The sequence below is a fragment of the Pseudarthrobacter sp. genome (assembly GCF_036675385.1).
Taxonomy (GTDB): domain Bacteria; phylum Actinomycetota; class Actinomycetes; order Actinomycetales; family Micrococcaceae; genus Arthrobacter.
This window is the reverse complement of sequence record NZ_JAKFFD010000161.1, coordinates 1-57,671: the sequence shown is the minus strand read 5'-3', so window position 1 is coordinate 57,671 and position 57,671 is coordinate 1. Positions and strand designations below refer to the sequence as shown.

Genomic DNA, 57,671 nt, shown 5'->3' with positions numbered 1-57,671 from the left:
GCCGGCGTCACAGTGGTTGACCCCGCCACCACCTGGATCGATTCCACCGTCGCCCTGGATGAGGACGTCCGCATCCTGCCGAACACGCAGCTGCACGGCGCCACCACCGTGGCGAGGGACGCCGTCGTCGGCCCCGACTCCACCCTGACCGATGTCCGCATCGGCGAGGGCGCCAAGGTGACCCGCACCCACGGTTCCGGTGCCGTGATCGGCGCGGACGCCGCGGTCGGCCCTTTCACCTACCTGCGTCCCGGCACAGTGCTCGGCGACACCGGCAAGATCGGTGCGTTCTACGAAACCAAGAACGTCACCATTGGCCGCGGCTCCAAACTTTCCCACCTCGGCTACGCCGGCGACGCCGAAATCGGGGAGGACACCAACATTGGCTGCGGCAACATCACGGCCAATTACGACGGCGAGAAGAAGCACCGCACGGTGATCGGCTCGGGCGTCCGCACAGGTTCCAACACAGTCTTTGTTGCACCGGTCACCGTGGGGGACGGTGCCTACAGCGGCGCCGGCGCGGTGATCCGCAAGGACGTCCCGGCAGGGGCGCTCGTCGTGTCCGTTGCAGCGCAGCGCAACAACTTGGGCTGGGTTGTGGCCAACCGCCCCGGCTCACGCTCGGCGGAACTGGCTCAGGCCGCCGCCTCAGATTCCTCACATACCCCAGCATCGACAGAAGAGGACCAGCGATAATGAGCGAAATTACGGCACGCGGCGAGAAGAAGCTGGTACTTGCCGCTGGGCGGGCGCACCCCGAACTGGCGCGGGAAATCGCCAAGGAACTGGGTACCGAGCTGCTGCCCGTGGATGCCTACGACTTCGCCAACGGGGAGATTTACGTCCGCGCCGGCGAAAGCGTCCGGGGAACCGACGCGTTCGTCATCCAGGCCCACCCGGCTCCGCTGAACAACCACCTCATGGAACAGCTGATCATGATCGATTCGCTGAAGCGGGCCTCCGCCAAGCGCATCACCGTGGTGTCCCCGTTCTACCCGTATGCGCGGCAGGACAAGAAGGGTCGCGGACGCGAGCCCATTTCCGCCCGCCTGGTCGCGGACCTGTACAAGACCGCCGGCGCCGACCGCATCATGAGCGTTGACCTGCACACCTCGCAGATCCAGGGATTCTTCGACGGGCCTGTGGACCACCTCATGGCCATCCCGCTCCTGGCCGATTACATCCGTACCCGCGTCGCCGCCGACAACGTCACCGTGGTGTCCCCGGACACGGGCCGCGTGCGCGTCGCGGAGCAGTGGGCCGAACGCCTGGGCGGAGCGCCGCTGGCGTTTGTGCACAAGAGCCGTGACCTCACCGTTCCCAACCAGGCCGTCTCCAAGACCGTTGTGGGCCAGATCGAGGGCCGGACCTGCGTCCTGATCGACGACATGATCGACACCGGTGGCACCATTTCCGGAGCGGTCCAGGTCCTGAAGAACGCCGGGGCGAAGGACGTCATCATCGCCGCGACGCACGCTGTCTTCTCCGAGCCAGCGGCTCAGCGGCTCTCCGAGTCCGGCGCCCGCGAAGTGGTGGTCACCAACACGTTGCCCCTCACTGCGAATCAGCAGTTCCCGCAGCTGACGGTGCTGTCCATCGCACCGCTGATCGCCCGCGCCATCCGCGAAGTGTTCGACGACGGTTCGGTCACCAGCCTGTTCGACGGCAACGCCTGATTTCAGCGGGGGGCTGGTGGGGACCGCCGTTTTCAGTAATCTGGCGCGGCGCTGGTAAGCTTTTCACGATACCTTGGCGAGGGAGAGCATCCGGGAAACCGGACTGCAGGTTTCCGTTATCGACTGGGTCTGAATCTCCCTTCTGGAAGGGCCGCGTCACGGCCGCCCGGCGTTGAAGGTCGTAACAGACCTCCGCCCTTGCTGAACACCTTTTAGTCTTCCGAGGAGATACACATGTCTGAGCAGAAGCTCGCAGCAGAAGTACGCACCGAATTCGGCAAGGGCTTCGCCCGCCGCGCGCGCATGGCCAACCTGATCCCTGCCGTCATCTACGGCCACGGCGCCGAGCCGATGCACATCACGCTTCCGGCCAAGGCCACCACGCTTGCAGTCCGCAAAGCCAACGCCCTGCTGTCCCTGGACGTCAACGGCGAAGAGCACTTGGCCCTGGTCAAGGACGTCCAGCGCGACCCGATCAAGCAGATCATCGAGCACATCGACCTGCTGACCGTCATCAAGGGCGAAAAAGTCACCGTGGACATCCCGGTTCACATCGTTGGCGAACTGGCTCCCGGCAGCGTCTTCAACCAGGAACTCACCGTCATCTCCCTTGAGGCTGAGGCAACCCACCTGCCCACCGCCATCGAGGTCGACATCGAAGGCCGCTCCGCCGGACAGCACATCCACGCTTCCGACCTGGTCCTGCCGAAGGGTTCGGTCCTGCTGGCCGACGCCGACGCCCTGGTTGTCCACATCTCCGAGGCCACTGAGGTCTCTGAGGAAGAGGCACAGGCTGACTCCGCAGCCGCAGTCGCAGGCGAGTAATAACGGCACAGTTTGATATGTGGCCGGACCCTGTCGGGGTCCGGCCACAGCCATGTCCGGACCACCCTAGGATTGAATAATGACTGACACCTGGCTGATCGTTGGCCTCGGAAACCCCGGGGCCGAATACAAGGGCAACCGGCACAATGTCGGCCAGATGGTCCTGGACGAACTCGCGGGCCGGATGGGTGGCAAGTTCAAAACCCACAAGGCACGCGCCCAGGTGCTCGAAGGACGGCTGGGGATCGGCGGCCCCCGGGTGGTGCTGTCCAAGCCGATGAGCTACATGAATGTTTCCGGCGGCCCGGTATCGGGCCTGGCAAATTTTTACGGCATTGACCCTGACCACGTTGTCGCGGTGCACGATGAGATTGATATTCCGTTCAACACCATAAAGCTGAAATGCGGCGGCGGTGAGGGCGGCCACAACGGCCTCAGGGACATGTCCAAGGCGCTGGCCACCAAGGACTACCTCCGGGTGCGGGTGGGCGTGGGTCGCCCTCCAGGTCGGATGGACACTGCAGACTATGTCCTGCGCGATTTTGGCACTGCAGAGCGCAAGGACCTTCCGTTCCTGCTCGATGAGGCGGCTGATGCCGTGGAGATGCTGGTCAGGGAAGGGCTGACTGCGGCCCAGCAGAAGTTCCATCCGGCCAGGTCAGACGTTCAGGAATAAAACTTAAAACCGTCTGTCCCTGTTTACCTGTGTGTGCCAAGGGGTAGTCTTCTTCCTAAGCGGGGGAGCGATGGGGCTTATCCCGCTTTAGTGGGATGTAGGGGACAAGTTCATGTCAATCGAGCCACTCAGCTGGGGACGTGGGTCACCGCTCAACGACCTTGAGCTGCGCACCGACACTGCAGGCGTGTCAGAGCCGCAGCGATGGTCCGTGCCCGCACGGAGCGCCAACCTCGAAGCCGTCCGCGCCGCCCTGACCAGCCTCGACTCCCTGGGAGTCGTCATCACCGGCGGACGAGGTGTAGGTAAGTCATCCTTGGCCAGGACAGCCGTTGCCGACCTTGGCCCGGATATCTGGACGTTGCAGCTGCGCAGCGGACCGTCGTCCGGCAAAACACCCTACGGTTGCCTGGCTTTCCTGCTGGCGCGTCTTCCCCAGGCGTACATGGGGTCGCCCACAGCCATCCTCCGCGGCATTACGTCCCTCATCAAAAGCGATGCCGCGGGGCGCCAGTGCGTCATCACCCTGGACACCGCCGGCAGCATTGATGACATGAGCGCCGGCGTCCTGCTCAACATCCTCCTGACCGGGACCGCCCGCATGGTGGCCGTGGCACCCATGGTCAGTGATCTACCGGCCGACTTCCACTGGCTCCTCAACGACCGCCGGCTCACCGAGGTCAGGCTGGACAACCTCAACGAGCTGCAAACCCGCCAGGTGCTGCTTTCCCTACTGGGCCACCGCGTTTCGGCCTCCCTGGTCAGCACTTTCCACACCATGGTTGGCGGCAACCCCCTGCTCCTGAAAGCGCTTGTAACCGAGCAGCAGCATTCGGGGAACCTGGTTCTGTCGGACTCCGTCTGGACTCTTCGGGACAAGGTGGTGCTCGACGGCGCGGCCAGCCTCGACGACATCGTCCGGTCCCAGTGGACCCGGAAGTCTCCGGAGGAACGGGATGTCATTGAGATGCTCTCGTGCGCCCGCAGCGTGGAACTGTCCAGGCTGACCAAAGTGTACGGTGCCGGCGTGGTGGCGGACATGGAAGATTCGGGCCTGCTGGAGATCGATTCCTCGGACAACCGATGGGTTTCACTGCGTGAAAAGTACCTCGGCGACGTTGTCCGCTCCTGGCTCAGCATCACTCGGCGAAGGGAACTGCGGAGCCTGCTCCTGGGCGGCAAGGAACCTGACCCTGCCACGATGACGATGGAAGAACTGATGGCGTTCGGCGCCTGGACCCAGGAATGCGAGGCCGAGCTGAGTCCGGCCATGGCGCTTGCCGCCGCCGAAGCCGCAGTACAGCTCTTTGACCCCCATTTTGCGCTCAAATATGCCGACACGCTGAAGCGGAATGACCCTCAATGGGTGCCTGCCCAGCGGCAGAAAGCCGCAGCGTACCTGCTCATGGACCTCCCGGTGCAGGCCATGGCAGCACTGGACGATATTTCCCAGCCGCAGCTGGACAACCTGGACGTTGAGGAGTTCGCCCGGGTGGTCGAGGCAAAATCCCGGGTCATGGTCTGGCTCCCCGAACATACCGCCCGGGTGCCGGCGCTGCTGCAGACGGCACGGAAGCGGCTGGGCGTGGAGCCAGGAATCGCGAAGGGCTGGCCGGATCCGCTGGCTGCTGCGGCCAACCGGATCAGCCTCAGCGAATTCGAGTACCAGGCTTTTGTGGGAGACTACGCCTCCGCCTTGCCGGCACTGGAAGCCGCTGCGGACCCCGGGCAGAATCCGGACACCTGGTTCAGGATGAACTCAGCGGTGATCCTCATGAGCGCCCTGTCCATGGCCGGGCGGGAAATGGACGCCCTGAGCCTGATGAGGCAGCTGGGCGGGCAGATCTCGGACGCCGCCGAGATCGTGGGGCTGCGCGAGAGGTTCGCCGGCCGGGCGTACAACGTGCTCCTGATGGCAGGGCAATGGCGCCGGTGCATCGACCTCCTGGATCCGCCTTCCGCGCGCGAGTTCCACCGGCTCCCTTACCGGAGCGCCGCCGCGGAGCTAGCGGCCGGCATCGCCTACGTGTATTCGGGCCGCGGCGCCGTTGCCCTTGATTCGCTGCTCTCGGCCGCTGCACAGCTGGAACTGCGGCCCGTCCAGAGCCTGCTCCGCGCCGCCTACGCCGCCATCGCCTTCGCGTATGCGCAGATCGGCAATGCCGGGCAGTCCCGGCAGTATCTTGACCGGCTGCAGCGGACGGCAGGTGTCGCTGACCATGCCACCCGGAGCCGCACGGAATTCTGCGCTGATATGGCCGCCCGATGGCTGGGAGACAATGACGCAGCCACCCGCCTCAAGCAGTCAGCCCGCCGTGACATCGCAGCAGGCAGGTTCACCCTGGCCGGGATCAGCCTGCTCGGCGCCACGGTCAACGGCACGGAAGCGGACTTCCGGCTGATGGAACAAGTGGCCGGGCAACGCCAGGGCCCCTTGGCGGAAATTTCGCGGCTTGTCGCCGTGGGCAGCCGCACCCACGACGCCAAAACGTTGCTTGCCGGCGGGGAACTGGCGGCCACCCTGGAACTGGATGCCGTTGAGGCCCGGTGCATGGCGCTGGCCGTTGACTACGCCCGGCAGGCCGGTGATTCGGTTTCCGCCAGGACTGCACAGGCCCGACTGGACATCCTCGCAGCCACCGTGGCAAGCCTGCCGATCGTGCCGAGCAGCGGCAGCCCGCTGCTGACCGCCAGGGAGAGGCAGATCGCGCGGCTGGCCGGCCGGGGCGCGTCCAACCGCGATATCGCCGTGGAGATGGGCGTGTCCGTGCGCACAGTGGAAGGCCACCTTTACCAGGTCTTTACCAAGCTCGGAGTTACATCCAGGGGTGATCTGACTGGACTCGTCTAACGGCCACGCTGCCAAACAGGGAACGCAATATCGACTGCTCACGGGCCGGCGTGAGCCGCTGGACCGGATCTGCAACATCATTCGCAGCCGGACGAGCCAGGCCGTGTTCCTCATGGCGGGCCCGGGCATCGGGAAGTCAACGCTGACCGAGGCCATCACCGAGCGGCTTTCCCAGGAGATGATCATTGTCCAGATCCATGGAAGTTCGTCGCTGTCCGGCGTTCCCTTTGGAGTTTTGGCACCCTACACGGCGGAGCTGACGGCCGAAGACTCCGTGTCTTCGGTGGCTGTGCTGCGGTCCGTGTGGAGGTACTTTGAGAAGCTGAAAGCCGGCAAGGATACCCCGTTGCTTCTGATGATGGATGACGCCCATCACCTGGACGAGGCAACGGCCAGCATCGTCGCCGACATGATCTCCGCTGGCTGGGCTACAGTGCTTGCTGCCGGCAGACCGAGGCCCGGGCTGCCCCAGCCGCTGGCCCAGCTTTGGTATGACGGCCTGGCTGACCGTGTGGATCTCCGACCCATGAACCGGGAGCAGGTCGAGGAAGTCCTCTCCCACGCACTTGATGGAACAATCCCCTCCGGAACCATCGACACAATCTGGAGCGCGTCCGGCGGAAATCCGCGGATTCTTGATGCCTTGCTGCATGATGCCGCAGAGCGGGGCGAACTCGCAAAGCGGAACGGGATCTGGATGCTGCTGGGCCCGTTGCCTGCCGACGGACCCAGACTCGCCGAGGTGGTGGTAAAGGACATGCTCCGCCGCAGCCCGGAAGAGCAGGAAGTCCTGAAACTTGTCGCCCTCGCCGGGCCCGTGAGCCGGAAGGTGATCGAGGATATTTTTGGCGCTGAAGTAGTCCGCACGCTGCTGGACCAGCAGATGATGGTGGAAAGTTCCGGCATTCCAGCCGATCTCCGGATCTGGAACTCCGTGTTCGGCGAGGCGCTGCGCACAAGTATCTCGGTGTCCCGGAGCCTGCAGCTGCTTGAAAAGATCCGGGATCAGCTGGGAACCGCTCCGGAAGGGTCTGAAGGCAGGATGAGGGCCGTGGAATGGGCCCTTGAATGTGGATTGAAAATATCCGATCCCGAGCTGCTTGAGGCGGCCCGCACTGCCTTGGTCCACTCCCGGAACCGGAGCAGCCGGATGATGGCGGCGAAGGTCGCGGACCCGGACCTCGTGCCGCAGGCACAGGCCGTCCAGGGGCGCGCCTTATTCAATGAAGGCGACTTTGCGGGTGCGGCCAAGCTCCTGGACGGATGCTGGCTGCAGCTGGGGAACGGTGCCTGGGCTGTTCCGGTCCTGATGCTCAGGGCCATGGCACACCAGGCTCTGGGAACGCCGCTGTCAGTATTCACGGCCGATTCCCGTGATGCGCTTAAGGGCGCAGGCGCCATGACGGCTGGCCCGGATGCTGTGCCGCCGGATTCCCAGGAGACCGCCGGTGCGCCGGCCGGGCCCTGGCAGGAGCGCTTGCTTCGCCTGCTGGAACTTTGCGAAGCAGGCAACCACCAGGCCTTGGAGGCCGAGGTCCAGGAACTTCGGAGCAGCCGCGCCGGCGACGCCACGGACGACGCCCTGCGTGCGGTGGGCCTGGCGCTGCTGGCCCATTCGCTTGCCCCGGCCGGACGGGCCGTCCAGGGGCTGGATGCCGCATTGCTGGCAGTCTCGGAACTTCCCTCACTGCAGGGTGGCGTGTTCTTCTTCAACGAATTTGTCCTTGGCCACCTGGTGGCAGATTACCTGGCCATGGGGGAGTGGGACTCGGCGGAACGGGAGTTGGCGAACTATGCTGCCGGGCAGCCGCGGGGTGTCGCCTATTTCGGCGGCAGCCTCGAGGTGCTCCGTGGCTACTCGCTCCTGCGGCAGGGGCGGATGGAACGCGCCTACCAAACGCTGTTGCCGGCGGTAGAGACCCTGAGGCTCAACGATCCGCTGCAGATGTTCCGGTTTGGTTCCGGGCTGGCGTTTTATGTAGCGGCGAGGCTCGGCGACGCCGCCCAGGCCGGCCGGCTTGAGCTGGATTACAAGGATTCACCGCAGGGTTCCCCCGGCTACGGACTCCTTGCGAGGGCGTACGCGGCAGCGGCATCCGAGTATGTGGCGCACGACGGAAAAGGCCTGGCGCGCCTCCACACACTGGCCACCACGCCAGAGGTTACCACCCGGGCCGGGACACTCCTGGAACTCTTGGCTCTCTGCTGGGACCTGGGCGACCATTCCGTGATCCCGTTGGTCCACTCACTGGCCGGGAGCGTTCAAGGCCGCTGGGCCGCGGCAATGCTCACCCTGGCGGGGCATTGGGAGTCCGAGGACGCCGATTCCATCATGGAAACGGCGGCCATGCTTGAAGGCGCGGGATTCGTTAACCTTGCGCGGGAAGCCTACGCGCGGTCGAGCACCGTCCTTGAAAGCTCCGGTGAGCGCCGGCGGGCCCGTCAGGCGGTGGCCCTGCGGGAGAAGTGCGACCACGAACTGGGCGAGCGGTTCCGGGAAGGCCACTTCATCGCCGCAGCACCCAGCGTGCACCTCACCCGCCGGGAACAGGACATCGTAGAGCTCGCTGTAAAAGGTCTCACCGACCGGGAGATCGCACAAAGACTCATGGTGTCCGTGCGTACTGTGGAGGGCCACCTCTACCGCACGTACGTCAAACTCGGCGTGCGGAGCCGCGACGAACTGGCTTCGGCCCTTCCGAACTAGGCCTGCGTACGGACGCCATGCGTCCGGGACTCTGCGTACGGACGCCATGCGTCCGGGACCTTGTGTACGGACGTCCGGAAACGCGTAGCCCCCGCCCCAGAAAGTAGAGTACTGCCTACTCGTGTGCTGAGCTTCAGCATGCGATTGACTTAGTGCGGCAGGAAAACACGGAGCCACCAAAACCGCGGACCGGCCAACAGACTTTCAGGCCTCATTTTGAAGCAAACTTCCGGCCCTGGGGCTGGACCGAAGCGGGGCCGGCGACGTCAGAGTCTTCTGAGACCGAGACTCTCCCCCCAGCCGTCGCCGGCCCTCACTTCCGCGGGCTGAAGCCCGGAGCTGCTGTGGCGGTTGCCCATCGGGCCGCCGCCATAGTGGTGTTGTGGGACAATTGAGTGTCAATCCATTGGCATCTCAAGGAGTTTAACTTTGGCCCTAGTATCAACGCCTGCCACGCTGGAACGCGCAGTGCCGGCCATGGATAACGCCGAAGTCCTCAGGATTCGAAACGACTTCCCCGTACTTGGCCAGCTGGTGAACGGCCAGCCCCTGGTGTACCTCGATTCGGGCGCCACCTCGCAAAACCCGCTCAGTGTCATCGAAGCTGAGCAGGAGTTTTACGAACAGCGCAACGCTGCCGTGCACCGCGGCGCCCACTACCTTGCCGTGGAAGCAACAGAGGTGTTCGAAGGTGCCCGCGAGACCATAGCGGACTTCATCGGTGCCGGCTACGCGGAAACGGTGTGGACCTCCAACGCCACCGAAGGCCTGAACCTGCTCAGCTACGCGCTGTCCAACGCCGCGCTGTGGGCGGCGCAGGGGCGCGGCGACGCCCGGCTGAAAGACCTCGCAGTGGGCCCGGGTGACCAGATCGTGGTGACCGAAATGGAGCACCACGCCAACCTGATCCCTTGGCAGGAACTGGCGTTCCGCACCGGCGCCACGCTGCGTTACATCCCCATCGACGACGCCGGTGCCCTGCGGCTGGATATTGCGGCCGAGATCCTGGGAAGCAAAACCAAGGTCCTCGCGTTCACCCACGCCTCCAACGTGCTGGGCACAATTAATCCCGTACAGGAACTGGTTGCGCTGGGGCGGCAGGCCGGAGCCCTCGTGGTCCTGGACGCCTGCCAGTCGGCACCGCACCTGCCGTTGAACGTCAAGGGGCTTGACGTCGACTTCGCCGTGTTCTCCGGGCACAAGATGCTGGCGCCTACCGGAATCGGGGTCCTCTACGGCAAGCAGGACCTCCTGGATGTGCTGCCGCCGTTCCTCACTGGCGGTTCCATGATCACCACGGTGACCATGGAACGGGCCGAGTACCTGCCCGCGCCGCAGCGCTTCGAGGCCGGCACCCAGCGCATCTCGCAGGCCGTTGCCCTGGCCGCCGCAGCCAACTACCTCACGGAAACCGGCCTGGACCGCGTGCACCGCTGGGAAGCGGAGCTCGGCCAGCGGATGGTGGCGGGGCTGGAGTCCATTCCCGGCATCCGCGTGCTGGGGCCCGCCGCCGGACAGGAACGGATCGGCCTTGCCGCGTTCCACGTCGACGGCGTGCACGCGCACGACGTCGGGCAGTTCCTGGATTCCCGGGGCATCGCCGTCCGCGTGGGTCACCATTGCGCCCAGCCGCTGCACCGCCGCTTGGGCCTGACCGCAACCACCAGGGCAAGCGCCTACTTGTACAACACCACCGACGACGTCGATGCCTTCCTGGAAGCCGTCGCCGGAGTCCGCTCCTACTTCCGCGTCTAGCGCGATCACCGAAGGTACACCACCATGAGCCTTGACCAGCTGTATCAGCAGATCATCCTTGACCATTCCAAAGCCCGACACGGCAGCGGACTGGCAGGCATCGCCGCGCCGGCGGGGGCGTCCACGGGCCAGTCCCACCAGCTCAACCCGGTCTGCGGCGACGAAGTCACGCTGCGGGTGGCTGTGGAAGACGGCAAGGTGGCGCAGATTTCCTGGGACGGCGAAGGGTGTTCCATCTCGATGGCATCGGCGTCGGTCCTCAGCGAACTCGCGGAGGGAATGACCGTGGACGAGCTCCACGCCGTCATTGGCAACTTCCGCGAAGTGCTCCGCTCACGCGGGAAGATCCCCGCCGATCCCGAGATCCTGGGCGACGCCGCGGCTTTCGAGGGTGTGGCCCGCTACGCTGCGCGCGTTAAGTGCGCCATGATTTCCTGGGTGGCCGCCGAGGACGCCCTGAACCAGGCCGCCTAGCCCTTACCGTCCGACGCAGGTCCGGCGCCGCGCCGAGCCTCTCAGCCCCGGTGCTCGAAAACGTCCGGGATGCCGTCGCCGTCAGCATCATGCCGTTCCGCAAGTTCCACTGCGCGGTAATGCCGGTTCCGCAGCCGGAGCACCACGGTGGCCAGCAGGGCGGCAACCAGTGATCCGGTGAGGATGGCCACCTTCGCGTGGTCATCGTAGGCCGAGCCCGCACCGAAGCTCAGCTCGGCGATCAGCAGCGACACCGTGAAGCCCACTCCGGCCAATATCGCAAGGCCGGCAACATCGATCCAGGCCAGGCCGTCGTCGAGCTTTGCCCTGGTGGTCTTAGTGATCAGGTAGGTAGTGCCGAACACGCCAATCGTTTTGCCGGCCACCAAGGCAGCCACAATTCCCACCGCCACGGGATCCGCCAGGGCCGACCGGAAGCCGTCGAGGCCGCCCACGGCAACTCCGGCGGAAAAGAAGGCGAAGACCGGGACGGCGAAACCTGCCGAAAGCGGGCGGAGCCGGTGTTCCAGGGACTCAGCCATACCGGAACCCGCCTCACCGCGTTTCCGCGACGCCAGCACCGGGACGGCAAACGCGAGCAGCACTCCGGCCACCGTGGCATGGATACCGGAAGCGTGCACGAGCCCCCAGGTGGCGGCGGCCAGCGGCAGCAACAGATACCAGCTGCGGACCCTCCTCTGGGCCAGCAGGGTAAACAGCCCCAGCGGAACCAGTGCCGCCAACAGGAAAAGCGGCTGCAGACCGGACGAGTAGAAGAAGGCGATGATGCCGATGGCCAGCAGGTCATCCACTACGGCCAAAGTCAGCAGGAAGGTCCGGAGGGCCGCAGGCAGGTGCGTGTTGATGACGGCCAGCACGGCCAGGGCAAAGGCGATATCGGTGGCTGTGGGAATGGCCCAGCCCCGCAGGCTCCCGGCGCCCTGGCCCAGGTTCACCAGCGTGTAGATCAGGGCCGGGACTGCCACGCCGCCCACGGCCGCGGCCACCGGAACCACCGCCTTGGACACTTTGCGGAGTTCACCGGAGACAAACTCCCGTTTGAGTTCCAGGCCGGCCAGGAAGAAGAAGATGGCCAGGAGACCGTCCGACGCCCAGTGCCCCAGGGAGAGCCGGAGGTGCCAGGGCTCATACCCGATTTTCAGGTCACGCAGCGCGAAGTAGCCCTCGGCCGCCGGCGAGTTGGCCCAGATGAGGGCCGCGGCCGTGGCCAGCAAAAGGAGGGCGCCGCCGGCTGTTTCCAGCCTGAGGATCTCTGAGATCCGCAGGAATTCGGGGTAGCTTGAGCGGCTGAGGACTCTGGCAGCGAAGGCGGGTCGGGAAGGGCGCTTGGCCATGCGTGGCTCCTGGAATTAAGGGGTCGGCAAAACTGTTGCCGACCAGACTTCCCGGCGCACCTGTGTCCAGCCTACCCGAGCAGGCCCGTAACCCCGATCACGGCAGTGGCAGCTCCCAGCACCATCGAGATGCTGACCAGCACCACGTGGATGGTGAGGAACTTTGTGGCCTTGCCGGCGGCGTCCCGCGCCCTGGGATCCTTCATCACACGGCGCAGGAACTGCGGCCAGACCACCAGGGACCAGAGGCCGGCAATGATCAGGACCACGCCCGCAAACACGGGAAGCTGCACGGCTTAGTGGCTTTCGAGCCAGGCCTGGGCCTGCTGGGACTGGATGTTCAGGGCCTTGGACACCATGGGCTCAGCCGCCTCGGCGATCTTGCCGCCCAGGAAGGGAACGGAGGACGTGACGTTGCCTTCGAGTTCAATGCGCGTGCTGCCGCCGTCCGCTACGAGCCGCTGGACCGCGGTCACATCAAGGGGGGCGCCGGCGATCTTCAGCGTGATGTTGCTCTGGCGGGAACCGTCGGCCGCCGGGGCGTCCCAGTTCTCCACCTGCGTCACCGTGAGCTTTTCGCCCACGAACTTCCGGGCGATCTCCGGCAGCCGGGTGGTGGGCAGCGTGCGGACCGAGGTGGTGCTGAATACTCCGTCAACGTCTCCGGCCACCTCGAAGGATTCAAGTGTGCCGCCAACGAATTGGCTCGTGTGCCGCTGGAAGTCCTCGTTGATAAAGACGGCAGCGACGCTGTCGACGGCGTGCGGAAGGGTAGTGGTTGCACTCAGTGCCATGGGTCCTCCAGTGATGTGTAGGTCAGAACGCTATTTGCTCCCCACATCCTACGGGGAGCCTTGCGTGTTGTTGGAACCGGCCTGCGCGCTGTCGGCGCTGGCGATTTTCTGCGCCGCCGTGGTGATGTTCCGTGCCATCGCCGGAAATATGAGGCTGTGGAAGGGCAGCACGGCAAGCCAGTAGAGCTTTCCGCTGAGGCCCTTGGGGAAGAAAATGGCCCGCTGCCGGTAGCGGCTGCCCGTCCCGTCAGGTTCCACGGACAGTTCAAGCCAAGCACGTCCGGGGGCGCGCATCTCCGCGCGGAGGCGCAACAGTTTTCCGCGCTCGATCCGTTCCACGCGCCACCAATCCACCACTTCGCCCGAGGCCAGGGTGCCGGGGTGTCGGCGTCCCCGCAGCAGGCCCGCGCCGCCGGTGAGCTTGTCCAGCCAGCCACGCACGCGCCATGCCAGCGGCAGGGAATACCAGCCGTTCCGGCCGCCGATTCCTTCGATGATGGTCCACACGTGGGCGGGATCAACATTGCCGTGGAAGGTCCGCTCATCCACGTAGACCGTGTGGCCCGCCCAGTCCGGATCACTGGGCAGCGGATCGGCGTCGGCCCCGGCATTTGACCAGGTGGTTTCCACCTGGCCGTCACGCTCCTTGCCCAGGGCGAGGGCAACGGCCTGCCGGTACGGGGTCAGGCCGCCTGCCGGCACCGGGATATGGGCGTCGATGTCGTGCTCGCGGGACACCGCATCGTGCTGCAGCGACTCGACGAGCGGGAGCGACATGGACAGCGGGATGGGCGTGGTCAGGGCCACCCACACGCCGGCGAGCCTCGGGGCGGGAATGGGCAGAGCCAGCACCACCCGGTACGGCAGCCCGGCCTCGGCGGCGTATTCCTTCATCATGCCCGCGTAGCTCAGGACCTGCCGGCAGCCAATGTCGAAGGTGCGGTTGACGGACCCGTCCAAGGATGCGGCGCCCACAAGGTAGTGCAGCACGTCCCGGACGGCGATCGCCTCGATCTTGTTGCGCACCCAGCTCGGGGCCGGCATCAGCGGAAGCGTTTCGGACAGGTGGCGGATCATTTCGAAGGACGCGGACCCGGAGCCGATCACCACCCCGGCCTGGAAGACCACCGAGTCCACCGCGCTGTCCAGGAACACCTCTCCCACGGCTTCCCGGGACCGCATGTGGGTGGACAGTTCCACGTTGGCCGGGTGCAGGCCGCCCAGGTAGACGATCCGGCCTACGCCGGCCGCGGCGGCGGCTGTGGCGGCCGTTTCCGCCATGGCCTTTTCCTTGGACTCGAAGCCGGCGCCGGAAGCCATGGAGTGGACGAGGTAGTAGAGCACGTCGACGCCGGCCAGCGCCTGCTCCAGGGCTCCGCCGTCGTCGAGACTGCTCTCGATGACCTCAACCTTGCCCAGCCACGGCACGCCGGCGATCTTTGCCGGGGTTCTGACCAGGACCTTGACGGTGTGCCCGGCCTCCAGCAGCCGGGGGACCAGGCGGCCGCCGATGTAGCCGGTGGCGCCGGTCACCAGGACGGTTCGCGCCGTCCCCGGTGCCACGGTGGGGGGAGTGTCGCTCGGGCTGTTGCCATCGCTCACTGAAAGCTCCTCAGGCCGGCAGGCGGAGGCGCGCAACAGGCGCGCTTCCTCAGCAAGCTTAGCAACGGGGTGCCCGCCGGGCCCCGGGGCAGGGGTAGGCTGGGATGACCCGGGATTCGAAGTGAATTTCGGGTTTTCGTGTTGCCTGCGATCCCATGAACCCACAGGAGTTTCCGCCATGAGCCCCACTGGCCCGTCCCATCCTGGCCCGTCCAACGGTGGTCCCTCGCTGACCGGACTGCGCCGTGTCCTGGCAGAAGACCAGACGTTCGCGCGGGTCCGGGCGGAGGCGGCCAGGGGTTTTGACGTCCGGGGCCAGGACTACCAGATCAGCGCGCCGGCCGGACTCCGCGCCGTCCTGCTGGCGGAAATGGCAGACGGCCTGGACGTCGGCGCCGACGAAGGAACTCCCGACGGCGGGCTCCCTCCTGTGGTGCTGGCGGTCACCGCGACAGGACGCGAAGCAGAGGATCTGACAGCAGCCCTGCGCGCTTACCTGCCGGCCGATTCAGTGGCCGAGTTCCCCAGTTGGGAAACCCTGCCACACGAACGGCTCTCGCCCCGCTCCGACACGGTGGGCCGCCGGCTGTCCGTCCTGCGCCGCCTGGCGCACCCGGAAAGTTCGACGGCGGGCCGGCTGCGTGTGGTGGTGGCACCGGTGCGCGCGGTGGTCCAGCCGATCGTCGCCGGGCTGGGTGACCTGGTTCCGGTCACCCTGAAGGTGGGACAGGACATGCCGTTTTCCAGCGTGGTGCGGAGCCTTGCCGATGCCGCCTACGCACGCGTGGACATGGTTACCCGCCGTGGCGAGTTTGCCGTCCGCGGCGGCATCATCGACGTCTTCCCGCCCACCGAGGACCATCCCATCCGGGTTGAGTTCTTCGGCGACGAGGTGGACCAGATGCGCTGGTTCGCGGTGGCCGACCAGCGCTCGCTGTCGGCGCCCGGGGTGCACCACCCCGCCGAGCTCCACGCCCCGCCCTGCCGCGAAATCCTCATCACGCCGTCGGTGATGTCGCGCGCAGCCACCCTGAAGGCGCAGCTTCCCGCGGCCGCGGACATGCTGGAGAAGATCGCCGGCGGCATCGCGGTGGAAGGGATGGAATCCCTGGCCCCGGTGCTGGTGGACGCCATGGTCCCGTTCGTGGAGCAGCTGCCCGCCGGGTCCATCTCGGTGATCATTGAACCGGAAAAGGTCCGCCGGCGCGCACATGATCTTGCGGCCACCAATGAGGAGTTCCTGGAAGCAGCCTGGTCCACGGCCTCGGATGGCGGCACGGCTCCGCTGGACCTCAGTTCGCAGGCGTCGGCAGCGTTGCACTCAGCCAGCTTCCGTTCCCTGGCCGAAACGCGGAGCTTCTCGCTGGAGCACGAGGTGTCCTGGTGGTCCATCACGTCGCTGGCCACTGACGAGGAGCTGCTGCCCGAGATTGACGTCCTGAACCTCCGCGCCCGCGAACCGCGCGGGTACCAGGGTGATGTGGCCGAGATGATGGACTTCATCGGCTCCCACGTCCGGGACCAGTGGCGGATCGTGGTGGCCACGGAGGGTCCCGGCCCGGCGCAGCGCCTGGCGGAACTGTTCCACGACGCCGACATCCCCTGCGCCCGCGTGGACACCCTTGAGAAGGAGCCGCAGGCGGGCATCATCGAGGTGACCACTGCCGCCGTCGGACGCGGTTTTGTCCTGGACAGCCTCAAGCTGGGGCTGCTCACGGAAGCGGACCTGTTGGGACGGACGTCCGCAGGCTCCACCAAGGACATGCGGCGCATGCCGTCCAAGCGGCGGAACGCCGTTGACCCGCTGCAGCTCGTCAACGGCGATTCCGTGGTGCACGAACAGCACGGCATTGGCCGCTTCATCGAACTGATCCAGCGCAAGGTGGCCGGCGGCGGAGACGGCGTCCGCGAGTACCTGGTCCTGGAATACGCCCCGTCCAAGCGCGGCGCCCCCGGGGACCGCCTGTTTGTCCCGACCGACCAGCTGGACCAGGTGACCCGCTATGTCGGCGGCGATACCCCGGTGCTCAGCAAGATGGGCGGCTCCGACTGGGCCAGCACCAAGTCCAAGGCACGCAAGGCCGTCAAGGAGATCGCCGGCGAGCTCATCCGGCTGTACTCCGCGCGGATGGCCTCAAAGGGCCATGCCTTCGGGCCGGACACTCCGTGGCAGCGTGAGCTGGAGGAGGCCTTCCCGTACGTGGAGACGCCGGACCAGCTGACCACCATCAATGAGGTCAAGGCGGACATGGAGCGCGAGATCCCCATGGACCGCCTGGTGTCCGGCGACGTGGGCTACGGCAAAACCGAGATCGCCGTCCGGGCCGCGTTCAAGGCGGTCCAGGACGGGAAGCAGGTGGCGATCCTGGTGCCCACCACCCTGCTCGCCCAGCAGCACTTCGAAACGTTCACCGAGCGCTTCTCCGGCTTCCCCCTGCGGGTCAAGGCCCTGTCGCGGTTCCAGGGGGCCAAGGAAACCAAAGAGACCGTGGAGGGCGTCAAAAGCGGCTCCGTTGACGTCGTCATCGGCACCCACCGGCTGCTGTCGAAGGACTTCGCGTTCAAGGACCTGGGCCTGGTGATCGTGGACGAGGAGCAGCGCTTCGGTGTGGAGCACAAGGAAGCATTGAAGAAAATGCGGACCAACGTGGACGTGCTGGCCATGAGCGCCACCCCGATCCCGCGGACGCTGGAGATGTCGTTGACCGGCATCCGGGAAACCTCCACGCTGGCCACGCCGCCGGAAGAACGCCATCCCGTGCTGACATATGTGGGACCGTACACGGACAAGCAGACCTCGGCGGCCATCCGGCGTGAGCTGATGCGCGAAGGCCAGATGTTCTTTGTGCACAACCGGGTGTCCACCATCGACCGGACGGCCGCGAAGATCCGTGAACTGGTTCCGGAAGCACGTGTTGAGGTGGCGCACGGGCAGATGTCCGAGAGCCGGCTGGAGCAGATCATTGTGGACTTCTGGGAAAAGCGCTTCGACGTCCTGGTATGCACCACCATCATCGAGACCGGCCTGGACATCTCCAACGCCAACACCCTGATCGTGGACGGGGCGGACAAGTACGGCCTCTCCCAGCTGCACCAGCTCCGCGGCCGGGTGGGCCGCGGCCGTGAACGCGCCTATGCCTACTTCCTGTACCCGTCCGAGAAGCCCCTGGGCGAGGTGGCCCTGGAACGCCTCAAGGCCGTGGCCACCCACAACGAGCTCGGAGCCGGCATGCAGCTGGCCATGAAGGACCTCGAAATCCGCGGCGCCGGTAACCTGCTGGGCGGCGAGCAGTCCGGCCACATCCAGGGCGTCGGCTTCGACCTTTACATCCGCCTGGTGGGTGAGGCGGTGGCCGACTTCCGCGGCGACGCCGAGGAAAAGGCCGCCGAAATGAAGATCGAGCTGCCGGTCAACGCCCACCTCCCGCACGATTATGTGCCGGGGGAGCGGCTCCGCCTGGAGGCCTACCGGAAGCTTGCCTCCGCGTTGACGTACGAGGCCATCGAGGAGGTCCTGGCCGAGCTTGTGGACCGTTACGGCGAACCGCCGCTGCCGGTCCAGAACCTCATCGCCGTGGCCCGCTTCCGGGTGGGTGCCCGCGAAGCCGGCCTGTCCGACGTCGCGCTGCAGGGGAACTTCATCAAGTTCTCCCCGGCGCAGCTGCCGGAGTCGAAACTGATGCGGCTGACCCGGATGTACCCGGGTTCCCAGTCCAAGCCGGCCCTTGACGCGGTGCTGATTCCGAAGCCCAAGACGGCGAGGATCGGCGGCCGCGACCTGCAGGACGCCGAGATCCTGGAGTGGGCCAACGGGGTTATCCGCAACATCTTCTCCGACGCGCCGCTCGCCGCTCCGGCAGTAAGAGGTTAGACCTTGATGGGAGGACATCACGCCGCGTCGGGGGCCGCGGCGTGGGTAGCCATTGCCTCAACAGGGCCGTACACGCTGGGCTGGTATCCGCTGGACGCCACGGGGATCCTCATCGGCGGGATGGCGACGGCGGGGACGGCGCTCGTGTGCGACTGGGACCACCGCCACAGCACGGTGGCCAACTCGCTGCCGCCGCTGTCCAACCTGATTGCCGTGGGGATTGAGAACGCCAGCGGCGGGCACCGTCAAGGCACCCACTCGGTGCTCGGGGCGGCGTGCTTTGTGCTGCTGGCCATGATGGCCGGGCAGTTCCAGCTGCAGACGGACTGGGGCCTGCTGTCCGTGGGTGCAGGCCTGCTGTGCATGTTCATGATCAACATTGCGGCCAAGGCACTGAAGCTGTTTCCCAAGTCCGGATTCATCAGCAACTGGATTTTTGCCCTGACCATGGCCGGACTGGTGACCTGGTTCGCGCCGGAACAGTGGACCTGGCTGCCTGTCTCGATGCTGACCGGGGTGGTAGTCCACATTGTGGGGGACATGATCACCACCGGGGGCGTGCCGCTGCTCTGGCCGATCGTCATCAAGCCACCGAAGTTCCTCCGGAAGCTGCCGGTGCTCAACGACGTCTGGAAAGCCAACGGCGCCTTTTCCCTGCCGCTGCTGGGCCGCGCCGGTTCCAAGCGCGAGTGGCTGGTCCTGATCCCGGTCAGCGCCTACGCGATGGTGGGCATGTGCGTAGCGGCGTGGTCGTTGGCAAAGGCACATTTCCCAGCCGCCATGGCGATCGGAAAGACCGCGGTCAGCCGCCTGCTTGGTGCGGGCTGACACGGGCTGTGCTTGAGCGGCCAGTCCAGTTCATGACTTAAAGAGGCTGCGGCCCCGGAATATCCGGGGCCGCAGCCTTTTAAGTTACCGAGGGTTCTTACTTGCCGCCGGCTGAATCGGACCGGCCCATGATGGTCTGCGGGATCCAGAACGCCAGGAAGAACATGCCCAGGCAGGCGGCCATCGGCCACGGGTTGCCGAGCGTGAGGAAGGACAGGGAGTAGATGGAGCCCAGGAACAGCGCCATCATGGGTACAAACAGAAGGACGCTGCCCAGAAGGCTGTTCTCGTTCTGTGGGGTCTGTACCGTGGTGTTGCCGGACTCGGTGGTCTTGCTGGACATTGTTTCCTCCTTGGCCCCGCGGGGCTCAAACTGTGGCGGCTCCGGGCCGGCGTCAGTAGCTGGCTGAACCCTGTTCACCGTTGACGATGGCGATGCCGGAGCTGGCACCAATACGTGTTGCACCTGCAGCAATCATAGCCTGCGCGTCGGCAAGGGAACGTACGCCGCCGGACGCCTTGACGCCGAGATCGGGGCCGACGGTGCGGCGCATCAGGGCGATGTCCTCGGCCGTGGCGCCCCCGCCATTGAACCCCGTGGACGTCTTGACGAAGTCCGCCCCGGCTTCAACGGACGCCTGGCAGGCAAGAACCTTCTGGTCATCATTGAGCAATGCGGTTTCGATGATGACCTTCAGGATGGCGCCGCTGGCGTGCACCGCTTCCGCGACTGAGGCGATGTCCTCGACCAGGGCGCCTTTGTCGCCGGCACGGGCAGCGGCGATGTTGATGACCATGTCGACCTCGTCGGCGCCGTCCAGGACGGCTCCGCGGGCTTCAAAGGTCTTGACATCGGTGGGAATCGCCCCCAGCGGGAACCCGACCACCGAGCAGGTCAGAACCCCGGACCCCTTGAGGGCGGTCTTGACGGTCTTGACCCAGATGGGGTTAACGCAGACTGACTTGAAGTGGTATTCGGCGGCCTCGGCACACACTTTGAGGATCTCTGCTTCGCTGGCCTCAGGCTTGAGCAGCGTGTGGTCAATGTAGGAAGCAATGTTGCCGGTCGCGGGAATGGCTTCGTTGCTCATCAGGATGGTCCTTTCCAAGGGGCCTTGTGGGCCGCGAACGCTAGGTGTCCATGGCTCTTCTGGTGACCATCTTGCCACAGCAACGCGGGGTCACATCCGACCCAAAGAACGCTCCGCATTGGGCGGGATGTGACCCCCGCGTTGCCTTCAGCAGCAGGTCAGGCAGCCACGGCAACGCGCTGTTCCGCCGCACCCGCCGCCACACCTTCCGCCGCTGATGTAGCCGTCATCAGCTGCGCGGCGCAGGCTCCGGCGGCAGAAGCCGCGGCGACCAGCAGTCCCAGCCGGACGCCGTCGAACGCTGCGGCGTCACCAATCGCCCAGATGCCGGAGACCGATGTCCTGAAGTCCTTGCTGATGGCGATTCCGCCGTTGGGGGCGGTGGCGAGTCCGGCGCTGGCGGCGAGTCCATCGCGGGCAACCCGCTCTTCGGCCAGGACAACCAGGTCCCCGTTCATGCTGCTGCCGTCCTCGAAAACAACCCCGGAGGCGGTCAGGCCTGAGCCGTGGATGGAGTGCACCACGGCGGCCGGCCGGACCGTTGTGCGGATGGGCCTGACGCCGCGGGCCCGCAGCACCGCTTCGGCCTGGCCCGCCGCCGCGCCGGTTCCCACGAGGATTCCCAGTGGCCGCCGGCCCAGTTCCCGCGTCACTTCCTTGACGGCGTCGCCGATCCGGGCGGCGTCGTCGATCGTGGAGTAGCTCAGGCAGCGGCCGGCGCCCGCCACGGGGGACGCGACGGGCGCTGATCCGGTGGCGATGACCAGTTCGTCGTAGCCCAGTTCCATGCCGTCGGCGGTGGTGACGGAGCGGTTCCCCGCGTCGATGAAGCTCGCTGGCTGGCCGAAGCGGACGGATACCTGTGGCAGCTCTGCGAGCTCCAGGAGTTCGGCGGGAGCGTCGTCCCGGTTGCTGAGGACGGTGACGGTGCCGCGGAAGCGTGCACCGTCCAGCTGGCGGACCAGCGCCTGTGCGGCGGGCCCTGCCCCGGCGATGACGATGCGCGGAGCCGGGGAAACTGAGGTGGACGGTGCCGGAGCGGACATGTGCTGGCCCTTTCGCTGGCGGCCGCTGGAGCGGCCGGGACTTCGTGATGAATCCCAGCGTAGGCGGCGGGCTTTTCAGGCGTGTTTCCCCGCTGTTGCTGGGAAAACACCCTTTGTTCGCCAGCGTTTACCGGCCGGTAACAAAACCCGTGACGCACCTCTCCCTGCGCTCCGGACTGACACAAAGGCGGCCTGGGCCCGCGTCCCTAGACGCGGATCCGGTAACCCCTCTTGACCACCGTCTCCACCAGGCGGCCGTCCGGCAGTGATGACCGCAGGCGGCTGACAGTCATGTCCAGGGCGTGGACCGAGCCCTTCAGCTCGAGCAGCTCCGACAGCGATTCCCGGGAAAGCACGGCCCCACCGGCCCCCAGGAGGGCACGCAGCAGCAGCAGCGGCGCAGGGGCCAGCTCAACCTGCGCCCCGTCGACCCGCAGGCTGCGGCCGCGCAGCTCAAGGTTGCCGGACGCGGTGTCCAGCCGCCGCACATGGTTCAGGGCGAGGTGCTCGCACACCAGCCGGATGAGGGCGCCCATCCGGAACCGTTCCGGAACGAGCGGCGAGATACCGGCGTCGAGCAGGGGCTGGGCCGTGACGGGCCCCACCACCGCCGTGGTGACGTTGGTTTTCAGGCTTTCGATGAGCTGCTTGTAGACGCCCATTTCGTGGGCGGTGCTCCACACGGCATCGACGGCGGGGGCGCTCGTGAAGGTGAGCACATCCAGATTGCCGCTGCACACAGCCTCGATGAGGCGCGGAAGCCGGTCTTCGCCGTCGGGCTTTACCCAGCGGTAAGGGGTGACCGTCAGGACCGTGGCGCCGGACATGCGTAGCCGTTCCAGCTGCCGGACGTCCGTGTAGCCGTGCAGCTGCACGGCCACGGTCTTGCCCCGCACGCCTTCGGCGAGCAGCATGTCCACCAGCGTTGCGGTGGTTTCGTCGCTGCTGATTCCGACGTCGGCGAGTCCGGCCGCGCGGACGGCGCCGCGGGCTTTGGGGCCCCGGACGAACATCCGGCACGCCCCAAGGGTTTCCAGGAGCTGTTCACCGATCCCAAACGAATCAGCAGCTTCGCACCAGCGGCGCATGCCGTACGCCGTAGTGGCGATGCACAGGTCCGGGCGTGCGTCGATGATGGCCTTGGTGTCCTCGATGAGGCGGATGTCCTCCTGCACCGGGGCGATCTTGAGGGCCGGCGCGTGCAGTACTTCCGCGCCGCGGCGTTCCAGTGCCTCGATGAGGTCCCGGGAGCGCCGGTGCGAGGTGACTCCAATGCGGAAGCCCTCCAGCGGGGAGTCCGCAGCCTCCGGCCCGGACGTCGCTTCAAGCTGGGCAGGTTCAGCTGGTGCCAGTGCGTTCATGGGGGTCAATCCTTTCATGAACCGAGCAGCGAGGCCGCCAGCCGGTCGAGGTCGGCGGCGGCCTCAGCATGCCCGCGGTTGGCTTCTGCCACGCGAACCACCTCGCCAATGACCAGCACGGCGGGATTGCTGCACCCGGCAGCGGCGGAGGTGATGGTGCCCAGGTCCGCGATGGTGGTGCGCTGGCCGGGGCGGTAACCGCGTTCGACGACGGCCATGGGCATGTCCGGGCGCATGCCGGCTTTGCGGAGTCCGGCCGCGAGCTGGTGCAGTGTGCCGATGCCCATCAGGACCACAATGGTGCCTCCCAGGCCAGCCAGGTGCGTGTGTTCCTTTTCGGTCAGCGGCGCGTGGCCGGAGACCACGGTGAACATGTGGCTGACCTCGCGGTGGGTGACCGGAATGCCGGCGGCCGCCGGCACGGAGATCGCGCTGGTGACACCCGAGATGACACGGACGGGCACACCCGCCGCCACACAGGAAGCCACTTCCTCGCCGCCACGGCCGAAGACGTAGGGGTCGCCTCCCTTGAGGCGGACCACGTTGTTGCCGGCGAGAGCGCTCTCAACCATCAGCTTTTCGATGTCGGCCTGGCCCACCTTGTGGTGGCCGGGCTTCTTGCCCACATCCACCAGTTCGGCGGAGGTCAGGTCCGGCAGGTCCTGGCAGGGAGCCAGCCGGTCGAAGAACACCACGTCCGCATCGCGGAGGGCCTTCACGGCGGCGACGGTCAGCAGCTCGGTGGTGCCGGGTCCGCCGCCCACCAGGGTGACGTGGCCGACCGGTCCGGCGGCCGGCTCGGCCGCCACCGGGATGCCGGTGGCGGCGCAGCGCTCGAGCAGGGACTCCCAGCCGGGCTGGCCGTCGTCGACCGCCGCGACCAGGAACGGACGCTCGGGGAGCGGGCCGTCATGCGCTGCACCCGCCGGGGTGCTGAGGCGGTAGACGACGGCGCCCGCGGCCGCGTAGCGGCGGACCGCCTGGCGGGCGGCGTGGTCGGATCCGGTGACCAGGACTTCGCGGCCGGTGAGATCAATGCTGAGCTGCATGGCTATACCTCGTTCTCGGCGCGGGGCCGCATGGGGATGGAGGCGCCGATCAGGACCTTGCCTTTTTCCTCCGCAGTGGCAGGGCGCATCTGGCCACGCTCGTCGGAAACGAAGGTGATGGAGTCATCCTTCTGGTCAGGCGCGTTGACGAAGGAACGGAACCGGCGCAGACGCTCGGGGTCCTTCAGCGTGTCTGCCCATTCGTCCACGTAGGTGTCAACGTGCTTGGCCATGGCGGCTTCAAGTTCCTCGGCGATGCCCAGGGTGTCCTTGACCACCACGTCCTCGACGTGCTTGATGCCGCCGTCGAGCTCTTCCTGCCAGCGCGCGGTGCGCTGCAGGCGGTCCGCCGTGCGGATGTAGTACATGAAGTAGCGGTCGATGTACTTGATCAGGGTTTCGTCGTCGAGGTCCTTGGCCAGCAGCTGGGCGTGGGCGGGGGTGGCTCCGCCGTTACCGCCGACGTACAGGTTCCAGCCGTCGGCCGTGGCGATGACGCCGACGTCCTTGCCGCGGGCCTCGGCACATTCGCGGGCGCAGCCGGAGACGCCCATCTTGAGCTTGTGCGGGCTGCGGAGGCCGCGGTACCGGAGCTCGAGCTGGATGGCCATGGCCACCGAGTCCTGGACACCGAAGCGGCACCAGGTGGAACCAACACAGGACTTCACGGTGCGCAGGCTCTTGCCGTATGCCTGGCCGGACTCGAAGCCGGCGTCCACCAGTTCCTTCCAGATTTCCGGCAGCTCTTCCAGCCGGGCACCGAACATGTCGATCCGCTGGCCGCCGGTGATCTTGGTGTACAGGTTGTACTTCTCGGCCACGGCGGCGATGACGCCGAGCTTCTTGGGGGTGATTTCGCCGCCGGCGATGCGGGGGACCACCGAGTAGGTGCCGTCCTTCTGCATGTTGGCGAGGGCGCGGTCGTTGGTGTCCTGCAGCGTGCCGCGGCCGGCGTCCAGGACGTAGGCGCTGTTCTGGCTGGCCAGGATGTTGGCGATGGTGGGCTTGCAGATGTCGCAGCCGGCGCCGGTGCCGTACTTGGCCATGATCTCCTCGAAGGAGGTCAGTTCCAGGACGCGGATGGCGTCGAAGAGTTCCTGGCGTGACAGTTCGATGTGCTCGCAGAGGGCCTTGGAGACCTCGACGCCGGACTTGGTGAGTTCGGTTTCCAGCAGCTTCTTGAGCATCGGGACGCAGGATCCGCAGCTGGTTCCGGCGCGGGTGCAGCCCTTGAGTTCGCCAAGTTCCTGGACGGGGGCGTTGCCGTCGCAGGCGCCGCAGCCGTTGACGGTGTCGCGGATGGTTCCGGCGGAGACGTTGTTGCAGGAACACAGGATGGCGTCGTCCGGCAGTTCGGTGTCCGGGGCGTCGCCGCCGCCGGCCGCCGAGAGGTACGCGCCGGGCTCGGCGCTGAGTTCGCGGCCCAGGAGCGGGCGGAGGCTGGTGTAGGGGCTGGCGTCGCCCACAAAGATGCCGCCCAGGAGGGTCTTGGCATCGTCGGTGGTGACGATTTTTTGGTAGACACCGCGGGCGGGGTCGGCGTAAACGATTTCGAGCGAGTGCTCGGTCTTGGCGAAGCCGTCGCCGAAGCTGGCTACGTCCACACCGGAGAGCTTCAGCTTGGTGGCGGTGTCGAAACCGGGGAAGGTGGCCCCGCCGCCGTGCAGGCGGTCGGCCACGATCTCTGCCATGGTGTTGGCAGGGGCAACCAGGCCCAGGCACATGCCTTCGAAGTTGGCCACCTCGCCGATTGCCCAGATTCCGTCGACCTCGGTGGCGCAGGAGTCGTCGATGACCACACCGCCACGCTGGCCCAGGCTGAACACCTGTTCGTCGCCCTCGGCGGCGCGGAAGAGTTCGTCGCGGGGCCGGACGCCGATGGCTACGATCACCATGTCTGCTTCGATGATGCGGCCGTCGGCCATAAGGACACCCGTCACCTGGCCCTCGTCGTCGGACAGGACTTCCGAGGGGAAGACACCGCCGTGGACTGCAAAGCCCTTGGCCTTGATGAGCCGGCCCATTGCCTGGCCCGCGCCTTCATCCAGCTGGGTGGCCATCAGCCACTGCGAACCGTCGATAACGATCGGGTTGGCGCCGAGCTGCTCCGTGCCGGCGGCCGATTCGAGCCCCAGGAGGCCGCCACCGATGGTGACGGCATTAACCTTGCGACCGAGCTTTTCCGTGAGCTCGGTGATGGACTTGTTGATGGCCCAGACGTCTTCGAGCGTGCGGTAGACGTGGGTGAGCTCGTTGCCGGGGATGGGCAGGCGGGCGGCATTCGAGCCGGTTGCGACCACCAGGTCGTCGTATTCGAAGGTGTTGCCGGCGGCGGTTTCCACCGTCTTGGCTTCGGCGTTGATCTTCACCACGCGCTCGCCGGTCTTCAGTTCAAGGGAAGCGTGGTCCCACATCGACGCGGACCCCAGCGTCAGGTCGACACCGGTGTCCGTGAGGGCCTTGGAGAGCGCTACCCGGTCATAGGGCAGGTGGGCTTCCTCCGTGAGGACCGTGACGTGCCAGCCTTCGAGGCCACGGGAATGCATGGCATCGGCGAAGCGGTGGGCGGCGGGGCCGCCACCGGCGACGACGATGCGGCGCGTGTTCTCTGAGCTTGAAGTCTGTTCGGTCACTGTGGGCCTTTCGCATGGGCCGCAGACGGAATTCTGCGACCTTCTCTGACGAGGTATGCATTCAGACTAGGTAGTCGCAGTTTCGCTTCAGTTTCCCTTATGTTTCGTAGGCTTAACTTCTGCATCACGAACGCGTTTCCGATCGGGTGAGGTCTCTTTTACGCGCCGGACACATTCACTGCACGCCTTTGAAACACCCGTTGCCTAAATTGTTTGGTACGGCCATAAAGGTGGCCAATCAAGCACGGGGAGAGGAGCCGACATGACGGCAACACTGGAACTTGGGGCGCTCGCCGCCGACACCGCGACGTGGCACCGGGTCTGCGCCGTGGACGAGCTTGAGCTTGCCTGGGGCGAAGCAGCCCTCATTGAAGGCCGCCAGGTGGCACTCTTCCGGACCGGCCCCAGTGAGGTTTTTGCCGTGGCCCACGAAGATCCGGCCACCGGCGCCCACGTGATGGCCCGCGGCATTCTGGGTTCACGCGGCACCCGTCCCACCATCGCTTCGCCGCTGCACAAAGAGGTCTACGACCTGGAGACCGGCGAATGCTTCGGAACCGCCGCGGTGCGCCTGGAAACGTTCAGCACCCGCATTTCCGACGGTTTCATCGAGGTCGCGGTCTAACGACCCGTCAGAGCCCGAGGGCCTCGCGGACATCGTCGAGCACATTGTCCAGGGCTGTCCGGGCTGCCTGCCGGGCTTCCGGCAGCTCGGCCGCTGACTCAACCGGGAGGATGACTTCCAGGTAGCACTTGAGCTTGGGCTCGGTGCCGCTGGGCCGGATGATGACCCGGGTCTCGTCCCGGGTCAGGTACAGCAGGCCATCGGTGGGCGGCAGGTGCTCGCTCCCTTCGGCCAGGTCTACGAAAGTCTCAACAGCGGACGAACCGAACGAATCGGGCGGGCTCACCCGGAGCCGGTTCATCATCGCGTCCAGCAGGCCCAGATCAGCCACCCGGATGCTCAGTTGGTCGCTGGCGTGAAGCCCGTGCTGAAGGTAGAGCTCGTCCAGGGTGTCGAAGATGGTTTTCCCGTCCGCCTTGGCGGCGGCAGCCATTTCCGCGATGAGGACAGCGGCGGAGATCCCGTCCTTGTCCCGGACCAGTTCAGGTGCAACGCAATAGCCCAGGGCTTCCTCGTAGCCGTAGACCAGCCCGGGCACCCGGGAAATCCACTTAAACCCGGTCAGCGTTTCCTCGTGCGCGTAGCCTGCCGCGGCGGCGATGCGGGAGAGCAGGCGCGAGGACACAATCGAATTGGCGAAGACGCCGGCCCCTTCGTCGCTGGCTGCTTCAACCGTACTGGTGGTTTCGTCGGAGCCGGCCGCCAGCCGGGCCACAATGTGTGCCCCCAGCAGCGCGCCCACCTCGTCGCCGCGCAGCATGCGCCACGCGCCGGTGTCAGGATCCTTCGCCGCCACTGCAACGCGGTCAGCATCCGGATCGTTGGCCAGGACAATATCGGCCTCCACGCGGGCGGCGGTCTCCAATGCCAGGTCCAGGGCGCCGGGTTCCTCCGGATTCGGAAAGTTCACCGTGGGAAAGTCGGGATCCGGCTCAGCCTGTTCGGCCACCAGCGTGACATCGGCAAAGCCGGCAGCATTCAGCACCGCCACGGCAGTCTCGCCGCCGACGCCGTGCATGGGCGTCAGGACAATCCGCAGGTCTCGGGACGGGAAGCGGGCCCCATCGGCGAGTGCCGCCGTCGCGCGTTCATACTCCGCCGCAACCGACGGGTCCAGGACCGTCCAGCCGTCCGCGGCAAGGGTGATGGATTCCAGTGCGCCCACGGCATCGATCCGCGCGGCGATCCGGGCGTCGTGGGGCGCCACGATCTGCGCTCCGCGGCCGCTGCCCTCCACGGCATGGCGGCCCAGGTACACCTTGTATCCGTTGTCCTGCGGGGGATTGTGGCTTGCCGTCACCATCACACCGCCGTCGCAATCGAGGGACCGGACGGCGAAAGCGAGCAGCGGGGTGGGCAGTGCGGACGGCATCAGGAAGGTTTCAATCCCGGCGGCGGTGAAGATGGCCGCCGTTTCCTCGGCGAAGATGTCCGAGTTATGGCGGGCGTCATAGCCGACGACGGCGCGTGGCCGGGTCCCGGGGGCAGCCTCACCCACCGCATCAACCAGGAAGTCGGCGAGGCCGGCGGCGGCGCGGCGCACCACCACGCGGTTCATCCGGTTCGGCCCGGCGCCCAGGGCGGCACGGAGGCCTGCGGTGCCGAACTGCAGCGTGCCGCTGAAGCTGTCGGCCAGTTCCTGCAACGCTGCCGGTGAGCCCTCTTCCGCGAGTTGCAGCAGTTCGGTGAGCTCTGCGGCTGTGGTGGGATCCGGATCTTTGGCCGCCCATTCGCGGGCGTGGCGGAACAAGGAGGCGGCATCGGAGGACGTCATGCGGTCAACGCTATCGTCATTGCTTCAGGAACGGCGCCTGAACACTCGCCTGTGATAGCGGAAGCAGCGAAATCCTTGCAGTAAATTTTCTGGACAAGTAATGTCGCGAATATGAAACTGGGGCAGGGTGTTGAGTGGGGGCTGCATAGCTGCGTCAACATGTCCTGGACCCCGCCGGGGGAGGCCGTCAGCAGCGCACGGCTGGCCGAGTTCTACAAGCTTCCCGCCGCATATCTGAACAAACAGCTCCAGGCCCTGGTGCGGGCCGGGATCCTGACCTCCGTATCCGGCCCGCGCGGCGGCTTCTCGCTGGCCCGGCGTCCGGACCGGATTTCCGTCCTTGATGTGGTCCTGGCCATCGAAGGAAACGACCATGCCTTCCGGTGCGAAGGCATCGCCAAGGACGCCCCGGGTGCGAGCATGGACGCCGACTACGCGCGCACCTGCCTTATCTCGCAGACGATGCGCCACGCCGAAGTCACCTGGCGGACTGAGCTGTCCCGGCAGAGCATTGCCGGGATCGCCCAGTCCATCGAGCGCCGCTTTCCCGATGCCCGGGAGTCCACCGTCCTGCAGCTGGTCGGTCCGCGAACCTGACCCGCCCTACAGCAACGCGGGGTCACTAGACGCCCATGGGAAAGCCTCCATTGGGCGCTTAGTGACCCCGCGTTGGCCTAAAGCTTGGCGATGATCCCAGCCAGCAGTTTGGAAATCCGCGGTCCGGCGGCCTGGCCGGACTCGATGACTTCCTGGTGGCTGAGAGGCATGGCGCTGATCCCGGCTGCGAGGTTGGTGACCAGCGAAATTCCGAACACTTCCATGCCTGCGTGCCGGCCGGCGATCGCTTCCAACGCGGTGGACATGCCCACCAGGTCCGCGCCGATCCGCTTGGCGTACTGGACTTCGGCCGGCGTTTCGTAATGCGGTCCGCTGAACTGGGCATAGACGCCTTCCTCCAGCGAGGAGTCCACTTCACGGGCGAGGGCACGGATGCGCGAGCTGTACAGATCCGTCAGATCAACAAACGTTGCGCCTTCCAGCGGGGACGTGGCGGTGAGGTTGATGTGATCTTTGATGAGGACCGGAGTGCCCGGCGTCCAGCTTTCGTTCAGCCCTCCGCATCCGTTGGTGAGGACCAGGGTTTTGCAGCCTGCAGCGGCAGCGGTGCGGATGCCGTGGACCACGGCGCGGACGCCTTTGCCCTCGTAGTAGTGCGTCCGTGCGCCCAGGACCAGCGCGCGTTTGCCCTCTTTGGTCAGGACCGAGCGGATGGTGCCCACATGTCCTTCCACGGCCGGGGCGTGGAAGCCCGGGACAGTGTCGGCGGTCAGGGTGGCCGTGGTCTCGCCGATGAGGTCGGCGGCTTCAGCCCAGCCTGAGCCCAGGACGAGCGCGACGTCGTGATTGTCCACCCCGGTCTCCTGCGCGATGTACTCAGCGGCGGAGCGCGCCGCGGCGAAAGGGTCCGTGTTCTGGAAGTCTGTATTACTCACTGGTACAAGTTATCGTGCCGGTGCCGCTGTGCACAGTGGCAACAGCGTCGCGCCGGGCCGCAGACGGCACCGTGACGGGCCACTCTTTTATTGGTGGTCCCTGCGCAGATGCGCGAGAATGGTTGATTGTGACTACGCACCCTGATTTCAGCTCCCCCCGGATCGCAATCCTCGGAGGTGGCCCCGGCGGATACGAAGCCGCTATGGTCGCTGCCTCGCTGGGAGCGCAGGTCACCATCATCGAACGCGCGGGCATGGGCGGCTCGGCCGTGCTGACCGACGTCGTGCCTTCGAAGACCCTGATCGCGACGGCGGATCTGATGACCCGCGTCGGGGAGGCGGGCGAGCTGGGCGTGAAGTTCGACGTCGACGGTGGCGACTTTGTGCCGGCGATGCGCGCCGACCTCAAACACATTAACGACCGACTGCTGGGCCTTGCCCGCCAGCAGTCCACCGACATCTCCACTGGGCTGGAGCACCAGAACGTCCGCATCCTGCTGGGTTCGGGCAAGCTCCTGGACAGCCACACCATCGAGGTCCTGACCGCTGACGGCACCGAAATCGTGGAAGCGGACACCATTCTGCTGGCCGTCGGCGCGCACCCCCGCGAGCTGCCCACCGCGCGGCCGGACGGGGAACGCATCCTGAACTGGGCGCAGATCTACAACCTTGACGAGCTTCCCGAGGAACTGATTGTGGTGGGCTCCGGTGTGACCGGTGCCGAGTTCGCCTCCGCCTACAACGGCCTGGGCTCCAAAGTCACCCTGATCTCCAGCCGCGACAGGGTGCTCCCCGGTTCGGACACGGACGCCGCGGAGGTGCTGGAGGAAGTCTTCGAGCGCCGCGGTGTGCGCGTGCTGTCCCGCGCCCGTGCCGAAACCGTCGAGCGGACCGACGACGGCGTGGTGGTCACCCTCGGTGACGGATCAAAAGTCACCGGCAGCCACTGCCTGGTCTGCGTGGGTTCCATCCCGAACACCGCCGGCATAGGCCTCGAAGAGGCCGGCGTGGCCCTCACCGAGAGCGGCCATATAAAGGTCGACGGCGTCTCCCGCACCACGGCGCCGAACATCTACGCAGCGGGAGACTGCACCGGCGTGCTGGCTTTGGCCTCGGTGGCCGCAATGCAGGGCCGGATCGCGATCGCCCATTTCCTGGGCGACAGCGTTATGCCGCTCAAACTGCACCAGGTGGCGTCCAACATCTTCACGTCACCCGAGATCGCGAATGTGGGGGTCTCCGAGGCCGAGATCCAGTCCGGCAAATACCAGGGCGACATCATCAAACTCTCGCTCAAGAGCAATGCCCGCGCCAAAATGCGCAACCACAAGGACGGCTTCGTCAAGATCTTCGCGCGTAAGGGCTCCGGCACCGTGATTGGCGGTGTTGTGGTGGGGCCGAACGCTTCCGAGCTGATCTTCGCCATCTCCCTTGCAGTCACCCAGAAGCTCCACGTCGACGACGTCGCCAACACTTTCACCGTCTACCCGTCGCTGAGCGGGTCCATCTCCGAAGCGGCCCGGCGCCTGCACGTCCACATGTAAGTGAGTTGCGGTAGCGTGGCCGCATGACTACAGCACTGGAGCGGCCACGCCGCGGAAAAATCATCGGCGGCGTCTGCGCCGCCCTTTCAGCCCGATTCGGGATCCCGAAGTTCCTGGTCAGGCTCGGCTTTGTGATCTTTGGCTTGGTGGGGATCGGCGAACTGGTCTACATCGCCCTGTGGATCATGATCCCCAAGGCTCCGGCCTAAAGACCGCCCGGATTCCCGGCCTCGACGCCTAGGCCAGGGCGTAGGGCGGCACGGTGCTGCCGGAAGTAAAGGGGGTGAACCAGCCCTCGATACTCAGCTTCCCGGCGTCGATCTCCGGAATGCCGGGGCTGTCCGAGTAGAGGGCTGGACTCTCCGCCTCCTCCAACAGGACTTCCTCGACCTGAGCACGCCAGTCTTCCGGGAGGTCGAGTTCATAGATGTCCTCGGTGATTTCCGCCTGATCGAGCAGGCAGCGGACGGCGAGTTCGGCTGCGAGGCATCCGGGGGCTGTCCAGCCGCGGACCAGAGATGCCGTCACATCGGAAGCGACGACGATGAACTTCCGGGTAAACGTCGCGTCGTAGCTGGCGGCGAACTGAGGCGGCAGCGAGGACAGCACAGCGGAACCGGCGACGTCGGACGAAGTGACGGCATCCAGTGCGGTCAGGGTCCCCAGATCGCGGAAGAGCTGGTCAACGAGAACGCCCGACGAGTTCCAGAGAAGGCCTGCCAGCAGGCGGGTCTGGGTCACAGCCGTTTTCCGGTCTTCCGGCGAGACAGCCGCCATTTCGTCCAGGTCTTCCGGCTCGAACTGCAGCCGCTGTTCCGGCGTCATGTCATCCGGGTGCGGATCAAGGCCCAAGAGTTCCAGGCTCAGTCCGGTCAGCTTCCTGGCGTCGGCCAGCAGTTCTTCGGTGATGTCGTCTTCTTCGTCGGCATTCATGGCCCCGATGCTACCGCCCGCCCGCCGTCGAGTCCGATTCCGTGACGCGGACATGTCCGGGCTCGCCGGCTTCAGTTCACATCAGGCGGCGGGAGCCGCCTGGAAGTGTTTTTCGATGAGCCCCTTGATGTCCTCGTGGCAGCCGCCGCAGCCGGTACCGGCGCGGGTTGCCTTGGACACCTCGGCCACGGTGGAGCAGCCTTCCGCCACGGCGCCCTGGATCTTGGCGCCGCTGACTCCGGCGCAGCGGCATACGGTGCCAGCCGGATCGGCGGGACCGGACGCGGCCAGCTGGTCCGGGCCATCGAGCCGGAGCAGCAGTGACCTGTCGGCCGGCAGTTCCGCACCGCGTTCGAAGAGTCCCACGAGCTCGGCGGCGGTCCGCGGCATACCCACGGCCACCAGGCCTTCCAGCACTCCGCCGCGGGTGGTCATCTTCACGTAGCGGCCGTGTTCCGGATCGGCCCACTGGGCGATCTGCAGCCGCGGCCGGCCGTTCACGGCGCCGGCGGTGAGCACGTCTTCGTCCCACGGCTCGGCACCGTTGTCGCCCGCCACAGCCATGTTCATGCCGCGGGCCTTCAGCACAATGACGCCGGCCTGCTCCTGGGGCAGCTCCTGCAGCGTGTCGGCGTCCTCCTGCGTGCCGGTGGCCAGCATGGTCAGGTATTCGGCCAGCCATTCGGCCTGCCGCCACCCGGGACCCACCAGGCCGGACGGGCCCTTGGCGGTGCGGCATTCGCCGCAGGCCGGATCCGGGCAGCGGACCTCGGCGCAGTCGCCGATCGCGAAGATGTGCGGCTCGTGGTGGGCACGGAGCCGGTGGTCCACCAGGATGCCAGCACCAACCGACAGGCCGCAGCCTTCGGCCAGCTCGGTCCGGGGACGGACACCGCACGAGATGACAAGGAGGTCGCCGTCGATCGCCGAACCGTCATTGAGCAGCAATGCCGAGAATCCGCCGTCGGGCGCGTTGTGCTCCACTCCGGTGGACCGGGCGTTGCCGGCCATCCGCACGCCGCAACGGCGAAGGCTGGCCGCGAGGACCGCGCCGCCGCCCCGGTCGATGTTGCGTCCCAGCGGGTGCGGCCCGTTGTGCACCACCGTGACGGTGGCGCCTTCCTCGGCAGCCGCGAGGGCTGTCTCGAGGCCCAGGACGCCGCCGCCCAGCACCACAACACGCTTGCCGCCGTCGACCGCTGCGCGCAAAACCGAAGCGTCGCGGAGATCCCGGAGCGCCGTGACGCCGGCGGGAAGGACGGGGGAAGCGGGATCCGGGTTGATGCCGGTCAGGTTGGGGATGACGGGCCGGGAACCCGTGGCGAAGACGAGCCGCTCATAGTGGGCGGAGGTGCCGTCTGTAAGGATCACCTGCTGGCGGGCGCGGTCCACGCGGCGGACCCGCACGCCGAGCCTGACGTCCACGCCATCCGCGGCCAGGGCTGCGGCATCGGAGAGGGCCAGGGCATCGGCAGTAGTGCGTCCGACGCCCAGATCGGCCACCAGCACACGGTTGTACGCGGCCTCGGCTTCCTCGCCCACGACAGTGAGGCTGACGTGCCCGTCGCGGACCGCGGGCAGCAGTTCATCGATCAGGCGGGCAGCCACGGGGCCGAAACCAACAATGACAATCTGCTCACTCATGAGGCCTCCGATTTCTGAAGAACACTATTCTGAAGTCCGGTTGCGACCGCTCGGACCCACACCTTGTTGAACTTGAATTCGGGCATCCCGGAAATGGGATCCGTTGCCGCCTCGGTGAGGCGGTTGGCGCTTTCAAGCTCCGGGAAATGGAACGGCAGGAAGACTGTCTCGGGCCGGATCGCGGTGCTGAGTTCCGCCCTGCAGAACACCTCGCCGCGTTCATTGGCCACCGACACAAAAGCCCCGTCGGTGATGCCCATGGCGGCCGCAGCGGCGGGGTGGATCTGCATTTTCGCTTCGGGCTGGCTGGACAGCAGTTCGGACACACGCCGGGTCTGCGTCCCGGACTGGTAGTGCTCCAGGAGGCGGCCGGTGATGAGGGTCATGGTTTTCGCGGCCGGGTCCGGGTTGGGGGCCGGGGTACGACGACGGCGGGGCGTCACCGGGGTCATGACCGCCTTGCCGCCGGCATGGGCGAACGCGTCCAGGAACAGCCGGGGCGTACCGGTGCTCCCCACGGGGTACGGCCAGTAGGCGGCTTCGCCGCGGTCCAGCATGGCGTAGTCAATACCGGAGTAGTCTGCGTGCCCGCCGGCCGAGGCCAGCCGCAGTTCCTCAAAGACTGTTTCCGGATCTTCGCTGTACGTGGACGGGGCCTCGAGCGCTTCTGCCAGCCGGGCCATGATCCACAGTTCGCTGCGTGCGCCGGCCGGCGGCTGCAGGGCCTGGCGGCGGCGGAGGACGCGCCCCTCGAGGTTGGTGAGCGTGCCCTCCTCCTCGGCCCACTGCAGGACCGGGAGGATGAGGTCGGCTTCGGCGGCGGTCTCGGACATAAAGAAGTCGCAGACCACCAGGAAGTCCAGGCTGCGGAGCCCGGCGATGACGGCGTTTGCATCGGGGGAGGCCACCGCGATGTTGGAGGCGTGCACAAAAAGGCACCGGACGCCGTCGGGCTGTCCCAGCGACTTCAGCAACTGGACGGCGGGCAATCCCGGCCCGGGAATAGTTTCCTCCGGGACGCCCCAGACGCCGGCCATGTGGGCGCGGGCGGCGGGGTCGGTGATCTTCCGGTAGCCGGGGAGCTGGTCGGCCTTCTGGCCGTGCTCGCGGCCGCCCTGGCCGTTGCCCTGGCCGGTGAGGGTGCCGTAGCCGCTGCGGCGCGAGCCGGGCAGGCCCAGCAGGAGGCTGAGGTTGATCGCGGCGGTGGCGGTGTCCGTGCCGTCCACGTGCTGTTCCACACCGCGTCCGGTAAGGATGTAGCTGCCGCCCTTGCCCGCGCCGTCGGCGAGCCTGCGGGCGGTTTCCCGGATGAGCTCCGCGGGGACGCCGGTGAGGGACTGGACGCGTTCGGGCCAGAACGAGTTGACGCTGCGGACCACGGCCTCGTAGCCGGTGGTGCGTGCCGCGATGAAGTCGTCGTCTGCCAGGCCTTCGTGGATGATCACGTGCGAGAGGCCCAGCAGGAGGGTGAGGTCGGTGCCCGGCAGGGGCTGGAGGTGAAGGCCGCCGCCGTCGGATGTGAACCTTGCCGTGGCTGAACGGCGCGGATCCACCACGATCAGCCCGCCGGCGTCGCGGGCTCCCTGGAGGTGCTGCACAAACGGCGGCATGGTTTCTGCCACGTTGGAGCCGAGCATCATGATGGTGCTGGCCGAGTCCAGGTCTGCCAGCGGAAACGGGAGGCCGCGGTCCAGGCCGAAGGCGCGCATCCCGGCGGCCGCGGCGGAGGACATGCAGAAGCGGCCGTTGTAGTCGATGCGTGAGGTGCCCAGGGCCAGGCGGGCGAACTTGCCCAGCATGTAGGCCTTCTCGTTGGTGAGGCCACCGCCGCCGAAAACCCCGACGGCGTCCTTCCCGTAGCGTGCCTGTGCGTCCTTCACCGCGGTGGTGACCAGCGCCAGGGCCTGGTCCCAGCCGATGGGGCGATGGACGCCGTCGGCGCCCTTGAGCAGGGGTTCGGTGACCCGTCCGGGGTGGTTGAGGAGCGTGGCTGAGGTCCAGCCCTTGCGGCAGAGGCCGCCCCGGTTGGTGGGGAAGTCCCGGCCGCTCACTTCGAGGAGGGGGGCCTTCAGGGTGGCGTCCGCAGCGGCCAGCGCTGCGGATTCAGCCGGCACGGGGACTGACCCCGGCTCGGAAGCCGGGGTCAGTTCCGCTGGTGACGTGAGCGTCATGGCGCACTGCAGGGCGCAGTAAGGGCAGTGCGTGTCGGCGCTTTTGGTCATGTTAGACGTGTCCCATCGCATTTCGGTTGGCGTTGCGGATGTAGAAGAACCAGCAGACCGCCAGCATTACTACGTAGGCTCCGACAAAACCGTAGAAGGCCGGGGTGTAGGACCCGCTGGCCGTGTTGGAGGCGTTCAGCACCTGCGGGATAACGAAGCCGCCGTAGGCACCGATGGCCGAGATGAGGCCGAGGGCCGAGGACGCGAGCCGCTGGGTTTGGACCGTGCTGGCACCGGACATCGCTGCCCGGCTGGACGTGGCGAAGATGATGGGGATCATCCGGTAGGTTGCGCCGTTGCCGAAGCCGCTGGCGGTGAAGAGCATCAGGAAGAGGACCAGGAACAGCCAGAAGTTCTTCAGCGGCAGGGTCCAGATCATGGTCAGGGTGATGACGGCCATGGCGGCGAATGCTGCCACGGTCATCCGTGCCCCGCCCATACGGTCAGCCATGCGTCCGCCGTAGGGGCGGGCCAGTGAACCGACCAGCGGGCCGAGGAAGGCCAGCGAGAGTGCCACGGTGCCGACTCCGATGGAGGAGAACGCCGGGAAGTAGTCCTTGATGAGCTTGGGGAACACGCCTGCGAAGCCGATGAACGAACCGAAGGTGCCGATGTACAGCAGTGCCATGATCCACAGGTGCGGTTCCTTCAGTGCTGCGACCGAACCGGCCACATCACCCTTGGCGCTGGTGAGGTTGTCCATGTACTTCCAGGCACCGAAGGCGGCGATCAGGATGAAGGGGATCCACATCCAGCCGGCCATGGGCAGGTTGACGCTGCCGACGGCCACCAAGGTGATCACAATCGGGACGGCGAGCTGTGCAACGGCTGCACCCATGTTGCCGCCGGCGGCGTTCAGGCCCAGGGCCCAGCCCTTCTCGCGTGCCGGGTAGAAGAACGTGATGTTGGCCATGGAGCTGGCGAAGTTGCCGCCGCCGAAGCCTGCAAGCGCTGCCACGAACAGCATGACACCGAACGGGGTTTCCGGGTTGGAGACGCAGAGTCCCAGGCCGACGGAGGGAATCAGGAGGAGGAGCGCGGACACGATGGTCCAGTTCCTGCCGCCGAAGCGGGGAATCATAAAGGTGTAGGGGATGCGGAGCGTGGCGCCTACCAGGCTGGGCATCGAGATCAGCCAGAAGATTTCCGAGGTGGTGAATGTGAAGCCGGCTGCCGGGAGCTGGACCACCACGATGGACCAGAGCTGCCAGACCACAAAGCCGAGGAACTCGGCGAAGATGGACCAGTTCAGGTTGCGGCGGGCGATGGCCCGGCCGGCGGACTCCCACTGCTCTTTGTTCTCGGCGTTCCAGTTGGCGATCCAGCGGCCGGGACGGAATTCAAGGGCGGGGGCGTCGGTTGTGCCGGTGGAGGGCTGTGCGCTGGCGGATGAGGACACGCCTCCGTGCAGCGGGTCGGTGTCTATATCTACGGAATTGCCGGTGCCGGCATCTGCGCTGCGGTCAACAGTCACGGTGGACCTCCTCTTGGGGGATGTTGTTCTTCCACGGTAGAGAACGCGCGTTTCACGGACAGTCGCCGTTTGTTAACGCGCTGTGACATTTGCCTATCGGCAACCGACGGGCGACGTGAGGAGAGTTAAGGACCGAAGGATGAGACATGTGCCACTAGTCCATATGGTGGACCTTTTGTCCATTGACTGGACGGCTGGAACTAGTATCGAACTCTAACTACTGCGCGCCGGGTCTCACCAGGCCCGGCCGGTTCTCAGGAAAGTGTTCATATGTCATCTACGCAAACCACCGCGGAGCAAGGATCCCCCAAGGCGGTGAACTCACGCGGCCGCGTGATTGTGGCCAGCCTGATCGGCACCACCGTTGAGTTCTACGATTTCTACGTCTACGCCACCGCCGCCGTACTGGTCTTCCCGTCACTGTTCTTCCCCAACCAGAACGAGACCACCCAGCTGCTCAGCTCCTTCGCTGTCTTCGGGGTGGCCTTCGTGGCCCGCCCGCTGGGATCCATCGTCTTTGGCCACTTCGGCGACAAGTTCGGCCGCAAGGGCACCCTGGTGGCCTCGCTGCTGACCATGGGCATCGCCACGTTCCTGATCGGCTGCCTGCCCACGGCGCTTGTCCCGGGCTGGCAATTCTGGGCCCCGGCACTGCTGGTGGTCATGCGCTTCGCCCAGGGCCTGGCCCTTGGCGGCGAATGGAGCGGCGCGGCCCTGCTGGCCACCGAGAACGCTCCGGCCAACAAGCGCGCCATCTACGGCACGTTCCCGCAGCTGGGCGCGCCCATCGGCTTCATCATCGCCAACGTGATCTTCCTGGTGGCCAGTTACGCGCTGACGCCGGCCGACTTCCTGGCCTGGGGCTGGCGCGTGCCGTTCCTGCTCAGCGCGGTCATGGTGATCATCGGCCTGTACGTCCGCCTCAAGCTGATCGAAACGCCTGCCTTCACCAAGGTCCTCGAATCCAATGAGGTGGCCAAGCTGCCCCTGGCCCGGGTCTTCAAGACCAGCTGGCGTCCGCTCATCCTGGGCACGTTCATCATGCTCGCCACCTACGTGCTCTTCTACCTGATGACCACGTTCACGCTGACCTACGGCACCCGCGCGTCCACCCTGGATGCCGCCAAGGCTGCCGCCGAGAAGGCCGGCAAACCGATGTCCGAGGCCGCCGCGGCAGCGTTTGTTCCCGGCCTGGGCTTCACCCGCAACGACTTCCTCTGGATGCTGATTGCCGGCGTTGTCTTCTTCGGCATCTTCACCCTGGTTTCCGGACCGCTGGCGGAGAAGTACGGCCGCCGCAAGATGCTGCTGGCCGTCACGGGCGGCATCTTCGTCTTCGGCCTCCTGTTCGTCCCGCTGTTCAGCGGCGGCTTCGTGGGCACCATGGCCCTGCTGGTCATCGGCTTCTCCCTGATGGGCCTCACATTCGGCCCCATGGGTGCGCTGCTGCCGGAACTGTTCCCCACCAATGTGCGCTACACGGGATCCGCCGTCAGCTACAACGTGTCCAGCATCCTGGGTGCTGCCGTGGCTCCGTTCATCGCCGTCGCGCTCTGGGAGCTGGCCGACGGCAGCCCGGTCCTGGTGGGTGTCTACCTGACCGCGATGTCGGTGCTGACGCTGATTGCGCTGTTCGTGAGCAAGGAAACCCGCGACCTGGACTACGAGAACAACGTAGCCTGACGCCCCGCCGTCGGGCGTTCCAGCCCGGTTGCTGACAGAAATGCCCGGCGTGTTCCCCGTTATTGCGGGGAGCGCGCCGGGCATTTCTGTGTGCGGGGCAGGCGCACCTGCGCAAGACACAGAGGAACGAACGACGGCGGCGCTCGCCACCCGTCCGCAGGCTCAGTTGGCGTAGCGGTCCACGAAGTTGCGGAGGATCTTCATGGGCTCGGTGGCGGTGTACGTCCGCGCGTCCGCCATGAGTTCCTCGGCGGATTCCGGTGGGAAGTAGCCGGCGTGGCGGTAGATGTCGATCCGTGTGACCAGGCCCTCCGCGTCCAGTTCCGGGTGGAACTGTGTGGCGTACAGGTTCTGTTTGATGCGGAACATGTGGACGGGGCAGGCCTGGGAGGATGCCAGCAGCACCGCGTGGGAGGGCAATCTGGTGCAAGCCTCCTTATGCCCGGTGAAGGCGGTGAAACGCCGTGGCATCCCGTGCAGGAGCGGATCCGCGAGCCCGGCCTCCGTCAGCTCGATTTCCACCCCGCCCAGCTGTTCGCCGAAGGTCCTGTCGATCACGGCGCCCTGGTGCCTGCCCAGAGTCCCCACCCCGTAGCACGCGCCCAGGAACGGAAAGTCCTGGGCCACGATCCGGTCCAGCAGCCCGGCCAGTTCCCGCTCCACCCGGTGCTGGGTTTCGCTCTTGTGGTCTGCCGGATCGCTGGACGTGAAGGGACTGCCGCCCACAATCACCGCTGAGTAATCGTTCAGGTCCAGTTGCGGCAGGGGAGCGGCCTCAAGCCGGACACGCCTCAGCTGCGAAGGGGTCAGCCCGCCATACGTCAGGTACGCCTCATACTCTTCCTCGGCGGCGGCGTCTTCAGCTCGGGAGGCAAGGAGGAGGAAAGGCTTCACACGCTAAGTGTGCCTTCCGCCCCAGCTCAACGCCAGAGGACGCAGCGCCAGCCTGCGGTTGGCGCCGGAGCATAGCCCCGGCGCCGAAGGCACGACTGCTGTCAGTGGTTGGCAGGCTGCGCGAAGGATCGCCGGGACTGCGGCTGCGCGGCCGGGTCTGCGTGGCGGTGGACCAGCTTCCAGTAGCCTTCTTCGCGCCGGAAGATGCTGGTCACGCGGAGCGCGAATTCCTCTGGCGCTGCGGCGCTCTCCAGCCGGGCACGGAAGTGTTCCGTTTCCACCAGGTAGGCCGTGTCGCGTGCGGTGTAGGACGTGATGGTGTCGAACCCCAGCATCTCGCCGTCCTGGAACTGCCGGGACGCCTGGTCCAGCCGGGCCTCCACCTGGGCCCAGCCACGTGCGATGCCGCCGAACGGGTTGGCCAGCGTGACGTCGTCGAGCCTGGAATACAGGTCCTTGACGGCACCGGGATTCCCGCGGGTGATTTCCGGAACCGCCAGGTGGTAGCGGTCTACTTCTTCTTCAAAACTGGGTGCGAGCATGGGGTGCCTCCGGCAGGGTCTAGTCTTCGATCGTGGCGATGACGGCGCCGGCCGAAACCGTCGCACCGGCCACTGCGCTGAGTCCGATGATGATGCCGGAACGGTGCGCGGTCAGGGGCTGTTCCATCTTCATCGCTTCGAGAACCACCACCAGGTCACCCTCGGACACAACGTCGCCGTTGGCCACGGCAACCTTGACGATGGTGCCCTGCATTGGGGAGGTCAGCGCGTCGCCCCCGGCGGCCGCAGCCGCTCCGCCTGAACGGAGGCGTTTCTTGGACTTGTTGGACTTCGCGCCGGCGGCCGAACCCGCCCCGATCGAACCAAGGGAGGCCGGCAGGACAACCTCGAGGCGCTTGCCCCCCACTTCAACCACCACGCGCTGGCGTTCACCGGCGTCGCCACTGGCTTCAGCGGTTCCGTCCGGTGTCCAGGCGGGAATGTTGTTGACGAATTCGGTTTCAATCCAGCGGGTGTGGATGCTGAAAGGCCCTTCCGCGGGCGCAAAGGCGGGGTCCGAAACAACGGCGAGGTCGAACGGGATAACAGTGGGGATGCCCCCTACTACCATTTCCTCCAGGGCGCGCCGCGAACGCTGCAGGGCCTGGGCCCGGGTGGCGCCGGTGACGATCAGCTTGGAGAGCATCGAGTCGAAGTTGCCGCTGATGACATCGCCCTCCTCCACGCCGGAATCGATCCGGATGCCGGGGCCTGTGGGGTTCTTCAGGGTGGTGATGGTGCCGGGGGCGGGCATGAAGTTGCGGCCCGGGTCCTCGCCGGTGATGCGGAATTCGAAGGAGTGGCCACGGACCTCGGGGTCGCCGTAGCCGAGCTCCTCGCCGCGCGCCAGCCGGAACTGTTCGCGGACCAGGTCGATACCCGTGACCTCTTCGGAGACGCAGTGCTCCACCTGGAGGCGGGTGTTGACCTCGAGGAAGGAGATGGTGCCGTCCTGGCCCACCAGGAACTCGCAGGTTCCGGCGCCGAGGTAACCGGCTTCCTTCAGGATCGCCTTGGAGGATTCGTAGAGGCGGCGGTTCTGCTCTTCGGTGAGGAACGGGGCAGGTGCTTCTTCAACGAGCTTCTGGTTGCGGCGCTGCAGCGAGCAGTCACGCGTGGAGATGACAACGACGTTGCCGTGGGCGTCCGCGAGGCACTGCGTTTCGACGTGGCGCGGGGCGTCCAGGAAGCGTTCGATGAAGCACTCGCCGCGGCCGAAGGCTGCAGTGGCCTCACGGACGGCAGACTCGAAGAGCTCCGGGATTTCTTCGCGGGTGCGGGCCACCTTGATGCCGCGGCCGCCGCCGCCGAAGGCTGCCTTAATGGCCACTGGCAGGCCGAACTTGTCCACGAACTCGAGGATTTCCTCGGCGGACTGCACAGGATCGGCGGTGCCGGGGACCTGGGGTGCGCCCACTTTCTCCGCGATGTGGCGGGCCTGCACCTTGTCGCCGAGGGCCGAGATGGCCTCGGGGGACGGGCCGATCCAGGTGATGCCGGCCGCGATGACCTTGGCGGCAAACTCGGCGTTTTCGGCGAGGAAGCCGTAACCGGGATGGATGCCGTCGGCACCGGACTGGCGGGCCACGTCAATGATCTTGTCCATCACCAGGTAGGACTCCGCGGCGGTGTTGCCACCGAGGGAGTAGGCCTCGTCGGCCAGCCTGGCATGGAGCGCGTCGCGGTCCGGATCGGCATAGACAGCCACGGAGGCAATGCCCTCGTCGCGTGCCGCGCGGATGATGCGCACTGCGATTTCGCCTCGGTTTGCGATCAGCACCTTGGTGAGGTTCGACTGCACGGGACTAGCGGACTGCTCCAAATTTGCTGACAAGGCGTCTCCTTCTTTCCTTCAGGGAGCCTAGCGCGATTTTGTGGGTTCCGCCGATATTACTTGCGGTTTCCGCGTGTAAACGGGCGCGGCTTTGTAGGGAACCTACAATTGGTCGGAAAATCGCCGCAATTATTCGGCGGACCACAGGTCGGTGATGCGTACGTTGGCATACCCGAGGAGACCGCGCAGCGTGGAGACTGACAGCCCGACGACGGCGTGCGGGTCCCCGTCCACCTTCCGGATGAACGCCCCGCCCAGGCCGTCGATCGTAAACGAGCCGGCGCAGTGCAGCGGTTCGCCCGTGGCGATGTACGCGTCGATCTCTTCCGGATCCATCTCCGTGAAGTGGACCTCGGCGGAGGCGACCGCCCCGAGCGTGGCGCCGGATCCCGGTGCCGTGCTGCCGCCGTCGGCCGCTGCGTCGGTGCCTATCCTGGCAGGCTCTTCATCGGCTGCCGTCGCGCGGCAGTCCACCAGCCAGTGCCCGGTGTGCAGGACACCGCTGTTGCCGCTCATCCGCAGCATCCGTTCGCGGGCGACGGCGGCCGTGTACGGTTTGCCGTGCGCCTCGCCGTCGAACTCGAAGACGGAGTCGCAGCCAATGACCAGCGCGCCCTCCGCTTCCGGCAACGCGGCTACCGCCTCGGCCTTGGCGCGGGCCAGCAGCAGCGCGGTATCGTGCGGATCCGTGACGCCGTAGCGCGCCTGGACCGCGTCCTCGTCCACGTCGGAGACCAGCACGGAGTGCCGGATACCGGCGTCGGCCAGGAGCTTGGTGCGGGCGGGGGACTGGGAGGCGAGGATGAGGCGGGTCACCGTTTAAGCCTAGTGGACGGGCTCGGTCAGCTTCTGCGGCTCGTTTTCGCGGCGTTCCAGCCGGGCGCCCTCCACGTCCACGTCCGGCAGGATCCGGTCCAGCCACTTGGGCAGCCACCAGGTCTTTTCGCCCAGCAGGTACATCACGGCCGGCACGATGGTCATGCGGACCACAAACGCGTCCAGCAGCACACCGAAGGCCATGGCGAAGCCCAGCGGCCGGACCATGGTCAGGTGGCTGAAGATGAAGCCGGCGAACACGCTGACCATAATGATCGCGGCGGCGGTCACCACGGCGCCGGCATGGCTGAAGCCGATGCGTACGGCCTTTTTGGCCGGGGCGCCATGCATGTAGGACTCACGCATGCCGGACGCGATGAATACCTGGTAGTCCATCGCCAGGCCGAACAGCACACCGATCAGGATGATCGGCAGGAAGCTCAGGACAGCGCCGGGATTGGCGACGTCGAACACGCCACCCAGCCAGCCCCACTGGTAGACGGCCACCACCAGGCCGAACGCGGCGGCCAGGGACAGCAGGAAACCGCCGGTTGCCAGGAGGGGAACCACAATGGAGCGGAATACCAGCAGCAGCAGGATGAGGGAAAGCCCGACGACGATCGCCAGGTACGGCGGCAGGGCGTCACCGAGTTTTGTGGAGACGTCGATGTTGCCAGCGGTCTGCCCGGTCAGCCCGATGGTGACGCCTGTTTCGGCCTGGATCCGGGAGCCGCGTTCGCGGAGTTCACTCACCACCTGCACCGTGCCGGCCTTGGCGGGCCCCTCTTCCGGGATGACCTGGAATACCGCGGTGCGGCGGTCTTCACTCAGTGCCACGGGCACTGTTGCCACCACGTTGTCCACGCCCCGGATCAGGTCCGCGACGTCATACTGCAGTTCCTGGGCCCGGGCTTCGTCAAGACCCGCCGGGAACTCGCCCACCACCACAATGGGGCCGGTGACGCCTTCGCCGAAGCTGCGGGCCGTGATGTCATAGGCCTGGAAGGCCTCGGAGTCCACCGGTTCGGAGCCGCCGTCGGGCAGTGCCAACTGGAGCTGCGCGGCGGGCAGGGCCAGCGTTCCCAGCAGGAGTACGCCGGCGACAAGCGCGACGACGGGGTGCCTGGTAACGAGTCCGCCCCAGCCCCGGGTGCTCTTTTCCTCATCCTTGGCCTGGTCGGCAACCTCGTGGCCGGCCTCGGCATTGTGGGCCTCGGCCTTGGCCCAGGCCCGCCGGGAAATGATGCGCCGGCCGATCAGGGACAGCAGGGCCGGGGTCAGGGTGAGCGCCACCATGACGGCCACCGCGACGGTGCCTGCCGCTGCCAGGCCCATCACGCTCAGGAACGGCAACCCGGGCACCACCAGGGCGGCCAGGGCAATGATGACCGTCAGGCCGGCAAAAAGCACGGCGTTGCCGGACGTTCCGGTGGCACGGGCCACGGATTCCTCGGGATCCATGCCCGCGAGCAACTGGGTCCGATGCCGGTTGACGATGAACAGGGAGTAGTCAATGCCCACGGCGAGGCCAAGCATCAGCGCGAGCATGGGGGAGATGGAGCTCATCTCGAAGGCGCCGGACAGGGCGAACGTGATGCCCACCCCGACGCCAACGCCGATGACGGCCATCAGCAGCGGCAGGCCTGCGGCGATGAGCGTGCCGAGCATCAGGATCAGGACCAGGGCCGCCACCCCGATGCCGATGATTTCGGCCGTGCCGAAGAGTTCTGAAATGTCTTCGGTGATTTCCTTGCTGGCCAGCGCCGTCACGCCTACGGACGAAGTCTCATGCGCGATGTCCTGCACCTGCTGGCGCACCGCCGGGGTGAGGGCGTTGATGGAGGTGTTGAACTGCACCTGGGCCACGGCAGCCTGGCCGTCCGCCGAGACGAAGCGGATCCCGCCGGATGCCTCCGCCTGCCGCTTGCCCAGATCGAGCTTGGCCTTGGCGGCCTCCCATTCCTGTGTGCCGGCGTCGAGCTGGGCCTGGCCCTGTGCCAGGGCGGCCTTCTGTGCTCCGAGCCGGGCCTCGATCATGGTCGGGGTGGCGCCGCCGGCGGCGAGCTGCTGCTCCGCGCCGTTCAGCTGCGCTGTCCCGGCGTCGAGCTCGGCACGTGAGGCATCCAGGCGGGCCTTGCCCGCGGCAAGCTGCTGCTCGCCGTCGGCGGTGGCCTGCCCGGCCTGGTCCAGCTGGGCCTGCGTGGCGAACGGATCCACCGTGGCCTTGACGTCAGGCAGGTCACCAAGCTTGGTCAGGGCAGCCGTGACGGCGGCGCGGCTGCCGTCAGTAAAGCCGCCTTCCGGGGCTTCAAAGACGATCGTGGCAGAGCCGCCCGACGCTGCCGGCAGTTCCTGCTTCAGCTTGTCCGCGATCCGCTGCGTCTCGGTGCCCGGAATCTGGAAGTTGTTGGACAGTGTGCCGTGGAAGGCCGCGGCGGAGCCGCCGACGGCCACGAGCGCCGCGAGCCAGAGCGAAATGACCAGCCAGCGGTGGCGGTAGGAAAACTTGCCGAGGCGGTAGAGCAGCAGGGCCATGTCAGAGCCGTTCTCTGTTGAGGTGGGTAGTGGCGGTTGTGGACGTCGCGGAGGGGCTGGCCGCCGTAACGGGGCCGCCGAAGCCGGAGCCGAGGTGGCCCATGGCGTCAATGAGCAGTTGCCGCAGGACAGCGAGTGATGCGGGGGAGAGATCGGCGCCGCACCGGGCGAACCACACGTCCATGGCCGCCTTCCCGCAGGAGATGACGGAGCCGGCGAGGGCGTGCAGGTACAGTTCGTCGACGACGGCGCCCGGGGTTCCGGCGAAGCGCTCCCGGGCCGCGGTGATGATCTCTTCGGTGCAGTGGTCCCACGCCTCAAGTTCGGACCGGGACAGGACCGCGTTGTCCTGAGTGAGGGTGAAGAGTTCAGCCAGCGGCGCCACCGTCATGGGGTCGGCCAGCTGCATCAGGGCCGCGCGCGCCGATTCGAGGATGGGCTCGTCGGCGGGCCGCTGCCGGAACTGCTGAAGGGCGATGTCCAGGAACCCGTGCGTCATGGAGGCCAGCGCGGCCTCGGTGCTGCTGAAGTAGTTGAAGAAAGTGCGCCGCGAGATCCCGGCAGATTCGGCGATGTCTTCCACCGTGAAATTCCCGGGCCCGTGGGCGCGCAGCAGGGCCAAAGCCGCATCGGTGATGGCCTGGCGGGTGGCGGCTTTGTTCAGCTCACGGCGCGAGAGAAGTTCGGGCATGAAATTACACTACGTGCAAGTTTGCACGCCGCGCAAGTTGATTCACAGGAAGATGAAAGGTTCCCGACAGCTGAGCCTGAACCTGCCGCCGAAGACTGGAAGTGTCCCGCCTGGGACATCTTCACCAGCCGTCACCGGACGGCAGATCCAGGAGACAAGAATGGTACGCACAAAGAGAATTGCCCTTGGCCTCACGGCCACCGCGCTGGCCCTTGGCGCCGGGATCGGCGTCGCCGGCATGGCGTCCGCAACCACGACGCCGACGCCCACCCCCAGCGCCAGCTCAAGCGCCTCAGCCGACGGGAGCACCGGCACTGCCCCAGCTGAAGGGAAGGGCATGCGGGGTGGCCATGGCCACGGCGGCTTCCGCGGCGTGGACGCCGCGGCACTGGCTACCAAGCTCGGGGTGGACGAGGCCAAGGTGACGGACGCGCTGAAGGCATTCCGTGACGCCAACAAGCCAACCACCCCGCCGGCTGAAGGAACCAGGCCGGACCCCGCCGCGAAGCAGGCCGAACTCGCGAAGTCCCTCGCGGCGACGCTCGGCATCGACGAGGCCAAGGTCACGGCTGCGCTTGAAGAGCTGCGCACCGCCGAACAGGCAGATCGCGCCGCGGCACTGAAGACGCGCCTGGACCAGGCCGTCACCGACGGCAAGCTGACCCAGGCCGAGGCCGACGCCGTGACCAAGGCGGTCCAGAATGGAGTCATCGGAGGTGGCGGCCGCTAACAAGAGGCCGGGCTGAGCGAATCCCGGCACAGAAAAGGAGAAGTCCCCGGGAGCACTTCCCGGGGACTTCTCCTGTTTGCTGTTCGAGCTGTGGGTCAGGCCTTTGCGTCGGCCAGTTCGCGTCCGGCTTCCGGAGAGTCAGTACCTCCTGCGATGGCGGAAGGATCCGCGGCGGAGGAGTCGGCGTCGTCCACAAACGGAGTGCCGTTGCGGGGTGCGTTGTAGAGCGCCTCGTCGAGCATGCCCTGCCGTTTGGCCACGATGGTGGGGACCAGTGCCTGGCCCGCGACGTTGACCGCGGTGCGGCCCATGTCCAGGATGGGATCGATCGCCAGCAGGAGTCCGACGCCGGCCAGGGGCAGCCCCAGCGTGGAGAGAGTCAGGGTGAGCATTACGACTGCGCCGGTGGTGCCGGCCGTTGCGGCGGAACCGAGGACCGAGACGAGGGCGATGAGCAGGTAGTGGCTGGCTTCCAGCTGGACGCCGAAGAACTGGGCCACAAAGATGGCGGAGATCGCGGGGTAGATCGCCGCGCAGCCGTCCATTTTCGTGGTGGCGCCCAGCGGTACGGCGAAGGAAGCGTAGGCGCGGGGAACGCCCAGGCTGCGCTCGGTGACGCGCTGGGTCAGCGGCAGGGTTCCGATCGAGGAGCGGGACACAAACGCGAGCTGCACGGCGGGCCATACGCCGGAGAAGTACTGCTTCACGGACAGGCCGTGCGAGCGGATCAGCGTCGGGTAAACCACAAACAGCACCAGGGCCAGGCCCACGTAGATGGCGAAGGTGAACTTGCCGAGCGCGCCGATGGTGTCCCAGCCGTACACGGCCGCGGCGTTGCCGATCAGGCCCACGGTGCCGAGCGGGGCGATGCGGATGATCCACCAGAGGACCTTCTGGATGACGGCCAGCGCCGAAGCGTTGAGGTTCAGGAACGGCTCGGCAGCCTTGCCGACCTTGAGGGCGGCGACGCCGACGGCGATGGCAATCACCAGGATCTGGAGCACGTTGAAGCTGATGGAGGTGCTGACTGTGGTGGCCGCGGTGGCGCTTTCAGTCACGGTGGAGCTGGCACCGAGGCCGAGGAAGTTCTTGGGGAACAGCCCGATCAGGAAGGACCACCAGTCACCGGACTTGCCGGCGTACTTGGCCTCCTGTGTGATGCCGGTGTTGGCGCCGGGCTGCAGGAGCACGCCGAGGCCGATGCCGATCACGACGGCGATCAGGGACGTGATGGCGAACCACAACAGGGTGTTCCAGGCCAGCTTGGCGGCGTTGGAGACTTGGCGCAGGTTCGAGATCGAGCTCACCACGGCGGTGAAGATCAGCGGAACCACCGCGGTCTGCAGCAGTGAAACGTAGCTGGAGCCGATGGTCTGCAACGTGGCGCCGAGGCCGTTGGGGGCCTCCTTGGTGCTGCCCGTGTACTTGGCCAGCAGGCCGAGGCCCAGGCCCACAATGAGGGCGGCGATGATCTGGAAACCGAACGAGCCGGCCCACTTGGGCAGCTGGAAGCCGGTTTTTCCTGCGGATTCGGGGGTGCGGGTTTGAGTGCTCACCAGAACACGCTAGGCCCGGGTTTCTTAGCACGGCGAACAGATGTTGAGAAATGTTACGCCGCCCCCGAGTCCTGGCGGCGCACAATCCCCGCAAATCCGGCGCCAATCAAGGCAATTGTGAAGTTATTCCCACCCCTGATGTGGCAAACGTCTCGCGCGGAGGGGATTTCGACAGGCCACGAGAGACCTACGAGAGCAGCGCCCGGCGGAGGGTATCGAGGCCTACGGAGCCGATGTTCAGCGCTCGTGTGTGGAAGGCCTTGAGGTCGAAGCCGGGCCGGGTTTCGAGGTCGGCCCGGATCTGTTCCCAGAGGCGCTGTCCCACTTTGTAGGACGGGGCCTGGCCGGGCCAGCCGAGGTAGCGGGTGAATTCGAATTTGAGCTGGCCTTCGCTGATGGGCAGGTTCTCCTTGAGGAAGTCGTAGCCCGCCTCCGGGGTCCATGTTCCGCTGCCCCAGCGTTCGGGGATCTCCAGTTCCAGGTGGACGCCGATGTCGAACACCACGCGGGCCGCCCGCATCCGCTGCATGTCCAGCATGCCCATGTGGTCGCCGGGATCGGCCAGGTAGCCGAGTTCCTGCATAAGCTTTTCGGCGTATAGGGCCCAGCCCTCGCCGTGGCCGGAGGTCCAGCAGATGTTCCGCCGCCACTTGTTCAGGAGTTCCCGCCGGTAGGTGGCGGTGGCCACCTGCAGGTGGTGGCCGGGGACGCCTTCATGGAAGACCGTGGTGGTTTCGGCCCAGGTGGTGAAGGTGTCTTCGCCGGCGGGAACCGACCACCACATCCGGCCGGGTCGGCTGAAGTCATCCGAGGGGCCTGTGTAGTAGATGCCGCCCTCGTCGGTCGGGGCGATGAGGCATTCGAGCTTCTTCATCACGTCCGGGATGTCGAAGTGCACGCCGGCAAGCTCGGCAACGGCCTTGTCCGAGAGTTCCTGCATCCACGCCTTGAGGGCCTCCGTGCCCTTGAGCTGGCGGGCGGGGTCGTTGTTGAGGACGTCCTTGGCTTCCTCGACGCTGGCCCCGGGCTTGATGGCGGACGCGACTTTTTCCTGCTCGGCGATGAGCCGGTCCAGTTCCTGGACTCCCCATGCGTAGGTCTCTTCGAGGTCGACGGCGGCGCCCAGGAAGGAGCGCGAGGCCAGTGCGTAGCGTTCCCGGCCGACGGCGTCCTGCTGCGGGGCGGCAGGCAGCAGTTCCGTGCGGAGGAACTCCCCGAGCTCCCGGTAGGCACCCCGGGCGGCGGCAGCACCGGCGTCGAGCTTTCCCTGCGTTTCGCCCGGCAGGGGACCGTCCGCAGTCCGGGCCCCGGCGGCGAGCTTGGCGAAGAAGCCGTCTTCGGCGGCGTATTTGGCGGTCTGCTCGATGACGATTGAGACCTGGCGTTCGGCCGCGACCTTGCCCGCGTCCCGGGCCTGGCGCAGTGATTCGGTGTAGCCGCGGAGGGCGCCCCCGACGTTCAGCGCGCGGCCGGCAATGTGTTCCCAGTGCTCAGCGGTGTCTGTGGGCATCAGGTCGAAAATGGCCCGGATGTCCTGTGCGGGGGAGGCGATGTTGTTCAGCTCCGCCACGTCCCAGCCGGACTCGTGGATTTCCAGCTGGAGGCCCAGCCGTTCCCGCATCGCGTCGAGGGTGACGGCGTCAACGTCGTCCTGCGGCGTCAGGCCGTCCAGCGCAGCAAGGGTCTTTCGGGCTTCCGCTGCAAAGCCGGCGATGCCGGCGGGGGAGTAATCCGGGTACTCGGTCTCGTGCCCCGGCAGCCCCAGCGTGGTGGCAAGCGCCGGGTTCAGGCGGATAAGCGTGTCGGTATAGTCATCCGCCACGGCATCGATGGCGGAGTGCGGACGGGCGGCGGGGGCGGCTTCGGTAGTCACCCCACGAGCCTAACCCCGGCTCCGCCTCCAGGCGCCGGGACCCGGCGTCGGGGCGAGCCGCAGCTGCTGGCGGCGCACCCAGTCGCGGGCGGTGGGCTTTCCGTCGGCCACGGCGTCCACGCTGCCCAGGGAAAGCACGACGGCGGTCAGCGCCGCGAGTTCCTCGGCCGACGGTTGCCCTTTGACCACGGAAAACACGGGGACATCGGCGGGCGCATTGGTTTCGGCAGGCTCAACCAGCGGGGCTCCGACCAGCGGATCTTTCGCGATCACAGCGGGATGTTCCCGTGCTTCTTGGTGGGCAGGCTCGCCCGCTTGTCGCGGAGGGCGCGGAGGCCCCTGATGATCTGGCCGCGGGTATCGGACGGTGCGATGACCGCGTCCACGTAGCCCAGCTGGGCGGCCTGGTAGGGGTTCAGCAACTCTTCTTCGTACTGGCGGATGACCTCGGCGCGCCGGGCCTCAACGTCCCCGCCGGCCTCGGCAACGGCGGCCAGGTCGCGGCGGTACAGGATGTTGACGGCGCCCTGGGCACCCATCACGCCGATCTGCGCCGTGGGCCACGCCAGGTTCAGGTCCGCGCCGAGCTTCTTGGAGCCCATCACGATGTACGCGCCGCCGTAAGCCTTGCGGGTGATGACCGTCAGCTTGGGGACGGTGGCTTCGGCGTAGGCGTACAGCAGCTTGGCGCCGCGGCGGATGATGCCCTGGAACTCCTGGTCCTTGCCGGGCAGGAAGCCGGGCACATCCACCAGGGTGATGATGGGGACGTTGAACGCATCGCAGTTCCGGACGAAGCGGGCGGCCTTCTCAGAGGCCGCAATGTCCAGCGTGCCGGCGAACTGCAGCGGCTGGTTGGCCACGATCCCCACAGTGTGTCCCTCAACCCGGCCGTAGCCGATGATGACGTTGGGGGCGTAGAGGGACTGCATCTCCAGGAAATGTGCGTCGTCAACGATCTGCTCGATGACTGTGCGCATGTCGTACGGCTGGTTGGCAGAGTCGGGGACGAGCGTGTCCAGGGCGAGGTCGTCGTCGTTGATCTCGAGCTCCTGCTGGTGCTCCAGCACCGGGGTCTCGGCGAGGTTGTTGGACGGCAGGAAGTCCAGCAGTTCGCGGACGAACTCGATGGCGTCGGCTTCGTCGGAGGCGAGGTACGTGGACGTGCCCGTGTTGGCATTGTGCTGGCGCGCGCCGCCGAGGGTTTCCATGTCCACGTCTTCGCCCGTGACGGTCTTGATGACGTCCGGTCCCGTGATGAACATGTGCGAGGTCTTGTCCACCATCACCACGTAGTCCGTGAGGGCGGGGGAGTAGGCCGCACCGCCGGCGGACGGTCCCATGATGAGCGAGATCTGCGGGACGACGCCGGAAGCGTGGACGTTATTGCGGAAGATGTCGGCAAACATGGCCAGGGAGGCCACACCTTCCTGGATGCGGGCACCGCCGCCGTCGAGGATGCCCACTACGGGGCAGCCGTTGCGCAGGGCGAATTCCTGGACCTTGACGATCTTCTCGCCGTTGACCTGGCTCAGCGATCCGCCGTAGACCGAGAAATCCTGGCTGTAGACGGCAACGGGACGCCCGTCCACGGTGCCGTAGCCCGAGACCAGCCCGTCGCCGAGCGGCTTCTTCTTTTCCATGCCGAAGGCGGTGGAGCGGTGCACCGCCAGCGCGTCAAGCTCCACAAACGAACCTTCGTCCAGCAGCAGGTCCACGCGCTCGCGGGCGGTGTTCTTGCCGCGGGCGTGCTGCTTCTCGATGGCTTCGGGGCCGGAGGGTTGTTCTGCACGGGCCTGGCGGTCGCGGAAATCGGCGATCTTTCCCGCTGTCGTTGTCAGATCGTGGCTCATCAAGTGTCTCCGGCTCTGTAGCAGATTGGTGCTGTAACAATGTGGTGCTGCGTGCGGTGGTATCTGGCAGGTCAGGTGCGGGATTTAAGTAGATTCCACACAAAAGACGAACCCTGCTGGCTAGTCTAATGACGCATCTGCGTGGGACGACTGTAGAAAACCTACAATTTTCCGCACTTTCCAGCGGTCAGCCCTATGTTACTCGCCAGTAACATACCTCGGCTACAGTGGAGCCATGACTTCCAGCAACGACGCACGGTCCATTGCCGCAGGGCCCTACCAGGCCACCGGGTCCCTTCGGGGACGCACCATTCTGATGTCAGGCGGCAGCCGCGGCATCGGGCTGGCCATTGCCACCCGGGCGGCACAGGACGGTGCCAATATTGTCCTGATGGCCAAGACCGGCCAGCCCCACGCCAAGCTGGCAGGCACCGTCTTCAGCGCCGCCGAGCAGGTGGAGGCCGCCGGGGGCCACGCCCTGGCAATCGTCGGTGATGTGCGCAGCGACGAAGACGTCGCAGGAGCCGTGGCGGCCGCCGTCGAACGCTTCGGCGGGATCGACATCGTGCTCAACAATGCATCCGCGATCGATCTCTCCACCACCGACGAGGTGGACATGAAACGCTACGACCTGATGCAGGACATCAATGTCCGCGGCACGTTCCTGCTGTCCAAGCTGTCACTGCCCGCCCTGCGCAAATCGGCCCACGCACACATCCTGACGCTGTCGCCGCCCCTGAACCTTGACCCCCACTGGGCAGGCAGGCACCTGGCGTACACCATGGCCAAATACGGGATGAGCCTCACCACGCTGGGCCTTGCCGAAGAACTCAAGGCCGACGGAATCAACGTCAACTCGCTCTGGCCGTGCACCCTCATCGATACCGCAGCCATCCGGAACATGCCCGGTGGCCAGGAGATCGTCCAGGCCGCGCGCGGACCACAGATCATGGCCGACGCAGCCCACGCCGTCCTGACCGGCAGCAACCTGGCCGGCGCCGGTGCATCCAGCGGCAACTTCTACACGGACGAACAGGTGCTCCGCGCGGCGGGTGTCACCGACTTCCGTCCGTACAGCCTCGGGGCCGCGGAGGATCGCCTGGTTCCGGACATATTCCTCTGAGCCGCGGGTTCCAGCCATGTGGCTGTGGGAACAGCCAGCGGCGGCGCCTGAGTCGATAGGATTCAACCATGGATGACTCACACACCCCAGGAAATCCGTTGGATCGTGGAGCCTTGGCGGACCAGGATTTCCTGGCGGCCACAGGCATCGCCAAGGTGGTGGTGGTGGACTCCACCGGTTCCACCAACGCGGACCTCCTGCGCTCGGTGACGGTTGAGCCAAAGGAGTGGCCGGACCTGTCGGTGCTGACGGCCGAGTACCAGACCGCTGCCCGCGGACGCCTGGACCGGCGGTGGGAAGCGCCGCCGCTGAGCTCCGTGTCGGTGTCCCTGGTCCTGCGGCCCGCCAATGCCGAGGGCAGGCCCCTGCCCACGCACACGTATTCGTGGCTGTCACTGCTGGGCGCGCTGGCGCTGCGGCAGACGCTTCTTGAGACCGCGGGCCTTCCGGCCGAGCTCAAGTGGCCCAATGACGTCCTGGTCCGTGGCCGCAAGATCGCCGGGATCCTGGCCCAGCTGGGGCCCATGGGGGACGGCTCTGTTCCTCCGGTCATTTTGGGGACCGGCCTGAACGTGACTTTGACCGCGTCGGAACTCCCTGTGCCCACAGCGACGTCGGTTGCCCTGGAAGAACCGCTGACTGTCGATCGGACCGTGCTGCTCAAGAGCTACCTCGCCCATTTCGCCGTGCTCTACCGCAGCTTCTGCAATGCCGACGGCGACCCCGCCGCCGGGATTGCCGGCGGCCCTTCGCTCCACAAACGGGTGGAGTCCGCCATGGCGACGCTGGGCAAGCAAGTGCGCGCGCAGCTGCCCGGTGACCACGAGATCATCGGGCACGCTTCGAGGCTGGACGAGTACGGCTCACTGCTGGTGGTGGACAAGGACCGCCGCGAGCATGTGGTCACCGCCGGCGATGTTGTCCACCTGCGCCCGTGGACCCCGCCAGGCCAGGGCGCTGAAAGCGGCTATGCGTAAAGGCCTCGTGCCGGGCGAGCAGGTTATTACGATGACCCGCCCGCAGCCGAGGAACCTGGCCGGCCCGGCCGCAGCCTTCATTGCCGCACCGGCCGCTGCAGCTTTTGCCAGTGCCTGGACCGTGCGGGGCGAGGCTACCCGGCTGGTGCCGGTGGCTTCCGCCGACTGGACACCCTGGATCGTCCTGGCATGCGTCTTGGCCGCTGCGTGGATATGGTTGGCATATTGCCTGCCTCGGCTGCTGCGGTGGCAGGCAACCCGGTACATCCTCACCAGCCGGCGGATTATTGCCCGCTACGGCATGATGCGGCGCCGGGACGAGCAGGTCAACCTCGCGTCGATCCGCAACGTGACGGTCCACCAGTCGGTGCTGCAGCGCATATTGCGCTCCGGGAATATATCCTTGGAAACCGGGTACCAGGGTGTGGTGAACATCCAGGACGTCCCGGAAGCAGTGCGGTTCCGGGACTTTGTGCTGGATGCGATTGACGAACTGCCTGCGGGCGGGGACCCGGGGACTGATGAGATATCGGATTACACAGACGAAGCGTTGCCGTGGGAGTTGAGAGAAGGTGGAGACGATGAACGATGAGGACCAGCGGAACGAAGCGGACCTGCCGGCTCCCGCCGTGCCCGAAACCGCCCACCCGGCAACCGGCACACTCTCTCCGGAACGGGTGGCTGCCAAGGCTCTCGAGGCCCGGCTGCTGGGCGGCGAACGGAAGCTGCGGCGCCGTGAGGTGGCCGCCGGTGCAGGGCTGTCCCTCCTTTCTGCCCGGAAGCTGTGGCGTGCCCTCGGCTTCCCGAACTTCGGCGACGAAGACGTCGCCTTCACCGAACGGGACCAGGCTGCGCTGTCCACCGTGGTTGACCTGGTCCGCACCGGGGTGCTGACCGAAGAAGCCGCCATCTCCGTGACCCGGTCCATCGGACAGATGACGGACCGCATGGTGGTCTGGCAGATCGAGGCCCTGGTGGAGGACATGGTCCACGAGCAGGGCGTCACGGACGCTGTGGCCCGCAAGCGGCTGGTGAAGGAACTGCCCTCCCTGCTGGACGCCCTGGAGGAGATGCTGGTCTATTCGTGGCGGCGGCAGCTCAATGCCGGCGTGCAACGCCTGGCCGTACGCGCCGAGGCCGGCCTGCAGGCCAGCGAAGAAGGCCGCGACGGCGATGAGGACGATGCCCCCCTGCCGCTGGCCCGCGCTGTTGGTTTTGCTGACCTGGTTTCCTATACCAGCCTCTCCCGCCGGATGAATGAAAAGACCCTCGCCCGGCTGGTCCAGCGCTTTGAGAACAAATGCGCCGAGATCATTTCCGTTGGCGGCGGGCGGCTGGTCAAGACAGTAGGCGACGAAGTCCTGTACATCGCTGAAACGCCGGCTGCCGGAGCCGAGATCTCGCTGGCCCTGGCACAGGCGTTCACCGAAGACGAGATCCTGCCGGAAGCACGGGTGGCCATGGTCTGGGGCAGGATACTGTCCCGGCTGGGGGACATCTACGGCCCCACGGTCAACCTCGCCGCCCGGCTCACCACGTTGGCGGATCCGGGAACGGTCCTGATCGACTCCATGACCGCGTCCGCACTGGACCAGGACAAGCGCTTCATTCTCGTTCCGCAGCCTGCTGAAAATGTCCGCGGGTTCGGCGAAATCCATCCCGTGCTCCTGGCACGCGGACAAGGAAAAGGCCTGGTCCTCGACTAGTGCGCTAGACCCCCGCATATTTATCCACTTGATGGTGAATTCCGCTATAGTCGGTTGTGCCCGGCTGCAGCGGACCGTACATCGGCCCGGCCGGAGTCCTATCTGGGGAGATACCGGTCATGAAACTTCGCCGAACGGCGCGCGCCACAAATCCGCGTGCCACAAATCCGCGCGCAGGAAACGGCGCGGACCGGACCTCGCGCCGCGGCATTCTCCACTCCCGCGGCGTTGCTGGCACGGCTCTTGCCGCTGCCACGGCCGTCCTGGTGACCGGTGCGATCATCTATCCGGGGTTTAAGACCACTGAGGTGGAGTTGAACGACGGCGGCGTGTGGGTGGTTTCCAAGTCCAAGAATGCGGTGGGGCGGCTGAATTATCCGTCGCGGGTTTTGGATGGTGCGGTGACACCGGCGAGTACCACTTTCGATATTCTCCAGAGCGCTGGGGATGTGTTTGTGGATGATGAGACGGGTTCGACGTTGAACCAGGTTTCTCCTGCGAATATGCGTCTGGGCGGGGACAAGCAGTTGCCGGGTTCGGCGGAAGTGAGCT

The 57,671-nt window shown here is 66.5% G+C and carries 47 protein-coding genes (1 of these 47 running past the window's edge); 21 read left to right on the top strand and 26 right to left on the bottom strand.

Annotated features, from left to right (window positions below; all coding sequences use genetic code 11):
- The 8 genes from glmU to sufU all read left to right on the top strand — a co-directional run.
- Positions 1-699, top strand: partial view of a bifunctional UDP-N-acetylglucosamine diphosphorylase/glucosamine-1-phosphate N-acetyltransferase GlmU gene (gene glmU / locus V6M49_RS13320; RefSeq protein WP_332761379.1) — the 3' end only. Its footprint begins 783 nt before the window's first position; only the last 699 of its 1,482 coding nucleotides appear in the window; the start codon falls outside the window, past its left edge; it ends in the stop codon at positions 697-699.
- The gene (locus V6M49_RS13315; RefSeq protein WP_056348072.1) at positions 699-1,679 is read left to right on the top strand and encodes a ribose-phosphate diphosphokinase; all 981 of its coding nucleotides are present in this window, start codon (positions 699-701) and stop codon (positions 1,677-1,679) included. Before glmU ends, V6M49_RS13315 begins: the two co-directional genes overlap by 1 nt.
- 234 nt (positions 1,680-1,913) lie before the next feature.
- On the top strand, positions 1,914-2,504 hold the full coding sequence (locus V6M49_RS13310; RefSeq protein ID WP_141139891.1) for a 50S ribosomal protein L25/general stress protein Ctc: 591 nt from the start codon (positions 1,914-1,916) through the stop codon (positions 2,502-2,504).
- Between the two features lie 79 nt (positions 2,505-2,583).
- The gene (pth, locus tag V6M49_RS13305) at positions 2,584-3,180 is read left to right on the top strand and encodes an aminoacyl-tRNA hydrolase (RefSeq protein ID WP_141139892.1); all 597 of its coding nucleotides are present in this window, start codon (positions 2,584-2,586) and stop codon (positions 3,178-3,180) included.
- A gap of 112 nt (positions 3,181-3,292) precedes the next feature.
- The gene (locus V6M49_RS13300; RefSeq protein ID WP_141139893.1) at positions 3,293-6,031 is read left to right on the top strand and encodes a LuxR family transcriptional regulator; all 2,739 of its coding nucleotides are present in this window, start codon (positions 3,293-3,295) and stop codon (positions 6,029-6,031) included.
- A complete protein-coding gene (locus V6M49_RS13295; protein WP_332761399.1) occupies positions 6,018-8,738 on the top strand; it encodes a helix-turn-helix transcriptional regulator in 2,721 nt (906 codons plus the stop codon). The genes V6M49_RS13300 and V6M49_RS13295 overlap by 14 nt, the downstream gene beginning before the upstream one ends.
- Before the next feature lie 429 nt (positions 8,739-9,167).
- Positions 9,168-10,493, top strand: a complete 1,326-nt coding sequence (locus tag V6M49_RS13290; protein ID WP_104061020.1) for a SufS family cysteine desulfurase — start codon at positions 9,168-9,170, stop codon at positions 10,491-10,493.
- A gap of 24 nt (positions 10,494-10,517) precedes the next feature.
- Positions 10,518-10,967 carry a Fe-S cluster assembly sulfur transfer protein SufU gene (gene sufU, locus V6M49_RS13285; protein ID WP_104061021.1) on the top strand — a complete coding sequence of 150 codons (450 nt, stop codon included), beginning with the start codon at positions 10,518-10,520 and terminating at the stop codon, positions 10,965-10,967.
- Positions 10,968-11,008: 41 nt separating this feature from the next.
- On the opposite strand, the gene nhaA is transcribed toward sufU, so the two are convergent.
- The 4 genes from nhaA to V6M49_RS13265 all read right to left on the bottom strand — a co-directional run bounded on the left by nhaA (position 11,009) and on the right by V6M49_RS13265 (position 14,718).
- Positions 11,009-12,322, bottom strand: a complete 1,314-nt coding sequence (nhaA, locus tag V6M49_RS13280; protein ID WP_332761378.1) for a Na+/H+ antiporter NhaA — start codon at positions 12,320-12,322, stop codon at positions 11,009-11,011.
- A gap of 71 nt (positions 12,323-12,393) precedes the next feature.
- Positions 12,394-12,615 (bottom strand): SCO4848 family membrane protein, encoded by a 222-nt coding sequence (locus tag V6M49_RS13275; protein ID WP_332761377.1) that lies wholly within the window; start codon positions 12,613-12,615, stop codon positions 12,394-12,396.
- A 3-nt stretch (positions 12,616-12,618) separates the two neighbouring features.
- Positions 12,619-13,116: a DUF2505 domain-containing protein gene (locus tag V6M49_RS13270; RefSeq protein WP_332761376.1), complete on the bottom strand. Its 498-nt coding sequence runs from the start codon at positions 13,114-13,116 to the stop codon at positions 12,619-12,621.
- Positions 13,117-13,164: 48 nt separating this feature from the next.
- Positions 13,165-14,718: an SDR family oxidoreductase gene (locus tag V6M49_RS13265; RefSeq protein WP_332761375.1), complete on the bottom strand. Its 1,554-nt coding sequence runs from the start codon at positions 14,716-14,718 to the stop codon at positions 13,165-13,167.
- Positions 14,719-14,896: 178 nt separating this feature from the next.
- Between V6M49_RS13265 and mfd the strand changes: the two genes are divergently transcribed.
- Both mfd and V6M49_RS13255 read left to right on the top strand, forming a co-directional pair.
- Positions 14,897-18,589 (top strand): transcription-repair coupling factor, encoded by a 3,693-nt coding sequence (gene mfd, locus V6M49_RS13260; protein ID WP_332761374.1) that lies wholly within the window; start codon positions 14,897-14,899, stop codon positions 18,587-18,589.
- A gap of 6 nt (positions 18,590-18,595) precedes the next feature.
- Positions 18,596-19,417: a metal-dependent hydrolase gene (locus V6M49_RS13255; RefSeq protein WP_141139897.1), complete on the top strand. Its 822-nt coding sequence runs from the start codon at positions 18,596-18,598 to the stop codon at positions 19,415-19,417.
- Between the two features lie 97 nt (positions 19,418-19,514).
- On the opposite strand, the gene V6M49_RS13250 is transcribed toward V6M49_RS13255, so the two are convergent.
- The 6 genes from V6M49_RS13250 to nirB all read right to left on the bottom strand — a co-directional run bounded on the left by V6M49_RS13250 (position 19,515) and on the right by nirB (position 26,597).
- Positions 19,515-19,760, bottom strand: coding sequence for a hypothetical protein (locus V6M49_RS13250; RefSeq protein ID WP_104061027.1), 246 nt, complete (start codon positions 19,758-19,760; stop codon positions 19,515-19,517).
- Between the two features lie 52 nt (positions 19,761-19,812).
- Positions 19,813-20,508, bottom strand: a complete 696-nt coding sequence (gene deoC, locus V6M49_RS13245) for a deoxyribose-phosphate aldolase (RefSeq protein ID WP_332761373.1) — start codon at positions 20,506-20,508, stop codon at positions 19,813-19,815.
- Between the two features lie 158 nt (positions 20,509-20,666).
- Positions 20,667-21,554, bottom strand: coding sequence for an FAD-dependent oxidoreductase (locus V6M49_RS13240; RefSeq protein ID WP_332761372.1), 888 nt, complete (start codon positions 21,552-21,554; stop codon positions 20,667-20,669).
- A gap of 206 nt (positions 21,555-21,760) precedes the next feature.
- Complete coding sequence (locus V6M49_RS13235) at positions 21,761-22,915, bottom strand: uroporphyrinogen-III synthase (RefSeq protein WP_104061030.1); 1,155 nt, start codon at positions 22,913-22,915, stop codon at positions 21,761-21,763.
- Positions 22,916-22,929: 14 nt separating this feature from the next.
- On the bottom strand, positions 22,930-23,964 hold the full coding sequence (cobA, locus tag V6M49_RS13230) for a uroporphyrinogen-III C-methyltransferase (RefSeq protein WP_058929605.1): 1,035 nt from the start codon (positions 23,962-23,964) through the stop codon (positions 22,930-22,932).
- A 2-nt stretch (positions 23,965-23,966) separates the two neighbouring features.
- Positions 23,967-26,597 carry a nitrite reductase large subunit NirB gene (gene nirB / locus V6M49_RS13225; RefSeq protein WP_141139901.1) on the bottom strand — a complete coding sequence of 877 codons (2,631 nt, stop codon included), beginning with the start codon at positions 26,595-26,597 and terminating at the stop codon, positions 23,967-23,969.
- Positions 26,598-26,859: 262 nt separating this feature from the next.
- Between nirB and nirD the strand changes: the two genes are divergently transcribed.
- Positions 26,860-27,222 carry a nitrite reductase small subunit NirD gene (gene nirD / locus V6M49_RS13220; RefSeq protein ID WP_104061033.1) on the top strand — a complete coding sequence of 121 codons (363 nt, stop codon included), beginning with the start codon at positions 26,860-26,862 and terminating at the stop codon, positions 27,220-27,222.
- Positions 27,223-27,229: 7 nt separating this feature from the next.
- Here nirD and V6M49_RS13215 read toward each other — a convergent pair whose 3' ends face one another.
- On the bottom strand, positions 27,230-28,996 hold the full coding sequence (locus V6M49_RS13215; RefSeq protein WP_332761371.1) for a phospho-sugar mutase: 1,767 nt from the start codon (positions 28,994-28,996) through the stop codon (positions 27,230-27,232).
- A gap of 111 nt (positions 28,997-29,107) precedes the next feature.
- Between V6M49_RS13215 and V6M49_RS13210 the strand changes: the two genes are divergently transcribed.
- Complete coding sequence (locus V6M49_RS13210; protein WP_141139903.1) at positions 29,108-29,593, top strand: RrF2 family transcriptional regulator; 486 nt, start codon at positions 29,108-29,110, stop codon at positions 29,591-29,593.
- Positions 29,594-29,670: 77 nt separating this feature from the next.
- On the opposite strand, the gene V6M49_RS13205 is transcribed toward V6M49_RS13210, so the two are convergent.
- The gene (locus tag V6M49_RS13205) at positions 29,671-30,489 is read right to left on the bottom strand and encodes a purine-nucleoside phosphorylase (RefSeq protein WP_252601105.1); all 819 of its coding nucleotides are present in this window, start codon (positions 30,487-30,489) and stop codon (positions 29,671-29,673) included.
- Between the two features lie 128 nt (positions 30,490-30,617).
- Between V6M49_RS13205 and V6M49_RS13200 the strand changes: the two genes are divergently transcribed.
- Both V6M49_RS13200 and V6M49_RS13195 read left to right on the top strand, forming a co-directional pair.
- Positions 30,618-32,033 carry an NAD(P)H-quinone dehydrogenase gene (locus tag V6M49_RS13200; protein WP_141139905.1) on the top strand — a complete coding sequence of 472 codons (1,416 nt, stop codon included), beginning with the start codon at positions 30,618-30,620 and terminating at the stop codon, positions 32,031-32,033.
- Positions 32,034-32,056: 23 nt separating this feature from the next.
- A complete protein-coding gene (locus tag V6M49_RS13195; RefSeq protein WP_056348113.1) occupies positions 32,057-32,242 on the top strand; it encodes a PspC domain-containing protein in 186 nt (61 codons plus the stop codon).
- A gap of 28 nt (positions 32,243-32,270) precedes the next feature.
- Here V6M49_RS13195 and V6M49_RS13190 read toward each other — a convergent pair whose 3' ends face one another.
- The 4 genes from V6M49_RS13190 to V6M49_RS13175 form a co-directional block, all read right to left on the bottom strand.
- Entirely contained in the window at positions 32,271-32,966 is a 696-nt protein-coding gene (locus V6M49_RS13190; RefSeq protein ID WP_332761369.1) for a hypothetical protein, read from the bottom strand.
- A gap of 81 nt (positions 32,967-33,047) precedes the next feature.
- A complete protein-coding gene (locus tag V6M49_RS13185; RefSeq protein ID WP_104061039.1) occupies positions 33,048-34,610 on the bottom strand; it encodes an FAD-dependent oxidoreductase in 1,563 nt (520 codons plus the stop codon).
- Entirely contained in the window at positions 34,607-36,832 is a 2,226-nt protein-coding gene (locus tag V6M49_RS13180; protein ID WP_332761368.1) for a molybdopterin oxidoreductase family protein, read from the bottom strand. Before V6M49_RS13180 ends, V6M49_RS13185 begins: the two co-directional genes overlap by 4 nt.
- A gap of 1 nt (position 36,833) precedes the next feature.
- On the bottom strand, positions 36,834-38,306 hold the full coding sequence (locus V6M49_RS13175) for an MFS transporter (protein WP_141139909.1): 1,473 nt from the start codon (positions 38,304-38,306) through the stop codon (positions 36,834-36,836).
- Positions 38,307-38,576: 270 nt separating this feature from the next.
- Here V6M49_RS13175 and V6M49_RS13170 point away from each other — a divergent pair, with 270 nt between their 5' ends.
- Positions 38,577-39,989, top strand: a complete 1,413-nt coding sequence (locus tag V6M49_RS13170; RefSeq protein ID WP_141139910.1) for an MFS transporter — start codon at positions 38,577-38,579, stop codon at positions 39,987-39,989.
- A gap of 162 nt (positions 39,990-40,151) precedes the next feature.
- Here the strand turns inward: V6M49_RS13170 and V6M49_RS13165 are convergent, their stop codons facing one another.
- The 6 genes from V6M49_RS13165 to V6M49_RS13140 form a co-directional block, all read right to left on the bottom strand.
- On the bottom strand, positions 40,152-40,883 hold the full coding sequence (locus tag V6M49_RS13165) for a glutamine amidotransferase (RefSeq protein WP_141139911.1): 732 nt from the start codon (positions 40,881-40,883) through the stop codon (positions 40,152-40,154).
- Between the two features lie 101 nt (positions 40,884-40,984).
- On the bottom strand, positions 40,985-41,425 hold the full coding sequence (locus V6M49_RS13160; protein WP_141139912.1) for a YybH family protein: 441 nt from the start codon (positions 41,423-41,425) through the stop codon (positions 40,985-40,987).
- A 19-nt stretch (positions 41,426-41,444) separates the two neighbouring features.
- Complete coding sequence (locus V6M49_RS13155; protein WP_141139913.1) at positions 41,445-43,259, bottom strand: acetyl/propionyl/methylcrotonyl-CoA carboxylase subunit alpha; 1,815 nt, start codon at positions 43,257-43,259, stop codon at positions 41,445-41,447.
- 129 nt (positions 43,260-43,388) lie between these two features.
- Complete coding sequence (locus V6M49_RS13150) at positions 43,389-44,075, bottom strand: Maf family protein (protein ID WP_141139914.1); 687 nt, start codon at positions 44,073-44,075, stop codon at positions 43,389-43,391.
- Between the two features lie 9 nt (positions 44,076-44,084).
- Positions 44,085-46,610 carry an MMPL family transporter gene (locus tag V6M49_RS13145; protein WP_332761367.1) on the bottom strand — a complete coding sequence of 842 codons (2,526 nt, stop codon included), beginning with the start codon at positions 46,608-46,610 and terminating at the stop codon, positions 44,085-44,087.
- A gap of 1 nt (position 46,611) precedes the next feature.
- Positions 46,612-47,301, bottom strand: a complete 690-nt coding sequence (locus tag V6M49_RS13140; RefSeq protein ID WP_332761366.1) for a TetR/AcrR family transcriptional regulator — start codon at positions 47,299-47,301, stop codon at positions 46,612-46,614.
- A 160-nt stretch (positions 47,302-47,461) separates the two neighbouring features.
- Here V6M49_RS13140 and V6M49_RS13135 point away from each other — a divergent pair, with 160 nt between their 5' ends.
- Positions 47,462-48,031 (top strand): hypothetical protein, encoded by a 570-nt coding sequence (locus tag V6M49_RS13135; RefSeq protein ID WP_141139917.1) that lies wholly within the window; start codon positions 47,462-47,464, stop codon positions 48,029-48,031.
- Positions 48,032-48,126: 95 nt separating this feature from the next.
- On the opposite strand, the gene V6M49_RS13130 is transcribed toward V6M49_RS13135, so the two are convergent.
- The 4 genes from V6M49_RS13130 to V6M49_RS13115 all read right to left on the bottom strand — a co-directional run bounded on the left by V6M49_RS13130 (position 48,127) and on the right by V6M49_RS13115 (position 53,313).
- Positions 48,127-49,587, bottom strand: a complete 1,461-nt coding sequence (locus tag V6M49_RS13130) for a dicarboxylate/amino acid:cation symporter (protein ID WP_332761365.1) — start codon at positions 49,585-49,587, stop codon at positions 48,127-48,129.
- Positions 49,588-49,774: 187 nt separating this feature from the next.
- A complete protein-coding gene (locus V6M49_RS13125) occupies positions 49,775-51,460 on the bottom strand; it encodes a DUF885 domain-containing protein (RefSeq protein ID WP_332761364.1) in 1,686 nt (561 codons plus the stop codon).
- Between the two features lie 9 nt (positions 51,461-51,469).
- Complete coding sequence (locus tag V6M49_RS13120; RefSeq protein WP_442959732.1) at positions 51,470-51,730, bottom strand: acyl-CoA carboxylase subunit epsilon; 261 nt, start codon at positions 51,728-51,730, stop codon at positions 51,470-51,472.
- Positions 51,730-53,313 (bottom strand): acyl-CoA carboxylase subunit beta, encoded by a 1,584-nt coding sequence (locus V6M49_RS13115; protein WP_332761363.1) that lies wholly within the window; start codon positions 53,311-53,313, stop codon positions 51,730-51,732. Before V6M49_RS13115 ends, V6M49_RS13120 begins: the two co-directional genes overlap by 1 nt.
- 235 nt (positions 53,314-53,548) lie before the next feature.
- On the opposite strand from V6M49_RS13115, the gene V6M49_RS13110 reads away from it, so the two are divergent.
- From V6M49_RS13110 to V6M49_RS13090, 5 genes are all read left to right on the top strand, one after another.
- Entirely contained in the window at positions 53,549-54,436 is an 888-nt protein-coding gene (locus V6M49_RS13110; RefSeq protein ID WP_332761362.1) for an SDR family oxidoreductase, read from the top strand.
- 68 nt (positions 54,437-54,504) lie between these two features.
- Complete coding sequence (locus V6M49_RS13105; RefSeq protein ID WP_141139922.1) at positions 54,505-55,413, top strand: biotin--[acetyl-CoA-carboxylase] ligase; 909 nt, start codon at positions 54,505-54,507, stop codon at positions 55,411-55,413.
- Positions 55,406-56,005 carry a PH domain-containing protein gene (locus V6M49_RS13100; protein WP_332761361.1) on the top strand — a complete coding sequence of 200 codons (600 nt, stop codon included), beginning with the start codon at positions 55,406-55,408 and terminating at the stop codon, positions 56,003-56,005. The genes V6M49_RS13105 and V6M49_RS13100 overlap by 8 nt, the downstream gene beginning before the upstream one ends.
- Positions 55,995-57,119, top strand: a complete 1,125-nt coding sequence (locus V6M49_RS13095) for an adenylate/guanylate cyclase domain-containing protein (RefSeq protein WP_332761360.1) — start codon at positions 55,995-55,997, stop codon at positions 57,117-57,119. Before V6M49_RS13100 ends, V6M49_RS13095 begins: the two co-directional genes overlap by 11 nt.
- 119 nt (positions 57,120-57,238) lie before the next feature.
- The coding region (locus tag V6M49_RS13090) for a hypothetical protein (RefSeq protein ID WP_332761359.1) at positions 57,239-57,671 on the top strand (433 nt) is incomplete at its 3' end.

Bases quoted from the DNA above. Each gene is read 5' to 3' on its own strand.
- V6M49_RS13160 (WP_141139912.1), bottom strand. From the start codon at position 41,425: ATGCTCGCACCCAGTTTTGAAGAAGAAGTAGACCGCTACCACCTGGCG.
- V6M49_RS13170 (WP_141139910.1), top strand. From the start codon at position 38,577: ATGTCATCTACGCAAACCACCGCGGAGCAAGGATCCCCCAAGGCGGTG.
- V6M49_RS13095 (WP_332761360.1), top strand. From the start codon at position 55,995: ATGAACGATGAGGACCAGCGGAACGAAGCGGACCTGCCGGCTCCCGCC.
- V6M49_RS13190 (WP_332761369.1), bottom strand. From the start codon at position 32,966: ATGAATGCCGACGAAGAAGACGACATCACCGAAGAACTGCTGGCCGAC.
- nhaA (WP_332761378.1), bottom strand. From the start codon at position 12,322: ATGGCCAAGCGCCCTTCCCGACCCGCCTTCGCTGCCAGAGTCCTCAGC.
- mfd (WP_332761374.1), top strand. From the start codon at position 14,897: ATGAGCCCCACTGGCCCGTCCCATCCTGGCCCGTCCAACGGTGGTCCC.
- V6M49_RS13145 (WP_332761367.1), bottom strand. From the start codon at position 46,610: ATGGCCCTGCTGCTCTACCGCCTCGGCAAGTTTTCCTACCGCCACCGC.
- V6M49_RS13140 (WP_332761366.1), bottom strand. From the start codon at position 47,301: ATGCCCGAACTTCTCTCGCGCCGTGAGCTGAACAAAGCCGCCACCCGC.
- V6M49_RS13215 (WP_332761371.1), bottom strand. From the start codon at position 28,996: ATGACGTCCTCCGATGCCGCCTCCTTGTTCCGCCACGCCCGCGAATGG.
- V6M49_RS13115 (WP_332761363.1), bottom strand. From the start codon at position 53,313: ATGAGCCACGATCTGACAACGACAGCGGGAAAGATCGCCGATTTCCGC.
- pth (WP_141139892.1), top strand. From the start codon at position 2,584: ATGACTGACACCTGGCTGATCGTTGGCCTCGGAAACCCCGGGGCCGAA.
- V6M49_RS13185 (WP_104061039.1), bottom strand. From the start codon at position 34,610: ATGAGTGAGCAGATTGTCATTGTTGGTTTCGGCCCCGTGGCTGCCCGC.
- V6M49_RS13110 (WP_332761362.1), top strand. From the start codon at position 53,549: ATGACTTCCAGCAACGACGCACGGTCCATTGCCGCAGGGCCCTACCAG.
- V6M49_RS13300 (WP_141139893.1), top strand. From the start codon at position 3,293: ATGTCAATCGAGCCACTCAGCTGGGGACGTGGGTCACCGCTCAACGAC.
- V6M49_RS13255 (WP_141139897.1), top strand. From the start codon at position 18,596: ATGGGAGGACATCACGCCGCGTCGGGGGCCGCGGCGTGGGTAGCCATT.
- V6M49_RS13135 (WP_141139917.1), top strand. From the start codon at position 47,462: ATGGTACGCACAAAGAGAATTGCCCTTGGCCTCACGGCCACCGCGCTG.
- nirD (WP_104061033.1), top strand. From the start codon at position 26,860: ATGACGGCAACACTGGAACTTGGGGCGCTCGCCGCCGACACCGCGACG.
- deoC (WP_332761373.1), bottom strand. From the start codon at position 20,508: ATGAGCAACGAAGCCATTCCCGCGACCGGCAACATTGCTTCCTACATT.
- V6M49_RS13100 (WP_332761361.1), top strand. From the start codon at position 55,406: ATGCGTAAAGGCCTCGTGCCGGGCGAGCAGGTTATTACGATGACCCGC.
- cobA (WP_058929605.1), bottom strand. From the start codon at position 23,964: ATGCAGCTCAGCATTGATCTCACCGGCCGCGAAGTCCTGGTCACCGGA.
- V6M49_RS13250 (WP_104061027.1), bottom strand. From the start codon at position 19,760: ATGTCCAGCAAGACCACCGAGTCCGGCAACACCACGGTACAGACCCCA.
- V6M49_RS13180 (WP_332761368.1), bottom strand. From the start codon at position 36,832: ATGACCAAAAGCGCCGACACGCACTGCCCTTACTGCGCCCTGCAGTGC.
- V6M49_RS13105 (WP_141139922.1), top strand. From the start codon at position 54,505: ATGGATGACTCACACACCCCAGGAAATCCGTTGGATCGTGGAGCCTTG.
- V6M49_RS13210 (WP_141139903.1), top strand. From the start codon at position 29,108: ATGAAACTGGGGCAGGGTGTTGAGTGGGGGCTGCATAGCTGCGTCAAC.
- V6M49_RS13195 (WP_056348113.1), top strand. From the start codon at position 32,057: ATGACTACAGCACTGGAGCGGCCACGCCGCGGAAAAATCATCGGCGGC.
- sufU (WP_104061021.1), top strand. From the start codon at position 10,518: ATGAGCCTTGACCAGCTGTATCAGCAGATCATCCTTGACCATTCCAAA.
- V6M49_RS13235 (WP_104061030.1), bottom strand. From the start codon at position 22,915: ATGAACGCACTGGCACCAGCTGAACCTGCCCAGCTTGAAGCGACGTCC.
- V6M49_RS13240 (WP_332761372.1), bottom strand. From the start codon at position 21,554: ATGTCCGCTCCGGCACCGTCCACCTCAGTTTCCCCGGCTCCGCGCATC.
- V6M49_RS13270 (WP_332761376.1), bottom strand. From the start codon at position 13,116: ATGGCACTGAGTGCAACCACTACCCTTCCGCACGCCGTCGACAGCGTC.
- V6M49_RS13315 (WP_056348072.1), top strand. From the start codon at position 699: ATGAGCGAAATTACGGCACGCGGCGAGAAGAAGCTGGTACTTGCCGCT.
- V6M49_RS13310 (WP_141139891.1), top strand. From the start codon at position 1,914: ATGTCTGAGCAGAAGCTCGCAGCAGAAGTACGCACCGAATTCGGCAAG.